Origin of the sequence: Actinomadura sp. WMMA1423 (assembly GCF_006547145.1) — a bacterium.
In the GTDB taxonomy this organism is placed as follows: domain Bacteria; phylum Actinomycetota; class Actinomycetes; order Streptosporangiales; family Streptosporangiaceae; genus Spirillospora.
This window is the reverse complement of sequence record NZ_CP041244.1, coordinates 5,796,053-5,853,154: the sequence shown is the minus strand read 5'-3', so window position 1 is coordinate 5,853,154 and position 57,102 is coordinate 5,796,053. Positions and strand designations below refer to the sequence as shown.

Here is a 57,102-nt window from a genome sequence, read left to right as displayed (position 1 = left end):
TGGTGGTGACCTGGCGCCCGTCGCGGACGACCGTGACCGTGCTCTGGCCGCCGGCCGTCCTGACCGCCGCACTCGGCACGTAGAGGACGTTCTCCGCCCGCGCCACGGTGATCTCCACCGTGGCGGTCTGGCCGAGCCTGACCCCGGCCGGGACGTCCCCGAGCGCGATCACGGCCGGGAACTTCACGACGTTGTCGGTGGTCGCCGGCGCCGCGCCGATCGCGGTGATCCTGCCTGTCGCGGTCGTGCCGGTGAGCGCGTCGAAGGTGACCGCGGCGGTCTGGCCCACTTTCAGCTTGGTGGTGTCGGCCTCGGTGAACTGCCCCTCGACCTGGAGGTGCGCGGTGTCGGCGAGCTCCACGAAGCCCGAGCCGGACGACGAGGTGGTGGTGGAGGAGGAGGGCGAAGAGGCGCCGGTGCCGGATCCCGAGGAACCCGATCCTGAGCCCGAGGAGGATGAGGACGAGCCACTCGAACCGCCGCCCACCGTCCCGTTGACGGCGGTCACCGTCCCGGCGAACGGGGCCTTCAGGACGGTCCCCTGGTACGCGCGCAAAGCGGAGTTGTAGGAGTTCTTCGCCTGGACGTAGCCGGCGTACCCCTTCTCGGACGAAGTGTCCCCGTCGGCGGCGACGGCCAGGTTCGCCTTGGCGGCGTCGATGTTCTCGAGCGCCTCGGTCTGGTTGAGGCGGGCCAGGACGTCGCCCGCCTTCACCTTCTGCCCCGCCCTGACGTAGATCTTGCGGACCGTCCCCGAGGCGCCGAAGGAAAGGGAACGGCTCCGGGCGCTCTCCACCGAGCCGGACGCCGACACCGAGGAGACCACCGTCCCGCGCGCGACGCGCGAGAGGCGGGTGGACGCGGCGGCGCCGTCGCCTCCGTCGCCGAGGGCGAGGTACGCGGTTCCGGCCCCGGCGGCGAGCAGCACGCCCAGCGCGCCGTTGACCAGGAGTGTCCGATTCATGCGGGTGAGGCTCGTGAAGGCTCATGTGGCGTTCGTGAGGCAAGGGTGAGAATCAGATGAAATAGGGCCTGGACCGGCGTGGTTGCCCGGAAATGGGCACATCGCGGAAGACCAGTCTCCGGGTCGAGGAGAGCGGCAAGCGCGTCCGGGCTTACCTCGGCGGCCATCTGGTGGCCGACTCGATACGACCGTCTCTCGTCTGGGAGATCCCCTACTACCCGACCTACTACTTCCCCGAGGTGGACGTGCGGGCCGAGCTCGTCGAGGACGGTCCGGGCAAGCGTTCACCGAGCAGGGGCGACGCGACCGCCTTCACGGTGAAGGTGGACGGCGCGCGGGCTCCGGGCGCCGCGCTCCGCTACAGCGAGCTGCCCGGCTTCGTCCGGCTCGACTGGGATGCGATGGACGCCTGGTTCGAGGAGGACGAGGAGGTCTTCGTCCACCCCCGCGACCCGTACACCCGCGTGGACGTGCTGGCGGCTTCGCGGCACGTCCGGGTCGAGGTGGACGGGGTGACGGTCGCGGAGTCGTCCAGCCCGCGGCTGCTGTTCGAGACGGGCCTGCCGGTGCGCTACTACCTGCCGAAGCCGCATGTCCGGATGGATCTGCTCGAACACACCGACACCGTCACGCACTGCCCGTACAAGGGCACCGCGGAGTACTGGTCGGTGCGGGCGAACGGCACGCGGCACGCGGACCTGGCGTGGTCGTACCGGACGCCACTGGACGAGAGCCGCAAGGTCGCCGGTCTCGTCTGCTTCTACAACGAGAAGGTCGACATCTTCGTGGACGGGGTCTTGCAGGAGCGGCCGAAGACCAAGTTCTGAGGACGGTCCCTCACCGGCCGGGCGCGGCGTACCGTGCCCGGCCGACAATTTTCCCCTCGCCTTTTGTCAGCGGGCATCACATCAGTGAATGGAACATCATTCGATGGTGTGATGCCTGTCGCTTTGGCGGCGAATGCCTTGAATCTTCCCCGGGGCCTACGTGACCGTAGGTTACGCGAGCGTAAGTTAGCGCGCCCCCAGGGAGGAATCTTGACCATCGCACCGCGACGCTCAGGCCGCCCCGGCGCGGGACGGCGGATCGCGGCGGCCGCGCGGCTCCTGACGACGCCGCTCCTGCCGGAGGACTACCTCGGCCTGGTCAACCCGCTGTGGTCGACCGCCGAGCCGCGCGGACGGATCGAGGCCGTCCGGCACGAGGCCCCCGCCACCGCGACCCTGGTGATCAGGCCGGGCCCGGCATGGCCGGCCCACGCGCCTGGCCAGTGGGTCAAGGTCGGCGTGGACGTCGACGGCGTCCGGCACTGGCGGACGTTCTCGCTGTCGTCGCCGCCCCGCCCGGACGGCCGCATCACGATCACCGTCAAGGCCGCCCGCGACGGCCTCGTCTCCGCCCACCTCGTCGACAGGGTCCGGCCCGGGACGATCGTCGGCCTGTCACGGCCCGAGGGCGAGTTCACACTGCCCTCGCCCGTCCCCCGCAAGCTGCTGTTCGTGACGGCCGGCAGCGGGATCACGCCGGTCATGGCGATGCTGCGGCACCTGCGCGGCGCGTCCGACGCCGTGCTCGTCCACTCGGACCGGACCTCCGGGGACGTCATCTTCGGCGCCGAGCTCCGCGGGATGTCCGGAGTGCGGCTGCACGAGCGGCACACGACCCGCGACGGCCGCCTCAAGCCGTCCGACATACCCGACATCTGCCCCGACTGGGCGGAGCGGGAGGCCTGGGCGTGCGGCCCGGGGGACATGCTCGACGACCTCGCCGCGCACTGGCGGGCCGCGGGGCTCGAGGAGAGGCTGCGCGTCGAGCGGTTCCGCGCCGTCCTGGACGGCGGCGGAGGCGAGGGCGGACGGGTCACGTTCACCAGGAGCGGCGTCACGGCCGACGCGGACGGGGGCACGCCCCTCCTGGTCGCCGGGGAGGACGCCGGCGCGCTGCTGCCGAGCGGGTGCCGGATGGGCATCTGCCGGGGCTGTGTCGGGCGGCTGGCGTCCGGCAAGGTCCGCGACCTGCGCACCGGCGAGGTGCACGGCGACGAGGGCGAGATCGTCCAGACCTGCGTCTCGGCGGCGGCCGGGCCCGTGGAGATCGAACTGTGAAGGGAGCAGCATGACCGACCATCTGACGGCCGAGGACCACGACACCATCGCCGCCGAACTGGACGCGCTGCGCGAGGAGATCATGTCCGATCTCGGCGAGCGCGACGCGGACTACATCCGGCGGGTGATCCGCTGGCAGCGCGGCCTGGAGATCGGCGGGCGGGCGCTGCTGCTCGCCTCCTCGCTGCCGCCCGCCTGGATCGCCGGGACCGCGACGCTGGCCGTCGCGAAGATCCTGGAGAACATGGAGATCGGGCACAACGTCATGCACGGCCAGTGGGACTGGATGCGCGACCCGAAGATCCATTCCACGAGCTGGGAGTGGGACAACGTCTCGCCGGCCGAGCAGTGGAAGCACTCGCACAACTTCGTCCACCACACGTTCACGAACATCCTCGGCAAGGACAACGACGTCGGCTACGGCATCCTGCGCGTCGCCCCCGAGCAGCCGTGGTCCCCGGCGCACCTCGCGCAGCCGCTCTACAACCTGCTGCTGGCGATGTTCTTCGAGTACGGGGTGGCACTGCACGACCTGGAGATCGACAAGATCCGGGCCGGGACGGCCGACGAGGCGGTGACCAAGGAGAAGCTGCGCGCCATCGGCCGCAAGATCCGCCGCCAGTGGGGCAAGGACTACCTGGCGTTCCCGCTGCTCAGCGGCCCGCAGTTCGCGTCCACCCTGGCCGCGAACGCCACCGCGAACGTGGTCCGCAACGTCTGGGCCCACATGATCATCTTCTGCGGCCACTTCCCCGGCGACGTGGAGGTGTTCGAGGAGGAGCGCCTGGAGGGCGAGACGAAGGGCGAGTGGTACGTCCGGCAGCTGTGCGGCTCGGCCAACATCACGGGCGGGCGGCTGTTCCACCTGATGACCGGCAACCTCAGCCACCAGATCGAGCACCACCTGTTCCCGGACATGCCGAGCAACCGGTACGCCGAGATCGCCCCGCGCATCCGCGCCCTGTGCGACAAGTACGACATCCCGTACCACACGGGCTCGCTGTCGAAGCAGGTCACGGGCACGTGGAAGAAGATCTTCCGCTACGCGCTGCCCGGGGGGAGCCCGTCCACCGCGAAGGCGGAGGACGTCTGAGGCGACCGAGTCAGCCGAGAGCCTGGGCCACGGGGAGGTGAAGGCGCGCCGGGTCGTTCGCGATCGGCGCGCCGTACTCCATGACCGTGGTGGTGAAAGCGGGGCGCAGGCCGTGCCGGCGCGCCCAGTCGACCAGTTCCGGATGCCGGTGGTCGATGTCCAGGCGGATCGGCCCGGCCGGGACGATCTCCTCGACCAGCGCGATCGCGGTCTCGGCGTCCTGGGCGGTGACGGGGCCGACGACCGCCCGCTCGTCGTTCCACCACACGCCCCCGAAACCCTTGACGCCGGTTCCGTCCCTGACAACGTGGAAGGTCTCGCAGAACGACGGCAGCCCTTCGACGAGCCGTGAGCGGTCGGCCCCGAAGACCTCGGTGTCCAGCGCGTGGACGGCGGGCATGTCCGCCGCCTCCGCCGGCACGGAAACACCCCGCTTGGACGGCCCTGCTCCTGTGCCCGTGTAGGTCGTGCACAGCCCTACGGCGCGGAACCCCAGACGCTCGTACAGCGGGCGCCCGTATTCGGTGGCGGTCAGGCAGAAGCTCTTCGTGTCGGTGTTGTCCATGACGTGCCGCATGATGCGGCCGCCCAGACCCCGCCGTTCGTAACGCTTGGCCACCAGCACCATGCTGATGGCCGCGACGTCCTTGCCGTATGGGGTCGACACCGTCGCCGCGGCGAGTTCGCCGTTCCCGTCGTCGATCCCGTAGACGTCGCCGACCGAGAACAGGAACCGCCACTTGCGGTCCTCGCGGCCCCACTCGCGGTCTTCCGCGAGCCGCTGGCAGGCGGCCAGATCGTCCTGCCCGAGTCGTCGTGCGGGCCTGTCCCAGTCCATGGGGCGGACGCTAGGGCGGCCGCCCCAGGCGGCACAACCGAATTACGCGGCATTACCTCTCGCGTCATCGCCTACACGACCTCTCCGGCGAGATCGTCGAGGTGCTGAGAACAACGACCTGAGGAGAACCATGTCGCACACGGCGACTCCAATGGCGGGACGGCACCCGCGCGAGGCCGCGCCCCCGCCCGCCGCGTCCTTCGGCGCGCTGCTCGTCCTGCTCACCGGCGTTTTCATCACCACCCTCGACTTCTTCATCGTGAACGTGGCGATCCCCGACATCCAGACCGACCTGCGCGCCGGCGCGACCGCGATCCAGTGGGTCGTCGCCGGGTTCGGGCTGGCGCTCGGCAGCGGCCTGATCACCGGCGGCCGCCTCGGCGACCTGGCCGGACGCCGCCGGATGTACGCGCTCGGCCTCGCGGTCTTCACGGCCGCCTCGCTCGCGTGCGGGCTCGCCCCGTCCCCCGGCACGCTGATCGCCGCCAGGGTCGTGCAGGGGGTCGCGGCCGCGCTGCTGATGCCGCAGGTTCTCGGGATCATCAACGGCGTGTTCACCGGGGAGGCGCGGGCCAGGGCGTTCACCGCCTACGGCCTCGCGCTCGGGCTTGGCGGCGTGTTCGGGCAGCTCATCGGCGGTGCGCTGATCCAGGCCGACCTGTTCGGGACCGGATGGCGCAGCATCTTCCTGATCAACGTCCCGGTCGGGCTCGTCACGCTCGCGCTGATCCGCCGGACCGTCCCGTCCCAGCCCCGCACGGCCGGAACCCGCCTGGACGTCACGGGGACCGTCCTGGTCACCCTCGGCCTGATCGCGCTCGTCCTGCCCCTGATCGAGGGACGCCGCCTGGGCTGGCCCGCCTGGACGTGGGCCTCGCTCGCCGCGTCGGCCGTCCTGCTCGCCGCGTTCACCCTGTCCCAGCGCCGTAGCAGCGCACCCCTCGTGGCGCCCGCGCTGTTCCGCGAGCCCGCGTTCCGCGTCGGCAGCGCCTTGGCGCTCGTCTACACCCTGGCGATGGCGTCCTTCTTCCTCTACCTCGCCCTGTACCTCCAGCAGGGACGCGGCCTCAGCGCCCTGGAATCTGGCCTGCTCTTCGTCGCCCTGGGCGCGGGCTACTTCGCCGCCTCCACCCGCGCCACGGCCGTCGCCGCCCGTCTGGGACGCCAGGCCCTCGCGCTGGGCGCCGCAGTGCAGGCAGCCGGCTGCGTGCTCCTGCTCGACGCGATCGGCCACCCCATCGCCTGGCTCATCCCGGGCCTGGCGCTCGTGGGGGCGGGGATGGGCTTCGTCCTGGCCCCGCTGTCGGCGCTCGTCCTGTCCGGTGTGACCGACCGGAACGCCGCCTCGGCCGCCGGCGTCCTGTCGACCGCCCAGCAGGTCGGCAACGCCCTCGGCGTCGCGCTCGTCGGGATCGTCTTCTACGGCGCGCCGGGCGAGGTCGCGGACGCCTTCCGCGCGTCCCTCTTCCCCGTCATGGCCTTCTGCGGCGTCACCGCGGCCCTCGCCCAGCTCCTGCCCAAGCGCTAGTACACGCTGACACCGAAGGCGCTGAGCACCGGTGAGACGGGCTGGAAGTAGGACACTCCGCCGCTGGTGCAGTTCCCCGACCCGCCGATCCCCAGCCCGACCGCCGTGCCGCCCGAGAAGTACGGGGCCCCGGGGCCGTCCCCGGGCTCCGTGCACACGTTCGTCCTCGCCAGCCCGCTGATCGTCCCCTGGGGGAAGCTCACGGTCACGTTGACCGCCGTCACGCTGCCGCAGCGCACACCCGTGGTGGGCCCGCTGCGGCAGACGCGTTGCCCGACCGTCGGCCTCCCCGCCGCCGTGATGTCCTGGGACCCGGGGTAGAGGTACACGCTCCCGGGCCTCTCCACCGAAGGCTCGACGTACCGGACGAGAGCGACGCCGCCGGTCGTGGCCGAGACGACCGTCCCGAGCTGGACGGTCAGCCCAGGATCGGCATAGATCGTCATGCCGACCTGTGCGCAACCGCCCGCGGTGAGGAAGTAGTACGTCCCGCTCTGCCGCACGTTGAACCCGAGGACGCAGCGCACTCCCCCGGCCCCGTAGACCGCCTGGCCGCCCTCCGCGCCCGGGGCCGCGAGGGCCCGGACGCCCGGCGAGGCGGACGCGCCCGGGCAGCCGGCGACCAGGACGGCGGCGATGCCCGCGACCAACGTCGCGATGCGCAGTCTCACGGAGGACCTCCCGCGGGGAAATGGCGCCTTGCCCGGAATGGTGCGCAAACCCGGGCGTCGCGACAAGGGGAGGAAGCTGCCAACGCTGCGCGCGACCGTATATCAACATCACGCCGCACCCCTCCCGAGAGACCGGACGGCCCGGAGGGCGGGCTGGTCGGCCCTGAGTACGACGGGCCGCGCCGTCTAGGTACGGACGCCCATCCGCCGCGACTTCCCTCGGCGCAGGACGAGTCGACCGTTTCGGGATGGAGAGCCCATGAGAATCCGCTTGCCGAAAACCTGTGCCGTCGCCCTGCTCGTTCTGGCCGGTTGCGGATTGCCGGCCGCGGAGTCGGAGCCCCTGAGGCCCAGGGCCGGAGGCGCCCAGTGGCGGACGGAGGTCGAGGACGCCTCCCTCCGGCGCACCCCCACCGGCACCTGGACCCGGAAAAGGATCTGGACGTCCCGCTTCGACGACTTCGAGGCCCGGGCCATCAGCCGCATTCCGGGCAGCAAGCGCATCCTGGTCACCGGCATGAACGACGAGAGGGGCGCCATCCTCTCCACCCCTTGACCCCTCGTCAGGCGGGGTCTTCGGGGGTGGGGTCGTAGTGGGCTTCGTGTTGCTGGCGGGGGGAGCAGACCGAGGCGGAGGGGCAGGAGCAGCGGCGGGAGCCCACCTTCACCGTCACGCGGTCGCCGGGGACGTTGTAGCCGATGACCTGGCCCTCGCCCTCCGGGGTGCTGACGCGCGAGCCCAGGCGCGGCGCCTTCTCCTTGAACTCCATGTAGAGGGGGTGCTCGTACTTGAGGCAGCACATCAGGCGGCCGCAGGCGCCGGCTATGCGGAGGGGGTTGACCGGGAGGTCCTGGTCCTTCGCCATGCGGACGGAGACGGGCTCGAAGTCCTTGAGGAAGGTGGCGCAGCACAGGTCGCGGCCGCAGGGGCCGATACCGCCCTGGAGGCGGGCCTCGTCGCGGGGGCCTACCTGGCGCAGTTCGACGCGCGCCTTGATGCCGCGGGCGAGGTCGCGGACGAGGGCGCGGAAGTCGACGCGGTGCGGGGCGGTGAAGTAGATCTTGAAGACGTTGTCGGTGTCGAGGTAGTCGACGCCGATGACCTTCATGGGGAGCTCGTGCTTGCGGATGAGCCGCTTGGCGATGGAACGGCCCTCGGCGCGGCGGCGGCGGTTGGCCTCGTCGCGGGCCAGGTGCTCGTCGGTGGCGGGTCCGGCGCACTCGGGGAGGCCGTCGATGTCCTCGGAGACCCACTGCGGCGCCCACACGCACTCGGCGACCTCGGGACCCGACTCGGTGGGGACGAGGACCTTGTCGCCGACCCTGGGGCTGTGCGAGCCCGGATCGAGGTAGAACAGCCGGCCGTAACGGGTGAAGCTGACGGCCATCACCATGCCCACGGTTTCGCTCCGTTCGCCCGGTTTTGCGACCTACTCTAGGTCTCACCAGGCGGCGTCGGCGAGATCCTCTCCCGGGACGGTCGGAACGCCCTGCGCGTAGAGGTCGCCTGCGGTCACCATGAGGCCGCGGCCGGTGTGGGCTATGTCGAGGCCGGTGGGCAGCCCCTTCACCTTCTGGGTCCACAGGGTCTTGGTGGGGTTCCCCTGCAGCGTGTAGGTCTGGAGCGTCAGTTCGGAGTTCTTCGCCACGGCCGCGATGAGAGAGTTGCCGTCCCGGCTCAGGACGGCGTTCGAACTGCCCTTGGGCAGGGCCATGGCGGCCTTGCTGGTCTTGAGGTCTCCTGCGGCGCCGCTGGTGTCGAGGGTGCGGACCTGGTGCGCCGCAGAGCCGACCGGACTCCACACGAAGGACAGCGTGGTGCCGGACCAGGAGAGGCTTCCGACACGGGCGCGCAGCTTGGTCGTCCACACCTTGTGGACGCCGGTCTCCGGCGAGAGCACGTCCACGCGGGCGCGTGTGCCCCTGTAGGTGACGTAGGCGATCTGTGCGCCGTCCGGGGTCACGGCGAGGTCCGACCAAGCGGAGAAGCCACCAGGGACGGTGGCCTTGGGGACGGGCTTGAGGTCCTTGGGGCGCCCATCGTCCAGGCGTAGGCGCTGGAAGGTGACGTCACGGTCTCCGGGGGTCGCGACGATGTACGAGCCGTCCTTCAGGGCGGCGACGCGGTGGAAGCGGCGGCCCTGGGGGGCGGCCACGGGGAGCCCCACGTTCGCCCCGGTGCCCACGTCCCGGACGAGGAGCGACGTGCCCTGCTTGCCCACGCCGACGACGACGGTCGGCTCGGTCTTCTCGGCCTTGGCCGCGGGCTTGGCCTCGTGCTCCTTCTCGGCGGCACGCTGGTGGCGGTGCACCGTGTCGACGCCGCCGCCGATGAGCAGCGCGGCGGCCGCGGCCATGCCGAGGGGGACGAGGCCCTTCCAAGAGCCGAGACGTGTACCCGGGTCCTCGCGCCTGCCGTCGTCCATGGGGTTTGCCAACCTGCCCTTCCTGCCGGATCGCCCGTCGTTTCTACCGCATCTGCAACGCGACAAAAACCCATAAAGGCGGAGTTAACCAAGTCGTGAGCCCCGTCAGCCGAGCGAAGCGCGCGCGGCCTCGACCAGAGACGCCCGGTACGACCCGCCGAACAGCGCCACGTGGACGAGCAGCGGGTGCAACTGGTGCAACGGGACGCGGGAGCGCCATCCGTCCGCCAGGGGCGCGGCCTCATCGTAGGCGCCGAGGACGGTATCGAGGTGCGGTGTCCCGAAGAGCGCCATCATCGCGAGGTCGGTCTCGCGGTGCCCGCCGTGCGCGGCCGGGTCGACCAGCAGCGCCCGATCGCCCGTCCACAGGATGTTCCCCGACCACAGGTCGCCGTGGATGCGGGACGGCGGCTCCGGCGGCCCGGCGATCGCGTCGATGCCGGACATGACGCGCTCGACCAGGCGGACGTCCTCGGACGAGAGGTGCCGGGCGCCGAGGCGGAGGAACGGTTCGAGGCGGCGTTCGGCGTACCAGGCGGGCCAGGGGCGGTCGTCAGGGGTGTTGTCCAAGGGGAGGTCGGCGATGAAGCCGTCCCAGGGCGCGCCGTAGACGCCCGGGCGGTTCGCGGTGTGCAGGGCGGCCAGTTCCCGTCCCAGGCGCTCGGCCGCCTCGCGGGACGGCGAGGACGTCGGCAGCCACGGCAGGACGAGCATGCGGTCGTCGGCCGCGACGACCTCGGGGACGGGCGCCCCGGGGCCCGCCTCCCCCAGCCAGCGCAGCCCGGCCGCCTCCGCCGCGAACACGGCCGCCTGGTCGCGGGCCGCCTTCACGAACACGTCGCGGCCGTCGGCCAGGGCGGCCCGGTGCAGCGTCCAGGAATGGCTGGAGCCGAGGTCGTGCACCTTCTCGACCCCGGTTCCGAGCAGCCGCTCCAGCCGCACCGCGGTCAGGCCTCCTTGAGCGCGGCGCGGATCTCCTCCAGCAGCGCGGGCATGGCCGCCTCCACCTGCTCCAGGACGAGGTCGAAGTCGGCGCGGCCGCCGTAGTAGGGGTCGGGGACGTCGAGGTCGCCGTCCGCGTCCGGGTCGAACTCGCGCAGCAGCCTGATCTTGCCGCGCGCCTCCCCGTCCGGCGCCATCGCGCGCAGCGCCCTCAGGTGGCCCTCGTCGAGGGCGAGGATGAGGTCGTACCGGTCGAACCAGTGGTCCTCGAACTGCCGGGCGATGTGCGCCGACCGGTAGCCGGCCCGCGCCAGCGCCGCGACCGTCCGGTCGTCGGCCCCGTCGCCCACGTGCCAGCCGCCGGTGCCCGAGCTGTCCACCTCGACGTCCAGGCCCTCCTCCTCGACGTGGTGGCGCAGGACCCACTCGGCCATCGGGGAGCGGCAGATGTTGCCCGTGCAGACGAACGTGACTCGGTACGGCATCCCTCCATGATGCACGAGGGGCCGGCGGCCGGTGACCCCCGCGAAGGCCGGGCGGCCCGAGAAAGAACGCGACCCCCGGCCGGAGCCGGGGGTCGCGTCCTGGGGTGGTCCAGGCGGGGTCAGCGCGAGACGGCGTGCAGCGCGTCCACGATTCCGTTGCCGAAGAACCCGTTCTGCTGCTTCGAGCCCTCACAGGTCTGGGTCGAAGTGTGCTTCACCCACTGGCCGTTCGACTGGGTGTACCAGACGTACTCGACCGTCCGCGGGCTCGGGCACTCCTTGGGGGTCGCGGTGCCGCGCAGAACCTGCTCCACGAGGCGCGGGTCCATGGTCAGGCCGCCGCCGCGGTCCTTGCGCCCGTACTTGCTGATGATCAGCGCGGCGACGCCGACCGCGTGCGGGGAGGCCATCGAGGTGCCCTGCAGCGACTGGTAGTAGGCGCACTTGTCGCCCTTGCAGCTGCGGATGATGGACGCCAGCTTCGGCGTGCCGTCGTCGTTCAGCTCGCCGCGCTCCTTCGCGAGCCGCTCGGGGTAGGCAGCCCAGATGCCGCCGTTGTTGTCCGGACGCTGGTCGGCGTTGTCGACCTTGTCGCCGCCGGGCGCCGCCACCGCGACGTAGCCGTTGCCGAAGCTGCTGTAGTACGACTTGCGGCCGCTCGGGCCGGTGGCCGAGATCGGGATGACGTTCTCACCCTCGGACGGCATCGACACGCAGCTCGCCGGGACCGTGCGCTCGTGCGGCTCCTCGCCCGGGGTGGACGGGAAGTCGGGGCTGCTGTCGTCGACGTTCGTCTTGGTGTAGTCGACGAGGTCGTTGCCGGCCGCGGAGATCAGGGTGACGCCGCCTCGGTGCGCGAAGTCCAGGGCGCGCTGGGCGGCCTTGATGATCGTCCGCTGCTCCAGCTGGTCCTCGGGGCTGTCGGCGGGGTTGTTGCCGCAGTTCCACAGCCACGGGTCGATGTAGTACGACATGTTGACGACGTCGATGCCGTTCTTGGCCGCGTAGGTCAGGCCGTCGACGGTCGGCTGGAGGAAGAAGTAGCCGGAGTCCTGGCCGACGCGCAGGTTGACGATCGACACGTTCGGCGCGACGCCGGCCATGCCGAGGCCGTTGCGCGGCGAGGCGATCGTGGACGCGACGTGCGTGCCGTGGTCGTTGTCGTCCCAGTCGCTCGGGTCGACGCACGACTTGAACTCGCAGGGCCCGTCGACCTCGTTGCCGTTGGCGTCGGTCGGGATGTCGTGGGTGAAGTTGCGGCTGAGCTTGCGGTTGAAGTTCGGCGCGATGTCCGGGTGGTCGCCGTCCACACCGGTGTCGAGGACGCCGACCAGCACGCGCCGGTCACCGGGCTCCTTCTTGTAGGAGCCGTCCGCCGTGGCGTGGATCTGCTTCATGTCCCACTGGAGGTCCGCCAGGGGGTCGGCGTCCTTGGAGGGCTTGCCCGCGGGAGCGGTCCTGCTCGCGGCGCCGCGGCCGGTGCCGTTGAGCTTCTCGACCTTCTCGGCCTTCTTCTTGGTCTTCGGCGCCTCGCCGATGACCCGGTTGTGGGCCACGCCCTCCAGGGCCCGCTGGTTCATCACGGCGTGGATGAACTCCGGGTTCTGGGACTTGACGGTCGCGACGCCCACGTCGCGGTTCTCGTGCACGACCTTGCCGCCCGCGGCCGTCACGGCCCTCTGGGCCTGGCCGGGGGAGACGCCTTCCTTGTAGAGGACGACGTACTCCGAGACCTCGCCCTTCGCCTGTGCTGGGCCCGGAGCTGCGGATGCTGGGAACGCGAGGGCCGTCACTGTGGTGACGGCGCACGCGGCGGAAATCAAGGCTCGCCGCAAGGCAGACCTCCTGGCTGGTGGGGGTTGACCAACCGGATTTCGGTTGATCGGCCAGCGAACGTTACGTGTGCGCCCGTTGAGAGTCGCGTACGGAAATGTAACGAATGGGGACAAGTTACGTAAGCCCCCGAACACATTCACCCGTTGCGCAACGCCAAGGTCAGCGCCTCGAACGCAAGCTGCGGGTTGACGTTCGCCGCCAACCGCTCCCTGCAGTCCATGATCGCATCGAGGCGGCGGAGGGTCTCCTCCGGACGGCCGTCCCCCGCGGCCGACCGGAGTTCGGGGCCCAGCTCGATGTTGACCAGCTCGCTGCCCGCCCCCAGCTGGAGGGTCAGCACGTCGCGGTAGTAGGACGCGAGGTCGAGCAGGGTCCGGTCGAGGGCGTCGCGCAGGATCCGCGTCGCCCGCGACTTCTGCCGGTCCTCCAGCTCCTTGAGGGCGCCCGCCGTTCCGCGCGGCATCCGGCCCTTCTCGCTCTCGCCGAGCGCCTTGCGCAGGGCGGAGGTCTCCGCGTCGTTCAGCTCGGCCGTCTGGGCGTCCCGCTCCGCCTTCGCCGCGTTCACGAGGGTCTCCGCCGCCGCGACCGCCGCGCTCACGCCGGTCAGCCTGCGCGGGACCGCCACCACCTGATCGCGCACCTGCCGCATCCGCGGATCGGAGGCGAGCCGGCGCGCCCGGCCGATGTGGCCCTGCGCCGCCCGCGCCGCGACCTCGGCGGTCTCGCGCGGGGCGCCGTCGCGCTGGACGAGGAAGTCGGCGATCGCCGCGATCGGCGGGGTCTGCAGGGTCACCAGCCGGCAGCGCGACCTGATCGTGACGAGCAGGTCCTCCGGCGACGGCGTGCACAGCAGCCACACCGTGCGCGGCGGCGGCTCCTCGATCGCCTTCAGCAGCGCGTTCGCTGCGCCCTCGGTGGCCCGGTCGGCGTCCTCGAACAGCACGATCTGGCGGCCGCGGCCGCTCGGCGAGGAGGAGGCCCGCAGCACCAGCGCCCGGGCGTCCCTGATGCCGAACGAGAGCCCCTGCGGGCGGACGACCTCGACGTCCGCGTGCGTCCCCTGGAGCACCTGGTGGCAGGACGCGCAGTGCCCGCACCCGCGCGGCGTCTCCGTGCACTGCAGCGCCGCGGCGAACGCCCGCGCGGCGGTGACGCGCCCGGACCCGGGCGGCCCGGTGAACAGCCACGCGTGCGCCGGCCCCTCCGCCCTTCCGGCGGCCGAGGACAGCTGCGCGATGACGGGCTCCTGCCCCACCAGGTCGTCCCACACGGTCATGGAACAGAGGCTAGCGGGCTCAGAAGTCGGTGATGACCGGGAACGTGCTCGTGGCGTCCTCGGTGCCGAGCGGGACGGGGTCGGGCAGGATCTCGCGGATGCGGTACTGGATCTCCCGGCTCAGCTCGCCCTGCGGCCGGCTCGCGTCCAGGATGAGGTAGCGGTCGGGGTCGGCCTCGGCGAGGGCGTGGAAGCCCTCGCGGACCCGCTCGTGGAACTCCTGCGACTCCGATTCCATGCGGTCGGCGGGCGCCGACAGCCGGCGCAGGCCCGCCTGCGGCGGGATCTCCAGCAGGACGGTCAGGTCGGGGACGAGGCCGCCGGTCGCCCAGGCGTTGACGCGGGCGATGTCCTCCACCGGGAGCCCCCGCCCGAAGCCCTGGTAGGCCAGGGACGAGTCGACATAGCGGTCGCTGACCACGATCACGCCGCGGTCCACCGCCGGCTTGATCACGTTGGCCACGTGGTCGGCGCGGTCGGCGGCGTACAGCAGCGTCTCGGCGCGGTCGGACAGACCGGTGGTGTCGCGGTCCAGCAGCATCGCGCGCAGCCGCATCCCGATCTTGGTGGCGCCGGGCTCGTGCGTGGTGACCACGTCGTAGCCGTGGTCGCGGAGCCAGATCGCGGCGAGCCGCGCCTGCGTCGTCTTGCCCGCGCCCTCGCCGCCCTCGAACGCGATGAACACGCCGCGGTTGCGGTGGACGGGCTGGGGCGCCGCCGCGGCCTGCTCCGGCGGCGTGTAGATCTCGCCGTGCAGGGCGGCGCGCAGGTCGGGGACGAGCGGGATGCCGCGCCGGTCGTCCAGCCGCCGGTAGGCGATCAGCCCGGCCAGCAGCGCGACGACGGCCGCGATCAGCAGCGCGATCCCGGAGCCGTGGGCGTCGTAGACGCCGCCGCCGAGATCGAGGCGGTGCGAACCGACCAGCGCCGCGATGAGCGGGACGGCCGCGAACGTGACGAGCACCGCGACGAGCGCGACCGACCGCAGGAAGGCGGGCGGGCGGGCGTCCTCCGGCGCGTCGGGGTCGCGGGCAGGGTCGGGGCCGTGCAGCGCCGCGGCGGCGGTCGACCAGGCCGCCCCGGCGAACACCCCGAGGAACGCCGTCGTGAAGACCACGACGACGAGGTTCTGGACGAGGGCGAGCACGACCAGCGCGAGCGCGGCGGCGATCACCGCGAGGCCGAGGAGCCGGCGGCGGCTGAACGGGACGAGCACGCGCGGCCCGAGGAACAACCCGAATCCGAGCCCCACCGTGAGCGCGGTCAGGACGGAGCCGTACCCGGCGTCACCGCCCCCGAGCTCGCCCGCGTGGACGCGGGCCACCGCCACGACCGCGCCCGCCGTGACCGAAGCGGCGGCGATCGCGAGGCCGAGGCCGCGCGCGGCGGCCGACCCCGGGCCCTGGAAGATCAGTTTCAGCGGCGAGGGGGCCGCGACCGGCTCGGTCGCGGGGATCTCGCCGGCCGCCGCGGTGACGGCCGCCGAGACGAGGAACAGGCCCGCCGTCACGTAGAGGGCGAGATCGGCGCGGGAGCCGGCGCCGAGCGTCCCGTTCGCGACGAGCGCGAGGAGGGCGAACAGCAGGGCGGCCGCCGGCGCCGGACCGTACAGGACGCGGGCCGCGGCGCGGCGGGCGGCGGGCCGCAGCTCCTCGTCCGGGGCCAGGGCGGGCAGGGACGCGCGCGCCGCCGGGATCCACAGCAGGCTCAGGCACGAGACGAGGAACGCGGCGGCGAACGTCCACGGCAGCGCGTCCACCAGCGGGACCGTCACCACGACCACGAGTCGCAGCACGTCCGCGACGATCAGCATCAGCCGGCGGTCGACGCGGGCGGCGAGCAGCCCGGCGACCGGCGGGAGCACCACCGCGGGCAGCAGCAGCAGCGCCAGCGTGCCACCGATCGCCTGTGCCCGCGCGGCGGGATCGTCGCCGCGGGCCAGCGCCGCCGCCATCGCGGTCAGCGCGGGAACGCCGAGCCACTGGGCGGCGCTGGACAGCGACAGCGCGATCCGGAGCCGGCGGAACGGCCCGATCGACGAAAGCGACGAAACGCCCGGCGGCGGTGGGGCTGCGGGGTGCGGCCGAGGTGCGCCCGTTCTGGTCATGTCGGTCAGGGTATCGGCGTAGATGTCCCTATGAACCGGACTTTGCGGAGGTTCGACGGCGCGTCGTCGTCTTCTTCTTCCCGCCGCCCGCGGCGACCTTCTCACGGCGCTCCGCGAGCAGCTCCGCCGCGCGCTGGATCGTGATCGACTCGACCTCGTCGCCCTTGCGCAGGCTCGCGTTCGTCTCGCCGTCGGTGACGTACGGGCCGAACCTGCCCTCCTTCACCACGACCGGCTCCCCGCTTGCCGGGTCCTTGCCCAGCTCGCGCAGCGGCGCGGCGGCCGCGGCCCGGCGGCCGCGCTGCTTGGGCTGGGCGAGCAGCTCCTTCGCGCGCTCCAGCGTGACCGTGAACAGCTCGTCCTCCGAGCCGAGCGACCGGCTGTCGGAGCCCCGCTTGATGTACGGGCCGAACCGCCCGTTCTGCGCGGTCACCGGCTCGCCGTCGAGCTCGCCCAGCGTGCGCGGCAGCGAGAGCAGCTTCAGCGCGTCGTCGAGCGTGATCGTGTCGAGCGACATCGACTTGAACAGCGACGAGGTGCGCGGCTTGGCGGCGTCGGCCTTCTTCGTCCGCTTCTTGCCGTCGGCGGGCGGGGCCTGCTCGGGCAGGATCTCGGTGACATAGGGCCCGAACCGTCCTGACTTGGCCACGATCGTGTGGCCGGTCTCGGGGTCGGTGCCGAGCTCCCGGTCGCCGGACGGCTGCGCGAACAGCTCCTCGGCCTTCTCGGCGGTCAGCTCGTCGGGCGCGATGTCCTCGGGGATGTTGACGCGCTCGCCGTCGCGGTCGAGGTAGGGCCCGTACCGGCCGACCCGCACCATGATGTCGGTGCCCTTGATCGGGAACGAGCTGATCCCCTTGGCGTCGATGTCGCCGATGTCGCCGACCAGCTCCTTCAGGCCCGGCATTCCACCCCCGTGGCTACGCCCCGCCACCCCCCAGTCGCCGTTGTCGCCGAAGTAGAACCGGGACAGCCAGCGGACGCGCTCGGCCTCGCCGCGGGCGATCTCGTCGAGGCCGTCCTCCATGTGCGCGGTGAAGTCGTAGTCGACCAGGTTGCCGAAGTGGCGCTCCAGCAGGTTGACCACGGCGAACGCCAGGAACGAGGGGACCAGCGCCGTGCCCTTCTTGAACACGTACTCGCGCGCCAGGATCGTCCCGATGATCGAGGCGTAGGTCGACGGCCGCCCGATCTCGCGCTCCTCCAGCTCCTTGACCAGGCTGGCCTCGGTGTAGCGGGCCGGCGGGCGGGTGGAGTGGCCCTCGGCGTCCACCGCGCTCGCGGTGAGCGGGTCGCCCTCGGCCAGGTTCGGAAGGCGCCGCTCCTGGTCGTCCCGGTCGGTGGAGGGGTCGTCGGCGCTCTCCACGTAGGCCTTGAGGAACCCGTGGAACGTGATCGTCTTGCCGGTCGCGCCGAACTCGGCCCGCTCGTCGCTCGTCGAGACCCCGGTGACCCGGATCGACACCGACTGGCCGGCGGCGTCCTTCATCTGGGACGCGATCGTCCGCTTCCAGATCAGCTCGTACAGCCGGAACTGGTCGCCGGACAGGCCCGTCTCCGCGGGCGTCCGGAACGTTTCGCCGGCCGGGCGGATCGCCTCGTGGGCCTCCTGCGCGTTCTTCACCTTGGACGCGTAGACGCGCGGCTTGTCAGGGACGTACTCGGCGCCGAACAGCGAGGCCGCCTGCCGCCGCGCCGCCGTGATCGCCGTCTCCGACAGGGTGATCGAGTCGGTTCGCATGTAGGTGATGAAGCCGTTCTCGTACAGCTTCTGCGCGACCGACATCGTGTACTTGGCGGAGAAGCTCAGCTTGCGGCTGGCCTCCTGCTGGAGGGTCGTCGTGCGGAACGGGGGGTACGGGCGGCGCGTGTAGGGCTTGCGCTCGACCGACTTGACCTCGTACGGGCGGCCGCGGAGCCGCTCGGCGAGGGCCGTCGCGGCGGCCTCGTCCAGGTGCAGGGCGTCCCGCGTCTTCAGGGTGCCGTCGGAGGCGAAGTCGCGGCCCTGCGCCACGCGCCTGCCGTCCACGGAGACGAGCCCGGCCTTGAAGGCCGTGGGCTCCTCGTCCTTGCCGGTGTCGAACTGGGCCGCGATGTCCCAGTAGTGGGCGGGGACGAACGCGATCCGCTCCCGCTCCCGCTCCACGACCAGGCGCGTCGCCACCGACTGCACGCGGCCCGCCGACAGCCTCGGCATGACCTTCTTCCACAGGACGGGGCTGACCTCGTACCCGTAGAGGCGGTCCAGGATGCGGCGCGTCTCCTGCGCGTCCACCAGGCGCATGTTCAGCTGGCGCGGGTTCGCGGCGGCGCGCTGGATCGCGTCCTTGGTGATCTCGTTGAAGACCATCCGGTGCACGGGGACCTTCGGCTTCAGGACGTCCTGGAGGTGCCAGGCGATCGCCTCGCCCTCCCGGTCCTCGTCCGTCGCGAGGTAGAGCTCGTCGGCCTCGGCGAGCAGCTTCTTGAGCTTGCTGACCTGCTGGCGCTTGTCGGAGTTGACCACGTAGAGCGGTTCGAACTGCCGCTCGACGTTCACGCCGAGCTTCGCCCACGGCTCGCCCTTGTACTTGGCCGGCACCTCCGAGGCGCTTCCGGGGAGGTCGCGGATATGGCCGATACTGGACTCCACGATGTAGCCGCGGCCCAGGTAGCCCGCGATCGTCTTCGCCTTCGCGGGCGATTCGACGATCACAAGGCGCGTCCCCGCGCCGTTGCCCCGGCCACTGTTCGCGGTGCCGTTCTTGGCTGGCACAGTCGCTCCAACCTCGCTGTCTCGGTCCTCTGACTCAGGCTCTTCCTACAGGCTTCGTACAACGTCGCATGACGGCGTGTTTGTGCCCGCGCCCTTCCGCCGCCGCTTCGCGATCGGCGTCCCGCCCCCGCCAAGCGGCGGGATTCTCACCGCCGCGCGCCTCCGACAGGATTGCATGCCGCCGGACGGCGCGCGGACCGGGACGCCACGGTACGGTGCCGCACGGCCGGTAGACCAAGTAATAATGGTCGCAATGGCGGAGTACACCTACCTCGTCCTGTCACTGCCGCGCGGCACCACCCGTGACACCGCCCGGCAGATCATGACCGAGCACGCGGAGCACGGCGGCTGGGAACTCGATCGCTTGCGCCTGTACCCGGACGGCCGCCGTCGTATTCAACTGCGCCGCAAGGTCATCCGAGCCGTCCGTACCTTCTGACCGTTCCCAGCGACCTGCCGGGAGCGTAGCACTGCGTACGGATTCCCTGACGTGACGTTACTGTGTCCACAATAGTCGCGCGTCCGCCCTCCCCGCCCACTAGCCCGCCCCTCCGGGAACCCCGCCCTTCCGGGAACGCGGCTTCGCCCGCCCCGGTCCGCGCCTCCGGGACGGGCGAAGGTCTTCCGCTGCCGGCCGTGCGGCCGGCTCACCCGCGTACTGGTGGATCTAGCGGCGGCCCACCCGGATCCGCCGCGCCAGCACCGTCACGCCGGCCGCGGCGGCCAGCAGCCCGGAGACCGCGGCCAGCAGCGTCGCGCCCGACTTCGTCGCCGGAGAGATCGTCTCCGTGGCGGCGACGTGCCTGACCTGGCCGAGCTCGTCCGTGGCCTTGGGGGCCTGCACGGCCTGGGCACCGGCCGGGACGACCGGCTTCACGGGCACCGGGAGCGACACCGGGGTTCCGCCGTCCTGCCGGACGCGCTGGGCTCCGGCCTTGGGCAGCGCGACCGGCGCGCCCGGCTGGGAAGCGGCGTTCAGCACCGGCAGGGCGCGGGTGTCGAGGAGCGACAGGGGCGAGCCGTCGCCGGCGAGGGGAGCGCCCGCGGTGCGCTGGTTCTGGACGGGCAGGCCCGGCGCCCCGAGACCGTCGAGGAGCCCGGACCCGCCGCCGACGGCGGGCGGGGCGATCGGCGCGGCGGGCCGCGGGGCGGTGCCGCTCGTGCGGTAGGACGGCGAGGGCGCCGGCGAGGGCGAGCCGGTGCCGGGGCCGTCGCAGTCGGGGGACGGGGAGGCCAGGCCGATCACGGCGGCGCCGTTGCCGCACACGTCGACGGGGGCCGTGACCGGCACGTCCGCCTGGTTCCCGGAGCCGACGCCCCCGGCGCCCGAGGTGGTCTGCTGCCCCGTCCCGGTGCCGCCGTTCTTCACGGAGGCGCCCCCCGTGCAGGAGCCGGTCGCCTGGCCGATGACCGCGACGGCGTTGCCGCACACGTTGACCGGGATCGAGATCGGGATGTTCGCCTGGTTCCCCGACAGGACCCCGCCCGCACCGGAGGTGGTCTGCTCGCCGCCTCCGGAGCCGCCGACGACCTTCGCGCCGCCCTCGCAGGCCGCGCCCGCCTGCCCGATGACGGCCGCGGCGTTGCCGCACACGTTGACCGGGATGGAGATCGGGATGTTCGCCTGGTTCCCGGACAGCACGCCGCCCGCACCGGAGGTGGTCTGCTGCCCCGTCCCCTGGCCGGCGTTCTTGACGGTCGCGCCGCCGTCGCAGGACGCCACCGCGTTGCCGACCGCGTTGCCGCAGACGTTCACGGGCACGCTGATCGGGACGTCGGCCTGGTTCCCGGACAGGACGCCCCCGGCGCCGGACGTCTGCTGGTTCGCCCCGGTGCCGCTGCCGCCCTTGACCTTGGCGCCGCCCTCGCAGCCCGCGACCGCCTGGCCGATGACCGCGACGCCGTTGCCGCACACGTTGACGGGCACCGAGATCGGCGCCTTCACCTGGTTGCCCGCGAGGACGCCGCCCGACCCGTCGGTGACCTGGCCGCCGTTCCCGTTGCCGTTCGCGGCCTGGCGCCCCGTCCGGCTGACGCTGCCGCCGCCGCCGTTGTCGCCGCCGCCGGGGTTCTTGACCGTGGCGCCGCCGGTGCAGCCGGCCTGCGCGATGCCGAGGACGGCGACCGCGTTGCCGCAGGCGTTCACCGGGATCGAGATCGGGGCGTCGACCTGGTTTCCGGACCCGACGCCGCCCTTGCCGGACGTCTGCTGCCCGCCGTTGCCGTTGCCGTTCTGCTTGACCGTCGCGCCGCCCTTGGACTGCGCCTGGCTGATGCCGAGCACGGAGACCGCGTTGCCGGTCACGTCGATGGGGGCGGAGATCGGCGCGTTCACCTGGTTGCCGGCGAGGACGCCGCCCTCACCGGTGGTGTCGGCGAAGGCGTTGACCGGGATCGCACTGACACCGAGGGCGACGAAGCCCGCGGTGAGCATGGCACGTGATGTGCGTCGCATGATGCTCCTTAGGGGAGTGATTTGGTGGAGAAGAGACACGTGTGCCTCGGGGGAAGGCCGCGCATGAGGGCACGGCGGGAGACCGGATCGGCGCGCCCGAGCCGCACGGGCACGCGTCCGGAGAATGGGATCGGGTACTAGTCGGGCGCGAAGGACGGCTCGTCCGCGGCGGTGCGGACGGCCGGCAGCACCGCGCCGGGGACGCGGCGCAGCGATGCCTGCTGAGGTGCGGGGACCCACGTCCCGGTCGCCGGGAACCCCACGGCGATGCCGGTCGCGATGAAGCCGCCGGTCACCGAATGCGTGCCGGGCCCTTCGGGTGCCGGCATCGGCTCGGGGCGGGGCTGGACGGCGACATGGCGGACCACGTGGCCGACCTTCGGCCGAACCTGGGAGAACGCGCGGGGCGCGGGGAGCCGACGGTGCCTCTCGGGCGCGGCGGCGACCCGGGCCACGTGCGGCCTGGGCTCTGGCTTGACCGCGGGTGCGACCCCCACGTCCTTGCGGGGTGGCGACACGTCCCGCGGGGCCTTCTGCTCACGCGGCGGCTCCTGCGCCACCGCGTCCACTACCTCGACCAGCTCGGTGACGCCGCCGGCCTCCTGGAGCGGTTGGCGCTCGCCGACGGCCTGGACCGCGTCCCCCAGCACAGGCGTGTTCGCGACGACCCCCGTCACGAGCCCGGGCGGCGGTTCGTCGGCGTGCGCGGACTGCGCCGCGCACCCGAGGAGCCAGCCGCCGATCAGCAGCCCGCCGAGGACCAGCAGGCGCCGGACACAGCGCCCGAAGGCGGACTGCCCCAGAACACGGTGCCCGTAGGCGACGCGGCGCAGCAGGACGGAGACCGCCCCTGCCTGCGCCGCGCCACCTGCCACCGGACACCCTCCGTTGCGACTGCTCCGCCCTCAACGAATGGTGACGATAGCACCACGGAAAGCACCCGTGTCGGCAAATTCAAGAGCGATCAAGGAATTTGTCGAGAACCCTGACTCCGAAGCGCAGTCCGTCCACGGGAACGCGCTCGTCGATTCCATGGAACATTCCGGAAAAGTCCAACTCTGGCGGCAATCTGAGCGGCGCGAAACCGAAGCAGCGCATGCCCAGGGTGGAGAACGCCTTGGCGTCCGTCCCGCCGCTCAGGCAGTACGGCACCGGCAGGGCGCCCTCGTCCTCCGAGGTCAGCGCCGCCTCCATCGCCGCGACGAGCGCGCCCTCGTAGTCCGTCTCGACCGCGCGGTCGTGGTGGACGAAATCCCGCTGAACGTCCGGACCGAGAAGTTCGTCCACCGTCGCGAAGAATTCCGATTCATGTCCGGGAAGGAATCGCCCGTCCACCTGAGCCGTGGCGGTCTGCGGAATGACATTCGCCTTATAACCGGCATCAAGCCGCGTCGGATTGAGCGTGTTCCGCAGCGTCGCGCCGATCATTCGCGCGAGCGGCCCGATCTCCTCAAGGCACTTTTCCGGACGTTCCGGATCGAACTCGACGCCGTACGCCATGCACGCCCGCTCCAGGAACGCCCGCACCGACTTGGTCAGCCGCACCGGGAACTCGTGCGCCCCCAGCCGCGCGACCGCCGACGCCAGCGCCGTGACCGCGTTGTCCGGATGCACCATCGAGCCGTGCCCGGCCGTCCCCTTGGCGGTCAGGTTCATCCACGCGATGCCCTTCTCAGCCGTCTCGATGAGGTACATCCGCCGGTCGCCGGGCACGGTCAGGCTGAACCCGCCGACCTCCCCCACGGCCTCGGTGCACCCCTCGAACAGCTCCGGGTGCTCCCGCACCAGCCAGTGGGCGCCCCATTTGCCCCCGGCCTCCTCATCGGCCAGGAACGCGAGCACGACGTCCCGCGGCGGCCTGCGCCCCTCCCGGAGCCGCTGCCGCACCACCGCGAGGATCATCGCGTCCATGTCCTTCATGTCCACGGCCCCGCGCCCCCAGACGCACCCGTCGGCGATCTCCCCGCCGAACGGGTCGCGCGTCCAGTCCTCCTTGCGCGCCGGCACCACGTCGAGATGCCCGTGCAGCAGCAGCGCGTCCCGTCCCGGATCCTCCCCCTCGATCCGCGCGACCAGGCTGGCCCGCCCCGGATGCGACTCGAGGATCCGGGTCTCGAGCCCGACCTCCTCCAGCTTCTCCGCGACGTACTCCGCCGCCGCCCGCTCCCCCGGCCCCGAGTGGTCGCCCGGGTTGCTGGTGTCGATCCGGATCAGCTCCTGGCAGAGCCGGACGACCTCGTCCTCGGCGGTCGGCTGGTCGACCACAATGATCACCTCACGTCCTCGGCTACCGCCCCATGGTGCCCCGCCGATCGACTTCGCCGCGACTCGCCACCTTTGGTATGGTGAATTCGCCGCAGCCCCGCTGCGGCCTGCGACCGGTCCGGGTGGCGGAATAGGCAGACGCGCTAGCTTGAGGTGCTAGTGCCCTTTACGGGGCATGGGGGTTCAAGTCCCCCCTCGGACACATACCGTCAGCACATGTGGAAGCCAGGACCACCCTGGCTTCCACTGGCTTTTCCTGGGGTAGTACGTCATCTTCAGCTCCAGGCGCGTAGAGATCCGCCTTGTCATCGGAGTGGGCGTGGACGACCGCGTGAGCAAGTTCGCCGGAGCGGCCCGGTACCGGTTCAGGCGCTGCTCGCACGTGGCGAAATGCTCGCGCAGCTGGGTCACGGCCGTGTTCTAGCTATCGTCCGGTTACGCGTGGACCATGTGGCCTGGCCGGCGGCCATGGTCTTCCTGGAGAACGGCGGCGGCGAGTCAGTGCCGAACACGACCTCGTCGCTGGAGCCCTCGACCGGTTGGGCCCGCTGGCCGCGGGCCGTCGCGCCCGAACTCTGCTCGCGACGGCCGAGACCGAGCGAATGGCTCGCCCTGATCGATGGAGGACGGGGCGACATGACCATGACCGAGCACCACGCGACCCCGGGACCCTTGTTCGCCGGATGGCCGGGACGGCAAGCTGTGAGCCGAGGAGAGGAGGCTTGCGATGGAGCGGGCCGACGCGTTGGTGCTGTTTGGGATCACCGGGAACCTGGCGTACAAGATGCTGCTGCCGGCGTTGTACCGGCTGACGGCGGACGGGGTGCTGGACCAGCCGGTCGTGGGGGTCGCCAAGACCGACCTCGACCTGGCCGGGCTGCGAAGTCGGGCCCGTGAGGCATGCGAGGCCAAGTACGACAAGGTGAACGACGCGGCGTTCGAGAAGTTCGCAGGGAACCTGCGGCTCGTCGCGGGCGACTACACCGACGGCGCCACCTTCGATGCGATCCGTCGCGAAGTCGGCGACGCGAAATTCCTCACTCACTACCTGGCGGTTCCTCCTTCACTGTTCGCGACGGTCGCGGGGGGTCTAGCCGAAGTCGGCCTGAACAGGAACGCCCGGATGGTCGTCGAAAAGCCGTTCGGCAAGGACCTAGAGTCGGCGCGGGCGTTGAACGCCGAGTTGCTGGAGTTCTTCGACGAGGACCACCTGAGGCGCGTCGACCACTTCCTTGGCAAGGAGCCGATCGAGGACCTGCTGATGTTCCGGTTCGAGAACATGCTCCTGGAGCCGATCTGGAACCGTCACTACGTGGACAACGTGCAGATCACAATGGCCGAGGACTTCGACGTCGCCGACCGCGGCTCGTTCTACGACGCCAACGGCACGATCCGCGATGTCGTTCAGAACCACCTTCTTCAGATCCTGGCGCTCCTGGCCATGGACCCGCCGCCGTCGACCGACGCACGAGCCTTCATCGACGAGAAGTGGCGGGTGCTGCGCGCCGTCGAGACCGTCGCGCCCGGCGATGTCGTCCGCGGCCAGTACGACGGCTACCTCGCCACCGAGGGCGTCCGCGAGGGTTCGACCACCGAGACCTACGCGGCGCTGCGCCTGCGCATCAACAACTGGCGCTGGGCCGACGTCCCGTTCTACATCCGTTCCGGCAAGGCACTGGGCACCACCGACCTGGAAGTGGTCGCCCAACTCCGCACCCCGCCCGCCACCTACTTCGACGGCGCCCCAGAGCCCAATCTGATCCGCTTCCGCATCCAGCCCGACGCGGGGGTCACGTTCGACCTGCTCGCCAAGGTCCCCGGACGCGACAGCACCCGGCAAGTTCCGCTCAGCGTGGACTTCACCAAGGTCCTGGGCCCAATGGAGGCGGCCTACCAACGTATCCTCACCGACGCCGTGACCGGCGACCCCCGCCGCTTCGTCCGCTTCGACCTGGCTGAAGAGTCCTGGCGCATCATCCAGCCCGTCCTCGACCTCCCCACCCAGCCCCTCCCCTACGCCAAAGGCACCTGGGGGCCGGACGAAGCCGCCACCCTCGTTCCCGGCGGCTGGCACGAAATCTCCACCACCTTCGACTGAGGCGCACGGACCTGGATGCGGGTGCTAGCCACCGACCACGATCCTGCATGATTCGCCGATCGCCATGGCGGGGACGTGTGCAAATGGTGCCAGCGCCCCTCGGACACATACCGTTTCGCGACACGGTCCGGGTCGAGGCCGGCCTCGATCCGGATTTCTCGTTTCCACGGGTGGGATGGATGCGTGTACTGACCTGGAACGTGTGGTGGCGCTTCGGGCCCTGGGAGGCTCGTAGGGAGGCGATCGCGACCACTCTGGAGCAGCTCGACTGCGATCTCGTCGGGCTCCAGGAGGTCTGGGACGACGGCCGCGAGAACCTTGCCGGGTGGCTCGCGAACCGTCTCGGCATGTACTGGGCCTGGGCGGCCTCCGACCGTCCTGGACGATGGCACGAGCGGCTCGGTGAGGACGGGATCGACGTCGGCGACGCGGTTCTGGCCCGCTGGCCGATCAGCGACAGCGCCACGCTGCGGCTCCCCACAGCAGACGGTCGTGACGACGGCCACCAGGCCCTTTACGCCCGGGTGGACGCCCCCGACCATCCCATCGCCTTCTTCACCACCCATCTCAACTCCGCGCCCTACGAGTCGGCGGTGCGCTGCGCCCAGGTCACCGCCCTTGCCCATTTCGTCCACGACCACGGGAAGCACACCCCGTTCCCGGTCGTCCTCACCGGCGACTACAACGCGATGGCCGATTCGGACGAGATGCGCCTGCTGGGCGGCTACAAGACCGCTCCCGCCGTTCCCGGTCAGATCCTGCTGGACGCGTGGGAGTACGCCGACCCCTCCGCGCCGGGCGACACCTGGCATCCGGCCAATCCCTACGCCGCCCGAACCCATGAACCGCCGGGCCGCATCGACTACATCCACCTCGGCGCGCCTGGTCCGGGCGGTCTCGGCCGCGTCCTTTCCGTCCGCCGGGTCGGGGACCGTCCTGTCAACGGCGTCTGGCCGTCCGACCATGCGGCGGTCCTCGCCGAGCTGGCCGAACGACACGACCAGACCGGAGCATGAACCCATGCCCCCGCACCCTCCCGCGGGGCGCGTGCCCGACCTCACGGGACGGAACGACTAGCCCAGCGCGGCGTTGGCGTGGCCGGTCCGGTCCTCGTGGAAGGTGAAGGCCGAGCCCGCCCTGTTGCGCGCGATGACCTGGACGGCGAGGAAGACGTCGACGATGGTCGGCAGCGAACGCAGCGAGCCGCCGATCAGCTCCTCGGCTCGGCCGATCCGGTACCGCACCGAGTTGGGGTGGATGTTCAGCACGTTCGCGGTGTCGTTGATGCTGAGGTCGTTCTCCATGTAGACGATCAGCGTCTCGAGGAGGTGCTCGCTGCCCTCTATCTTGGCGAGCAGGTCGTGCGACCGCCGGATCAGCTGGTCCTCGTCGGCGGTGCTGACGGCGATGTCGGCGACGGCGAAGTCCTCGAAACGCTGCACCGCGGGGCCGTCGGCCGTGCGGTGCAGGCTGCGGGTCAGCGCCAGCCGCGCGTCCCGGTAGCTGTTGCCGATCAGGTCGAGCGAGGCCACCCTGCGCCCGATGCCCGCGGACGCCTGGAGCTCGCGGGCCCGCAGCACGCGTACGGACTCGTCGATGAGGCGGCTATCGGAGCACTGCAGGACCACGACCGCGACGCCCTCGTGGGAGCCGACGAGGTGCGGCGAGGAGGAGTTGGAGATCAACCCGCGCAGGATCTGCGTGACGTCCCTCAGCTGCTGCGAGTGCAGGTCCGGGTCGAGCCGCCGCTGGCTCCAGTTCGGCAGGGCGATGGCGGCGACGAAGCACGGTCCGTGCGGCTCGAAACCGAACCGGCGGACGTGGTCCCAGCCGAACTTCTCGTAACCGTTGTTCGAGACCAGTCGCTGGAGGACGTCGGCCCGCTGCAGCGCCTCCTCGTTCGCCGCGGCGCGGCGGCTGAGGGCGATGACGTCGAGCAGCTGCTCGACGGTCGTGATCAGCTGGGACACGATCTCCTGGGAGGTGGGATGGCCGCGCCTCGCCAGCACGATCCAGCGGTGCGCCTCCTCCGGCCCGTTGATCAAAGAGGCGACGACGTGCCACTGCCCGACGGTGAACTGCTGCCGCTCCTGGGAGGACTTGTCGATCCGCTGCCAGATGACGCTCGCCGGGCCGTCCCCCGTGGCCGCGAGGAGCCGCCCGTCCGGGTAGTAGAGGATCACCGTGCTGTTGACCAGGGCGCCGAGGCGGCGCAGCAGCGAGTCCGTCGGATCGGGCGTCGAGACGGCGGCGATGAGGCTGGACTGCAGCGCGAGCAGCTGCTGGTAGAGGACGAGTTCGCTGCGGGCCACACGTTCGTTGACGGCGTCCTTGATGGCGCGCAGGGAGGAGTCGGCCGGAGCCGAGAGCAGCGGCAGGTCCGCGGCTCCGGCGGCCGCCACCATCGCCTCCGGCGGCTGGTCGGCGCCCGCCGCCAGCGTGTGGACGATGCCGACCGCACCCGCGGCCTTCGCGGCCGCGACCAGGGCCTCCGCGCCGCCGGGACCCGCCCCCTCGGGCAGGCCGCTGGTGAGCAGCAGCACCGCTCGGTGCTCGGCCGCGGGGAGCCGTCCCAGTTGCAGCACCTCGGCCCGGGCGATCTCCGCGGTCCTCGCCCGGTTGCCCCCGACGATCAGCTGGAGCCCGAGATCGACGTTGCGTTGCAGGTCTCCGATAGTGAACATCGCACTCGTCCTAAACGACACGTTGACGGGAGCGTTCTCGACACTCTACGGCGTGCGGCGGGTTCGATCCATCCCTGATCTCGCTGGTCAGGAGGCTGAACCCGGGCGGGAACCGGACCGGCCCGGTGGCGTGGCCCGCGGGGTCACGCCACCGCGAACGGCCTCTCGGAGACCGGTCCGGTGCGACCGGGTTATCGGGCTGCGGCCGGCTCCTGGACGAGCGAGGCCCGGGCGCTCGCCGCCGTCCTCTTCACCTCCGCGCCGAGGTCGCTCCCCGGCACCAGCGCGTCGCAGTACGCGTCGATGGCCTGGTCGCCGAGCGTGCCCCACTTGTCGAGCCAGCCTCGGATCAGGTCGCGGTTCGCCCTCCCGTGGTCATCGGATTCCAAGGCGTAGTCCACGAGCGCCCGCGACCACTTCTGGGTCCGATCGCTGTCGACGAGTTGGGCACGGCACAGCAGGGCCAGCAGCGTGTCCCCGTTCTCCTGCGCGACGGCCGCGAGCGCCCGGAGCATGGCCGCGTCGATCGCCGGCCGGGCCACGAGGTTCACCGCGACGAACTGCTCCGCCCAGTCCCACGCGACGAGGGCGCGCTCCATCAGCTCCCGGAAGCCCTGCCACGCCTCGTCGTCCTCCCAGCGGGCGCGTTCCTGCCGGCCGAACCCGACCGAGGGGTGGGCGGTGGCGAGTTCCGCCGTCCGGTAGGCCACGCGCGAGACCCACCGCAGGTGGTCCCCCGACTCGAAGATGAAGCAGTTCTCGATCGTGCTCGACGGTGCGAGGGCCGCGAGGTAGGCGGCCGACATCTGCACCGTGTGCAGCAGGTACCGGCCGGGCGTGTAGAGGCGCGCCAACTGGGCGACCCACTCCTCGGACAGCCCGCTGTCGTGCTCGTTCTTGCTGTGGTCGTCGAGCAGGCCGTCGACATGCGACTCCTGGCCGTCCTGGATCATGTTGTACGTCCGGTAGACGATCTGGTCGGGATCCCGGAAACCGTCCCAGTCGGCATGCCTGAGGGGCGACTCATTGCGGTACTGGACGTACCACTTGCTCAGCGGCACCTCCGGACCCATGGCCCAGGGGGCTTCGTCGTCGGTGCTCCAGAGCAGTTTGGTGGAGACGATCTCGTACTCGGTCGGCCGGCGCCGGTTCTTCGCGAGGTGACTCCACGTCTTCAATGGCCTGGAGACGTCGTTGGCATCGCTCATGGGTTTCTCCTCGGTCCTTTTCCTTGCGGGAGGGTGGGCGTCAGGACTGCTTCATGAAGTACCAGCGCATGTATTCGTCGTGCGTCTCGATCTGGCCGGAGTAGCCGGTCAGGCTGACCTCCAGTTCCTGCATCGAGAACGCGCGGCCGAGCAGCTGCTCCATCGTCCGGCGCCGGATCACCAGACCCCCTTCCGCCTCGACCCGGACGTAGGTCCGGTGGTCGGCGACGTGGATCTCCTTCTCCGGGTTGTCCTGCTCGATCGCCTCGACGGCCACGACGGAGATGTCGCCGCCGCGAAGCAGCGGGCCGGCGAGATTCGACCCGCCGCGCACCGGTGTGGTGGTCATGTTCTTTCCTGTTCTCGCCTCGATGCGGTGATCGGCGGTCACCGTCTCAGGCGTGCGAGTACTTTGGCTTGATTCCCTTGACCGACACGAGGACATCGCCTTCGTGGACCTTGACCGGGTACCGGGTGAGTTCCGCGTCGTCCGGATTCACGCCCCTTCCCGAGCACGCGTCGAATTCCCAGAGATGGGCCGCGCAGGTCAGAGTCGTGCCGTCGAAGTCGCCGTTCTCGAGCGGGTGCTCCTGGTGCGGGCAAATGCTTTGCAGGGCGCGGATGTCACCGTCATCGGTACGCAGCAGGAGCACCTTGACACCGGCGACCGAGCAGGGCCGCATCTCCCCCGCCCACAGGTCGTCCTCCGCGCAGACCGCGTGGAACTCGGCCTCCGGCGCGGAGGCCGTCCGGGCCCCGCCCTCCGTGCGCCGGTCCGCCGACCCGCCCCCCGCGGAAGGGTCGGCGGACCCGGCGCCGTTCACTCCCCCTCCGCCACGAACACGTCGATCTGCTGGAAGTGCCGGAGCCCGGCCTCCTCGACCGTCATCGTCCGCGGGAAGGGCGCCGCGTCGTCGGTGTCGGTGGTCAGCCGCACCAGCAGGGTCGCGCCCGGCTTGGGGTGGCGGGCCTGGTAACCCACCGCGGGGGCCAGGCAGGCCTCCACGACCTGGTCCATCGTGTAGCCGGTCTCGACGTCGATGATCCGGGTGTGGGCGTCGTACTGGAGCCGTCCGATCACGGCAAGGGGCGTCGACATCTGGGTCTCCTCTCGTTCCTGAGCGACGGCCGGGGGCGCGGGCCGCGGCCCGCGCCCCGGGCCGGGCGGGGGGCGGGGGCGTGCCGTCAGGCGTGCGCCCAGGCCAGGTCGTGCGCGTCGGTCCCGCCGGGGCTGATGACGCCGGCGCCCATGTACCTGAGGATGTTCTCCGGCGTGTTGGGGGAGATCTCGCCGTTGTACATCCGGTCGGCGATGGTGTCGAAGGTCTTGTACCGGTCGGGCTCGAGCTCGAAGATCCACTTGCAGACGGTGCTGCAGAAGCTGTACAGCCGGCCTTCGTGGTCCAGTTGGTGCGCGCGGGCCTGCCAGACCGTGCCGCCCTTGTTCGAGATCGGGATCTGGCACATGTTGCAGATGGCCGGCATCCCGATCGCCTCGGACTTCTCCGGGTGCCCCGCGCGGATGTTCTCGATGATCACGTCCCAGTAGCGTCCGAACGTGTCGTTCCAGCCGGGGTACTTGCTCTCCAGCCAGGCCCGCTCGCGGGGGCCGACGTTGCCCGTCGGGTTCCACCACAGCGTGTTGCGCCACGCCCACGTCGCGGCCGCCTGGCAGTGGTGGTGGGTCTCGACGTCCTCGAGGAAGATGTCCCAGTACCACGGACGCTCCAGCCCGAGGTCGAGCAGCTGGCGCTCGAACTGCTCGCCGACGAACTCGGTCATGTACTCCTTGAAGGAGCGGTCGCGCTTGTCGAGCGGGATCCAGTAGTCCATCGGGATGCCGGTGAGGATCGCGAAGAGCCGGTGGATGCGCCAGAAGGCGATGTCGACGGCCTGCTGCGCCTCCGCCTTCCGCCCGTTCCTGATCATGATCTCCAGGACCGGGGTGCCGATCTGCGCGTGCCGCGCCTCGTCGGACTGGATGCTGGTGATCAGGTTGGAGAACGTGTAGTCGCCCATGTTGGCCGCGTCCGCCGACAGGCCGATCATCTGGATGTTCGTCAGGCCGGTCTCGAACGCGAAGTTGAGCATGACCGAGGTCGTCACCGCGTCCCGGGTCATCATCACGTCGTCGAGCGCGTGCCGGCCGGCGATCGCGGCCCAGTTCTTGCTGTGGTGCGCCTGGTGGGCCCAGTCGAACTGGCGGTCGAGGGTCACCAGCTGGTGCGGGAAGTACAGCTGGATCTGTCCGTGCCGCATCTCGTCGAGCATGCCGAAGGTCGCCATGTTCCGCATTCCCGGGGCCTTCGAGAAACGGGTCATCCGGGCGTCGGACTGGCACGCCGCGTACTCCGACAGGGCGATCGCCCCATAGTGCAGCTTGAGCATGCTGAGGTAGGCGGGGTCGGCGTCCTCGTAGTAGCGGGACCGGGCGAGCGCCGCCTTCACCGAGTAGGCGCCCGCGTCCTTCTCGCGCTGCACGCTCACGTACTCGCGGTACGAGACCTTGTAGGGCTCGTCGAACGATTCCCACTCCTCGACCGGAATCCCGTAAGGGTCGCTCTGGTCCGGCGGGAACAGCTCGTCCATCTCGACGTACCGCGGCGTCCAGTTCGTGTCGCGGGCGATGTCGTACCAACTTGATCGTTCCAGCAGCGCCATGGGGAACCGCTCCTCTCGATTTTCCCGCGCGCTCACGCCCGGGAATGGCGACATGATCTATAAGGGGTTTTGCGCCGCTACTCGGCAGGCCAATGCGAGCAGCAGCGCTCGCGCAGGATCGCGCGGTATTTCTCGGTTGTTTCGGCAAGGAGCTCGCCCGAGCCCCAGTCGACGATCACGCCGTACTGCCGGACGAGGTCGTAGGCGGTCAGCTCGCCGTCCCTGTACCGCTGGGCGACGCGCACCGGGTCGGTCTCCAGGAGGTCCACCCGGGTCGCCCGCAGTCTCCGGCGCTCGGCGGCGGTCGCGACCTCGTCCACCCGGTACAGGTCCGGGTCGTCCGCATCGCGCACCACCACCACGCCGTAGTCCTTGCGGGCCCGGTCGATCGAGACATAGCCGTCGATGACGTCCTCGCGGACGGACCGCGGGGCCCGGCGCAGGGGATCGCCGTATCCGCCACCGCCGGCCGACGGCCGCTCCAGCGAGTCACCGGGGACGACCGGGACCCGCGACGCGAGGGCGCCCAAGTACCTCTCGCCGCCGGCACCCGGGTTGACCCACAGGCCGTGGGGGCAACTGGGCGACCCGCCGAGGCTGCCGATGATCACCGATCTGGCGCGGTCGGAGCAGTAGGACATGACCGCTCCCTCGCAGTCGGTGAGGATCACCTCCTTCACCATTCCGAGCCCGCCGCGAAATTCGCCCGGCCCGCCCGAGTCGGTCTTCAGCTCGCAGGTGCGGGTCACGATGGGAGAGGTGAGCTCCTGCATCTCCGTCGACTGCAGGGCGTGGCCGACTCCGAAGATCGACGCCGTGGCGCTGGATCCGTCCCGCCCGTTGCGCCCGCCCCAGCCGCCGGCCATCCAGTCGTAGTACATGAACTGCTCCTGGCCGTGGTGGCGCACGTCCCTTCCGCCGAGGAGCAGGTATTCGAGGTTGAAGGACGTGGCGATCGCGCGCTCCGGCATGATCTGGGACCAGATCCGGAAGATGGCGTTCACGATCTTCTCGTAGGGCCCCGCGTAGAATCCGGTGACCGCGGTGGGCCAGGACGCGTTGACCACCGTCCCGCGCGGGCCGAAGTCCACCGTGACGGCCCGGTAGAAGCCGGAATTGAGCGGCACGTCGGGAAAGAAGGTCTTGGTTCCCGCGATCACGGCGGAGAAGCTGCCCCCGAACGCCGAATTGAGAAAGCTTCCGATGGCGGGATGCGATCCGCCGAGGTCGTAGTGGACGCCGTCCCCGGAGATCCGCATCCGCACCCTGATCGGGACCAGGCCTTCACCCGCGCCCGGGTCGCCGTCGATGTAGTCCTCCGCTTCCCACGACCCGTCGGGCAGCTTCGACAGCCGCCGGCGCACGACGCGTTCGACATAGGCCTGGGACGCCCCGAACGCCGCGATGACCGTCCGCCGGCCGTAGCGCTCGATCAGCCGGTGGACCTCGCGCTCGCAGACCCGGGTCGCCTCGGCCTGTGCGCGCAGATCCCCTTCGGCGTCCTCCGGGGACCGGGTGTTCGACGCGATGAGCCGTCCGACGTCCGCCAGGTAGCGTCCGCGCGACCAGATCCGGACCGGGGTGATCCGGAGCCCCTCCCCGAAGTGCTCCGTCGCGCTGGGGTCGAAGGAGCCGGTCGCGGACCCGCCGACATCGGCCCAGTGGCCGTTGCACTGGGCGACGGCGATCAGCGCGCCCTCGCTGAAGATCGGCCGCAGGACCCTGACGTCGTTGAAGTGCGTGCCACCGCTGTACGGATCGTTGAGGATGAATACGTCGCCCTCATAGATGTCGCCGCGGAATGCCTCGAGCACCGCTTTCGCAGCGAAGTGCAACGTTCCCACCTGCACGGCGACGTCCCGGCTGCCCTGCGCGACGGTGTCGCCCGCGGCATCGCACAGCCCGCCCGAGAAGTCGCGTGCGTGGATCACGAAGGAGTGGCAGGTCCGCAGCAGCTGTTCGGCCATCAGGTCGACGGCCGTCATGAAGGCGTTCCGCAGGACTTCGGCCGTCACGGGGTCGAGGTCGTCCGGCTGCTCGTCCTCTATCATCTGCAGCAGTGCCCGCTGGGTCGCCATGATGCCTACCTGTCCGCGTTCATGGAGATGCGCAGGTTCTCCATCGGGTCGACGAGCGCCGTCCAGTCCGGGGGTATCAGCGTCGTCGCGTCGGGTTGGGCGATGACCGCGGGGCCGGTGACCTCGACGCCGGGGTAGAGGTCGGACCGGTCGTACACCGGTGTCTCCAGCCGGCGTCGCGGCTCGACGAACCTGACCATCCGCCGTCCCACCGGTTCGACCGGCCTCCCGTTTCCGCGGCTCGCCACCCCGAACCGCGGCTTGTCGATGATGCCCAGGGCCGAGACCGACAGCTGGAAGAGATCGACGTCGGAGAGGTCGCGGCTGAATCCGAACTCCCCGCGGTGCTGGACGTGGAACTTCTCGACCAGGCCGTCGATCGCCCGGACCGGCTGGTCCACGGCGATGGGCATCGAGCGCGACTGCCCGCGGTACCGCATCTCGATGAACCGCTGGATGCTGATGCGCTCGGTCTCGACGCCGTCCTCGAGGAGGCTCTTTCGGGCGTGCGACTCCAACCTCAGGAACGTCGATTCGATCTCGTACGGGTCGGCCGCGTGCGCCTCGCGGATGAACATGGCGCTGGAGTCGTGCCTGATGTCGACCAGCAGGCACCCGAACGCCGAGGTCACGCCCGGATGCGGTGGGACCACGACCGCCGGGAGGGAGAGTTCGCGGGCCAGGTGGACCGCGTGCATGGGGCCGGCGCCGCCGAAGGCGACGAGCGCGAAGTCGCGCGGGTCCTGCCCGCGGCGGATCGACACGATCTTCAGGGCGTCGGCCAGGTTCGCCGACGCGACGCGCAGGATGCCGACCGCGGCGTCCTCGAGCGAACCGCCCAGTTCCCTGGCGATCCGGCGCACGGCCCGCTTGGCGAGCTCGACGTCGAGGATCTGCGACCCCGCGGCCAGCGAGGTGTCGATCTGCCCCAGGACGAGCTGGGCATCGGTCGTGGTGGCCGCGGTGCCGCCGAGCCCGTAGCAGGCGGGGCCGGGATCCGCGCCGGCCGACTGCGGGCCGACGCGCAGCGCACCGCCGTCGTCGACCCACGCCATCGAGCCGCCGCCGGCTCCGATGGTCAGCACCTCGAGGTTCGGAAAGCAGATCGGGTGCCCGAAGTCCACCGACCAGTTCCGCGTGATCTTCAATTCTCCACCGGACACCATGGAGATGTCGGCGCTGGTCCCGCCTATGTCGAGGCCGAGTGAGTTCTCATAGCCGCAGGCCAGCGCGATGTGCCTGCTCGCCACCGCGCCTGCGGCAAGCCCGGAGGACGCGAGGCGCGCGGCGTGCCGCTGCGCGGCCTGCGTCGTCATCACGCCTCCGCCGCCGTGCATCAGATGGAGCCTGCCGGTATACCCGGACTCCGCCAGCCTCTGCTCCAGACTGGCCGCGTAGTGGCCGATCAACGGCGACAGCAGGGCGTTGGCGACGGTGGTCGAGAAGCGTTCGTGTTCGAGGATCTCGTCCAGCACGGCGCTGGAGACCGAGACGGCGACGTCGGGCAGCTCCGCGCGCAGGAACTCCCGCATCGCGATCTCATGCACCGGGTTGACGTAGGAGTTGACGAAGCAGACGGCGACCGTCCGCACCTGCCTGCGCCGGAGCGTGTCGACCAGTTCGCGGGCCTCGCGCATGTCCAGCGGCTCGATCACCCGGCCGGACGCGTCGACCCGTTCGGTGACGACCAGCCGGTCGCGGCGCGCGATGTAGGGAGGGGCGACGTCCTTGTAGGCGTCCCACAGGTCCTCCTTCGTCCCTCTCCTGATCTCGATCACGTCGCGGAATCCACGGGTCGTTACAAGAGCGGCACGGGGAAAGGTCCGGTTGAGCAGCGCGTTGGTCGCGACGGTGGTGCCGTGGCTGAAGAACCAGGTGTCGACCAGGTCCGCGCCGGCCTGTGCGATGCCCCGCATCACACCGTCGATCGGAGATCCGGCCGTCGTCGGAACCTTGGCCACGCGGGGTGCTTCCCCGTGCTCGCCCAGGACGCAGACGTCGGTGAAGGTGCCGCCGACGTCCACCGCGACGCGCAATGCCATCCCGCACCTCCCGCACCTCGGTGTCCGGGCCGGGGCCGGCGCCCCGGGAGTGCCCGGTTCAGGCGTAATGCCTGGTCGTTGCCCTAGATACTCACCCGGGCCCCGAGGGCAAGCAATAGTGAAGAGTGAGAGAACGACACGATCGGATTGTTCAGGTCTCCGACGCGTCAGCTGTTGATTCGAGCCCACGCCCAGGGCCGGGAGGGCGCCGAGCGGTCAGGCGGCAGGCGGCTCGGCGGTCCTGAGCGGGACGGCCGCCCACGCGCGAGCCAGCGATGGGACGCACCGGTCGGAGGCCCGCACAATCCGATCACCCCGTTCTCTCACTCTTCACTATTGCCTGCCCCAAAGGCCGGGGTGAGTATCTAGGGCGACGACCAGGGATTACGCCTGGATCGAGCACTTCACATCTGATCGTGAACCCCGTCACCGCGTTCGTTCGATTTCGACCGAACGTCTCTCAACGAACGTCAGCGAAAGGCGTCCCGGCGGCTATCGATGCCGGGGGAACATGTCCAGCCGGCGATCCAAGGAACACATCATGAGCAAATCCAACGCCGCCGCTCGGCCCGCCGGCCGGACGTACACGAGCTGCGTCACCGGGTCGCGGACCAGTCGGCTCGACCTCACGGGGACGGTCCGGCCGGCGGCCGCCGTCCACCGGCACACGCGCGACACCCTGCTCCGCTGGGGCCTGGCCTCCGACCTGATCGACGAGGTCCTGCTCATCGCCTCCGAACTGGTCGCGGGCGCCGTCGGGGACGGGGGCGGCGCGGCCCGGGAGATCCGGCTCACCCTGCGGGACGGCCACGTGAGCATCGCGGTGGACGACACCGGGCCCTTCCAGCGCTCGTTCGCCGGGCGATCGGCCATCAGCGACTGAGGCGACGCGCTTTCCACAGGCGGCGGCCGCGAGGAGTTCCCCGTCCCCGCCGTCCCGACGACCCGCAACCGAGAACCTCCACGAACCGCATTCTCACCGACCCGACGAGATCTCTCCGAGGAGATGGCCATGAGCGAACGCCTGGCACCGGGAAACAGACCGCTCCACATCATCGACCACGACGACCCGGAGGTCGTGCGCGACGCCGCGACCGAGGACTACGCGCTGCACGTCGCCCCCTTCACGTGGCGCTCGGGCCGCGTGTCGCTGCTCATGGCCTGGTACGCCTTCGCGAGCGCGATGTTCTGGCTCATCGTCGGCGCCACCGTCGCCCTCGTCGCGGGCACCGTGGACACCCTGATCGGTCTCGGCCTCTCCGTCATCGCCTACAGCGTGATCGGCGGGCTGATCAGCCGCTACGCGGCACGCACCGGGATCTCGAGCGCGCTGTTCTCGCGCTGCCTCTTCGGCTACCTGGGGTCGGTGGTCGCACCACTGATCATCGGGGCCACCGCGCTCTACTACGGCGTGTTCGAGGGATCCGTCATCGCGGCCGTGCTGCACCAGTACACCGGCTGGGGCTCCATCCAACTGTGGTACTTCGTCGTCGCCGCCTACAGCATCCCCATCGTCATCGGCGGGGTGCGCCAGTGGCTCGACAAGATCAACGGAATCCTCCTGCCCTTCTACTACATCGGGCTCGTCGTGGTCGTGGTCTGGGCCGTGGCCCGCCACGGCTATTCCAACGACTGGCTCACCGCGGGTCCGGTGGCCGACACGAACCTGCACGCACCGGGATGGTTCTTCGCGTTCACGACCTACATGGGCGTCTGGATCATGATCCCCTTCACCTGGGACTACGCCCGCCTGGCCAGGACGAGCGACGCCGCGTACCACCGGCGGCTCACCTTCGGCCCCCTCTTCTACATCCTGACCCTCGTGGTCAACGCGGTCGTCGGCATCTACCTGGCGCACACCCTGGTGGCCAACGCCCCGCTCAGCGAGCTCTCCGCGGTCGAGGGCATCGTGAAACTCGCGGGGATCTTCGGGGTGGCGCTGGTGTGGATCAGCCAGACCAGGATCAACACGGCCAACTACTACCTCGCGAGCATCAACGCCGAGAGCTTCTTCGCGCGAGCGCTCAAGATCCACCTGTCGCGGCGCGTATGGGTCGTCCTGGTCGGCATCGCCGCGTTCGGGCTCATGCTCACCAATCCGATCTCCTACCTTCTCAAGTCACTGCAGTGGCAGGGCGTCTTCGTCGTGGCGTGGGTCGCGATCGCGCTGGTGTACCTGGCGTTCGCCCGGCGCGACCGGCGCCCGGCCGAGGACTTCGAGTTCAGGCCCGGCCGGATCCCCGCCTTCAACGCCGTGGGACTGGTCTCCTGGCTCGCCGCGTCGGCGGCGGGCATCACCCTGGTCCAGGCCGCGGGCTCGTTCGGCGCGACGTGGTCCGCGCCGATCACGTTCGTGCTGGCGGCGGCCATGTACGCGGCCGGCCGCTTCGCCACCGGCGAGCGCCAGGTCGTGCTGCGCCGCCCGTTCGACCCGCGCTCCGAGGTCGAGGACCCCTGGGAGGCCAGGGTCCTGTGCGCCTCGTGCGACCGGCACTACATCGCTCAGGAGATGGACCGCAACCCCGCGACGCCCGACCACGCCCCCATCTGCGCCGAGTGCGGCAGCAACGACATCGCCTACCTGCGCGCCTCCTATGCCGAGGCCCGGTCCGGCGCGGCCGGCCACAGCGACGTGAACCTGGTCGCCTCCGACTGACCGCGCGATCGCGGGCGGGCGGAGCCGCGGCACGACACCACTGGCCGCACCGGCGGTCAGCGGACACCACACAGGGCTACTGAAGGAACGTCCGATGCAGCAAGGAACAGACGCCGCCGGCCAGCGGATCGCCGGGGCGGCGCGCACGCCGACCGGGATGCTCGTCGGCGGGGAGTGGCGGGAGTCCCGCGAGGGTGCGAGGTTCCCCGTCCTCGACCCCGCGACCGGAGAAGTCATCGCGACCGTCGCGGACGCCGGCGTCGAGGACGCGGCGGACGCCATGGACGCGGCGGCGGCGGCGTTCCCGCGGTGGTCGGCGGCATCGCCCCGGCGACGGGCGGCGCTGCTGCACGACGTCTTCACGGCCGTCCACGACCGGGCCGAGGAGTTCGCCGCGCTCGTCACCCTGGAGATGGGCAAGCCGCTGGCGGAGTCGCGCGCCGAGGTCGCCTACGCCGCCGACTTCCTGCGGTGGTACTCGGAGGAGGCCGTCCGCCTCACGGGTACCTTCCGCACGGCGCCGGGCGGCGCGGCCCGCCATCTCACCCTGAACCGGCCGGTGGGGCCGTGCCTGCTGGTGACACCGTGGAACTTCCCCCTCGCGATGATCACTCGGAAGGTCGCGCCGGCGCTCGCGGCGGGCTGCACGGTCGTCCTCAAACCCGCGGAGGAGACGCCGCTGTCCGCTCTGCTCCTCGCCCGCGTGATGGCCGAGGCGGGGCTGCCCGCGGGCGTGGTCAACGTGCTGAGCACGAGCCGGCCCGGCCCGCTCGTCGAGGCGGTTCTGGGCGACCGGCGGATCCGCAAGCTCTCCTTCACCGGTTCCACCGAGGTGGGCCGCAGGCTGCTGGCGCTGGCCGCGCCCGGCGTGCTCCGGACCTCCATGGAACTGGGCGGCAACGCGCCCTTCGTCGTCTTCGACGACGCCGACGTCGACGCCGCCGTCGAGGGCGCGGTCGCGGCGAAGCTCCGCAACGGCGGGCAGTCCTGCGTCGCGGCGAACCGCTTCATCGTCGCCGACTCGGTCGCGCCGCGGTTCGTCGGCGGGCTGGCGGAGCGGCTGCGCGCCCAGGTCGTCGGGCCCGGGGACGACCCGCGATCGACCCTCGGGCCGTTGATCAGCCAAGCGCAGCGGGACCGAGCGGCCGGACTGGTCGACGACGCCGTGGCGCACGGCGCGGAGCCCGTCGTCCACTACGGCGAGGGCGCGGCCGGTCCCGGTGACGCGTTCCTCAGGCCGGTCCTGCTCGACCGGGTCCCGCCCTCCGCCGAGATCGCGCGAAAGGAGATCTTCGGCCCGGCCGCCGCGGTGTACCGGTTCTCGACCGAGGAGGAGGGCCTCGCTCTGGCGAATGACACGCGGTCCGGCCTGGTCGGCTACGTCTACACCCGGGACCTCGACCGCGCCGTCCGGGCGATCGAGGCGCTGGAGTGCGGAATGGTCGGGGTGAACCGGGGACATGTCTCCGACGCCTCGGCGCCGTTCGGCGGTGTGAAGGAGTCCGGTCTGGGCCGCGAGGGCGGCGAGATCGGCGTCCAGGAGTACCTGGAGACCAGGTACGCCTCGATCGCCGCCCCCGCGTGAGCCCGGAGTGAGCATGTCGACCGTCGTCATCGTCGGTGCCTCGGTCGGAGGCGTGCGTACCGCCAGGGCGTTGCGTTCGTCCGGACACGCGGGCGAGATCGTGCTCGTGGGCGCCGAGGACCACCTGCCCTACGACAGGCCGCCGCTGTCCAAGGCCTTCCTCGCCGGAGCGGCGACCCGCCGCGACCTGACGCTGCTGGACGAGGAGGCGGCGGACGAGGCGGGAATACGGCTGGAGCTGGGAACACCCGCGATCGGTGTGGACCTGGCCGGTCGCGCGGTCGAACTGGCCGACGGCCGGCGCCTGGCGTTCGACGAGCTCGTCGTCGCCACCGGCGCCCGGCCGCGTCCCTCGCCGTGGGGCGCCCCGCCCGGCCTGCACGTGCTGCGGACCCTCGACGACGCCGTCGCGCTGCGCGAGGACCTGAGGTACGGCGGGCCGCTGGTCGTCATCGGCGCCGGTTTCGTCGGCACCGAGGTGGCGGCGACCGCCACCTCGGCGGGTCTCGCCGACGTGACGCTCGTCGGCCCGGCGCGCGCACCGCTGGGCCGCGTGCTGAGCCCCGCAGTCGCCCGGCACTTCGCCCGCCTCCACGCCGACCGCGGGGTGAGCACCCGGTTCGGGGCGGCGGTCACGGGTGTCGAGGCCGTCGACGGCGGGCTCGTCGTGGGGCTGGACGACGGGTCCCGTCTTCCCGCGGCCACGGTGGTCGTGGGCATTGGCGCGGTACCGAACGACGAGTGGGTCCGCGGCTCGGGACTGACCATCGCGGACGGCGTCGTGTGCGACCGGTACAGCCGGGCGCGCGGTGCCCCGAACGTCCACGCCGTGGGGGACGTCGCTCGCTGGTTCCATCCACGGCGCAGCCGGCTCGTCCGGGCCGAGCACTGGACCAACGCCATCGAGCAGGCCGATCGCGTCGCCCACAACATCACGCACCCGAACGATCTCCAGGCGTACGACCCCGTCGAGTACGCGTGGACCGACCAGTACGACCGGCGGATCCAACTGGTCGGCCGCACCGGCGGAAGCCTTGACCACGTCACCCTTCAGGGGGTCGGCCCGGACCACGGCTTCGCGGTCCTGTACGCCGACTCCGCCGGGGAGTTCGCCGGCGCGGTCGCCGTCAACTGGCCCCGCGCGGTGATCGCCTGCCGGAGGGCGCTGCGTGACCCGGTGTCCCTCACCACCGTGCGGGAGAGCATCACTGCCGCGACCGAGCGGTCCCGGAGATCCCGCACAGGGACCTGACAGGTCTCCGTCTCATGCCCTGTGCGTCGGCGGCCCCCGGCCGTGCGCGAACCGGCCGGACACGCCCCGCGTGTCCGGCCGGGTCCGGCGTTACTTGCGGTGGGCGATGTCGTAGAGGGCGCAGCCGATCAGTTCGAGGGAGACTTGCAGGCGTTCCGGGCTGACGTTCTGGGCGATGGTGTCCTCGGGGCTGTGGTAGAAGGGCTCCAGCTGGCTGGGAGCCTCGCCGCCGCGCCAGCTGAAGTTGCCGGCCGGGATGCCGCGCTCGTGGAAGGCCTCGTGGTCGCTGGAGCCCCGGGCCGTGGGGCCCTTGGTCTGGTCGGCGTAGCCGAGCCGGTGGGCGGCGGCGTTCACCGCGGCGGTGGTGGTGTTGTCCGCGCCGTCCACCGAGAGCAGCCAGTACGTGCCCGCGGGCGGGTGGCTGGTGGCGACCATGTCGTTCTGGAAGCAGCCGGTGATCTGCTTGGCGCCCGCTTCGTCCAGTTGCTTCACGTAGTGCCGGGCGCCGACCAGGCCGTACTCCTCCGAGCCCCACAGGCAGACGCGGACGGCCTGCCGGGTGGGCAGCCGCCTCAGGACGCGCGCGAGTTCCAGGCACAGGACGGTTCCGCTGCCGTCGTCGTTGGCGCCGGGCGAGCCGGGGACGCTGTCGTAGTGCGCGCTGACGATGACCGCCTTGCCCGCCGGGTCGGGGAACGTCGCCTTCCGCTCGGCCAGGACGTTGTACGAGGTCAGGCCCGAGTAGTGCGTGATCGCGAAGGACAGCCGCCGGGCGCCCGCGCGGACCCGCTCGCCGTGGTACTCGGCCAGGCCCAGCACCGGGATCGCGACCGCCTCCTTCAGCGTCGGGACGAAGGAGCCGGGCTTGCGCTCGGGATAGGTCTCCGAGCGCGCGTTGACGATCAGCGCCGCCTTGGCGCCCGCGTCGGCGGCGGCCTCGGCCTGCTCGGTCTCCATGCCGGGCACGCGGTCGAACAGCACGATCCTGCCGCGCACGTCACCGGTGACCTCGGTGACCCGGCCGGCGTCCACCACCGTGCCGTCCACTGCGGCGACGGCGCCCTGCGGGGATGCGCTGCACTGCCACACCCGCTCGCCGCGGGAGCGGATCTCCGCCAGGTACTTGTCGGCGACCGGGAAGGGCTGGAGTTCGACGGTGTAGCCGAGGTCGCGAAGGCACCCGGCGATGTAGCGGGCGGCGCGGTGCTCGGACGGGGTGCCGGCGACGCGCCAGCCGATCTGGTCGCTGAGCACGCGCAGGTGCCGCAGCGCCCGGCGGGCGTCGACGCGGGCGACCACGGCCCTGTCGCCGGCGGTGAGGGAGGGCGGACGGAGGGCACCGGGGCGCTGCCGGGTCGCGGCGGCGGCGGTGCCGGGGAGCAGGCCGGCGGTCGCGAACCCGGTGAGGGCCGCGGCCCCGGCCAGCAGATCGCGGCGTTTGACCTCGGACATGGCGTCTCCTCAGGGAGATCGTGGCCGCCGCCCGCCGGTCTCGGGTCTCGAGTCGGTGGCGGGTCGGCGGCGAGACAATGGACCATCCCCCGATCAGGGCGAACCTACGAAATCGCCGCGGGATCAACAAGGTCCCCGCAATCCGAGAACCGAATCGTGATCAAGAACGTGCAAGGAACGGGCCAATGGACCGCCGGTTTTCGATGGACCACCCCGTTCAGCGGACGCCAAGGGCGACCGTATTCGTTTTTCCGGTTCCCCTCGCATGCATGGGATACACCTCGGCCATCAGAAATGGCATCGCGGCGCAGGGCAGAGCGCGGGCGAGGCCGTCGCGCGCGCTTCGGCCTCGGACGGGTGTCGGTCCGGCCTCTAGGCTGATGGGCGTGCAGGTTCATCGCGGGCCCGTCCATCCGGGGCTCGAACCGTTCGTCGCCGGCCTCGGCTACTCCGAGTCGCACGGCCCGGCCGTCCGCGAGCGCTCCATCCCGACCGGCTGTGCCCAGCTGTTCGTCAACCTGCACGCCGACGCGTTCGCCGGCGGGGCCGGCGGGGCCGCCTTCCTCGGCGCCGCCTCCCGGCCCTCGGTGATCGACACCGCCGACCAGCGGGCCATCGCGTGGGTGGCGTTCAAGCCCGGCGGCGCGTTCCCCTTCTTCCCGGCCGTGGCCGGGCTGGTCGGCCTGGAGGACCTCTGGGGCCGCGCCGGGCAGGTCGTGCGGGAACGGCTCCTGGAGGCCGGCGGGCCCGCCGGGATCCTGGACGCGCTGGAGTCCGTCCTCGTCGAGGCGGGCGCTCTGGACCGCGACCCCGCCCTGGAGGCCGCGCTCTCGGCTCTCGACCGCGGCGTCCCGGTCGGGGAGGTGACCGACCGGCTCGGTTTCACGCGCAAGCGCCTCATCGGGCTCTTCCACGACCGCGTCGGCCTGACGCCCAAGCGCTTCGCCCGCGTACGGCGGTTCCAGCGCACGCTCCGGAAGATCCCCTATGACCGGCCGGTCGACTGGGCCGAGCTCGCGTTCACCTGCGGGTACGTCGACCAGTCGCACCTGATCCGCGACTTCCACGACTTCGCCGGGCTGCGGCCGACCCAATACCGGCCCCGCTCTCCCGCCCAGCCCAACCACGTGCCGCTCTGAGGGAAATTCGTCCAATACGGTGCTCGCGGGCGCCCCGCACGATGGAGCCATGAACCTCTATCCGAAACTCGTCGTCGACGGCGCGGCCCGCGCCATCGAGTTCTACAAGGCGGCACTCGGCGTCGAGGAGTCCGAGCGCTTCGAGACACCGGACGGGAAGATCGTCAATGTCCGGCTGGCCCTCGGGGACGTGGAGTTCACGCTCAAGGACGAGGACTCCGCCGACTCCGGGCCGACCGCTCTCGGGCTCGACCGCTCGCCCGTGATCATCAACCTCGAGGTGCCCGACCCCGACGCGGTCGGCGCCCGCATGGAGGCGGGCGGGGCCACCGTGGTCTACCCCGTCGAGGACCACCCCTACGGCCGCATGGGCCGCCTGCGCGACCCGTTCGGCCACGTCTGGATCGTCCGCCAGGTCCCCACCGGGTGACCGGCCGCAGGTGAGGACCCCGGTGTCCGCCACGTGTTCATGACGCAATCACGCCACGTCAACCACGGGTGCCGCCCCTCGTTCTAGCGTCGCAGGGGTTGATCAGAATGAACGAGCGGAGGACCGCATGTCCATGCGCCTTGTCCTGACGAGTCTGGCCTTTGCGTCCACGGTCGCCGCGCCGGTGGCGGCCCATGCGGCGACGACCGGGGGCCCGGGTGTGCCGCCGCAGAAGACCCGTTTCGACCTCCAGGCCCACCGCGGCGGCATCGGCATGACGACCGAGGAGTCGCTGGAAGGCTTCGGCAAGGCGATGCGCCTCGGCGTCACCACCCTGGAGCTCGACACGCACGTCACCAAGGACAGGAAGGTCGTCGTCAACCACGACCGGCAGATCAGTGCCCAGAAATGCCGCGACACCGCGCCGGTGACGCCCGGCGACGCGATGTACCCCTACGTCGGCAAGTACATCAAGGACCTGACCCTGGCCCAGATCAAGACCATGGACTGCGGATACCAGCAGCTGCCCGGCTTCCCCGAGCAGGAGGTCGTCCGCGGATTCCGGATGGTCGAGCTCAGGGACGTGCTGGACCTGGTCAAGCGCTACCGCGCCAAGCAGGTCAAGCTCAACATCGAGACCAAGGTCGAGGCGGGCGCGCCCGAGCAGACCGCGCCGCGGGAGCTGTTCGTCCGGCGGGTCTTCGAGGAGATCCGCGCGTCGGGGATCGAACGGCAGGTCACCATCCAGTCCTTCGACTGGGGCGCGCTGAACCTCATGCACCGGTTCGCGCCCAGGTGGCCGCTGGTGGCGCTGACCAACTACGACTTCCTCCAGGTCGGCAAGCCCGGCGCCTCCCCCTGGCTCGGCGGCCTCGACGCCGACGACTACGGAGGCGACTTCGTGAAGGCGGCCTCCGCCATCAAGGGCGTCACGGCCCTGTCGCCCAACTACGGCTTCCCCCAGAACGGCCAGGTCGGCGACCCGGGCTTCCGCTTCTACCCCGACCGGCAGATGGTGGCGGCGGCGCACGCCCGGGGCCTCAAGGTCATCCCCTGGACCTGCGACGATCCCGCCACCGTCGAAGCCCTCATGGACATGGGCGTCGACGGCATCATCACCAACTACCCCGACCGCGTCCGCAAGATCATGGCCGACCGCGGCATGCGGCTGCCCAAGGCCTACCAGCCGCGCTGACCCGCGGGCACGTGGCGAGCGGCCGCCCGGCGCGAACAGGCCGGGCGGCCGTCACGGGCGCGGCCCGCCCTCGCCGCCTCCGCCTCCGCCTCCCGAGCCCACGTCGTGCCAGACCGCCTTGGCGCCGCTGTGCCCGATCCGGGCCACCTGGACGCCCGTGGCGACCGCGGCGCCCACGGTGAGGACCGCTGCCACCAGCGTCACCGCCTTGGTCCAGCGGGGCGGCCGGTCGGTGTTCCGGCGGGCGTAGACGCCCACGGCGACGAGGAGCGCCAGGGCCACCCAGAGCCCGGCGACCAGGGGGAGCAGGGTGTCTCCCAATTCCGCGTGCTCTTCCACCAGGGACGAGCGGGGCACCTGTTCTTCGAGGTGCTCGCCGCTTTCGGTCGCCAGCGGGATCGTTATGACGGCGATCGTGGCCACGCCGAGGATCCAGGGCCCGAGCAGCCGCCGCACCTTGGGCCACAGAGCCGCGAGCAGGGCCGCCAGCACTGTCAGCGGAACCAGAAAGACCACGACATGGACGACGAGCGGATGAGCGGGCAGACCAAAGAGGGTCTCGGGCATGGCCGGCCTTTCGGAAGTCCGTTGATCAGCTCAAGGTAGCGGGAGGTCGAGCACCCCACTACCTTCGATGAGTGTTTCAGAGGGTTTTCATAGGGATCCTTCCTGACGCATCTCACGGCTCGGGTCATCACGAATGCCGGAGCATTTCTTTCCCTTGAAAGAGGAAAGGGAAGGTGTTTCGTCGTAGCCACGGAACGCGAATTCCCTTGACGACCCGGATGAGTGCCCGACGTCCCCTCGGAGTTCCGGTCCGACCGCGTCGACCTGCCATGCCCCTAGTTCAGATGTTCACAACATCCGGATGTTCGCTGTATCTTGACGACGTGGCGAAGAGAGCTCGATGGCCCGGCTGACCCGGGCGCAGCAGCAGGCTCGGACGCGTGCCGCCGTGCTGGCCGCGGCGGTGGAGGAGTTCACCGAGCACGGCTTCGCCGGCGCCAGGGTCGACCGCGTCGCCGACCGCGCCGAGCTGACCCGCGGCGCCGTGTACTCGAACTTCCCGAGCAAGCGGGCGCTGTACCTGGCGGTGCTGCTCGACTCCGTCGAGCGCACGGCCGCGTCCGGAGCACCTGCCGCGGGCACGGCCGGAGACCTCGACCTGGCGGAGGGGGCGGAGGCGTTCGCCCGCGCCTGGCTCGAACGGCTGCCCCTGACCGGCGACACGTCCGACGCCGGGAAGCTGCGGTCCCGGTCGCTGACCGGGGTGTTCGACGATGAGCCGGGCCGCACCGCCATGGCCGGGCTCGCGGGGCTGGACGGTCTGCTGGTGGCGCTCGCCCTGGAATCGTGCCGGGCGCCCGCCGCCTCCCGGCGGGTGCGGCTCGCCGAGGTGATCCTGACCCTGCTGCACGGAGCGGGCCATCTCGCCGAGACGGCGCCCGGCTTCGGGGATCCGTTCGAGGTGGTCCGCGCCTGCCGGCGGCTCGCCGAACTCGACACGGGCGACGCATGGGACCCGCCCCACCTGCCGTACGTCGCCGCGCCCCATTCGTGCCGCGACGCCTGGACGCCGCCCGACGAGGCGACGGACGCCATCACCGGCCGTCCCGTCCGCTTCGACGACGGCGGGGTCATCGTGGTCCTCGGGACGGGTCGCCTCGGTGCCGCCGAGGAGGCGGTCCGCGCCGCCCGTCCGGGAGAGCCCGTCATCGTGGCGCTGGTGACGGACGATCCCGCCGAGATCGGGGCGCTCGTCCGGCTGCGGGTCGCCGACCTCGTCCTGTGCCTGCGACGGGCGTTCGGGACGGCGATCGGTCTGCCGCTGCGTCTCGTTCACGACGACAGAGCCGCCCTTGCCGCCGCAGTCGGCGCCGGTACGTCCGAGAGCACCGAGGCCGCCGTGCGCGTCCGGGGCGGGAGGATCATCGCTCGGGCACTGGGCAGGGGCGCCGCGCACGCCGCCGCGACCGCCCCGACGTCCGTCGAGGGGTCTACCGGAACGGATGAAGCATGACGGGTTCCGATGATTCGACCGTGCTGCACGTCCTGCGCTGCATCGGACATGCCGACCTGCCCCGCGTGGCCGACGCGGCGGGCCTCGCAGAGGCGGACGTCGAGTCCCACCTGATCGATCTCGCCGTGGCCGGCCTGGTGACCCGGACGCCCGGAGAGTTCGGGGGCTGGGGCCTCACCGAGGCGGGCCGCGCCGAGGACGCCCGCCGGACGGCCCGCGAGCTCGACGCCGCCGGTGCCCGGGACGCGGTGGCCTCGGGGTACGAGAGGTTCATGGTGCTGAACCCGGAGCTGCTGGACCTCTGCTCCGCGTGGCAGATGCGTCCCGTGGAGGGCGCGGTGGCGCTGAACGACCACTCGGACCCGGCCTATGACTCCAGGGTCCTGGAGCGGTTCGCCGACCTGGACCGGCGCGCCGAGGTCGTCGGCAGGGACCTGTCCGCGGTGCTCCCCCGGTTCGGGCGGTACCGGGCGCGGCTCACCGCGGCGCTCGACCGGGCCCGGGCCGGCGCGCTGGAGCATCTGGCGGACAGCACCACCTCGTACCACGCGGTGTGGTTCCAGCTCCACGAGGACCTGCTCGCCACCCTCGGCATCCCGCGCCTGTGAGCAGCGCTCCGATGAGCTGGATCCATCCCCTCGCAACCGGGACCGGCCCATCCGCGGACGCCATCGGCGGCAAGGGGCACGGCCTCGTCGTGCTGCGGCGTCTCGGGCTGCCCGTGCCGGCGGGTTTCGCGATCGACACCCGCGCCTGCCGCGCCTTCCTGCGGGACGGCCGCTTTCCGGAGGGCCTCGACGCCGAACTGGCCGCCGCCGTCCGCGGGCTGGAGGCCGAGACCGGACGGCGCTTCGGCGGGGACGAGCGGCCGCTGGCGGTATCGGTCCGGTCCGGCGCCGCCGTGTCGATGCCCGGCATGATGAGCACCGTGCTCAACGTCGGCCTCACCGCCGGCGCGGCCGCCGCGCTGGCCGCCGAGACGGGCGCTCCGGCCTTCGCCGACGAGACGCGCCGGCGGTTCCTCGCAAGCTTCGCGGCCGCCGCCGGGACGGCCGCGCGACCCACCGGCGTGACCGTCCCCGACGACGCGATGGGTCAACTGCGGGCGGCGGTGAGGGCCGTCTTCTCGTCATGGAACAGCCCGCGCGCCGTCACCTACCGCGAAGTGCACGGGCTGCCGCACGAGCCCGGTACGGCCGTGATCGTGCAGGCGATGGTGTTCGGCAACCGCGACGGGCGCAGCGGTACCGGCGTCGCCTTCAGCCGCGACCCGGCGACCGGCGCCGGGACCCCGTTCGGTGACGTCCTGTTCGGCCGGCAGGGCGAGGACGTCGTATCCGGGCACTCCACCCCCGAGCCGCTGTCCGAGCTCGCCGACAGGGAGCCGGTGGTGTGGGAACGCCTGGTGGCGGCCTTGCACCTCATCGAGCGGCACTACCGCGACGCCTGCCATGCCGAGTTCACCTTCGAGACAGGGCACCTGTGGTTCCTGCAGGTGAGGCCCGGCGGCCTCACCGGCCGCGCCGCGGTCCGCGCCGCCGTCGACCTCGTCGACGAGGGGCTCATCGGCCGGCGCACGGCGCTGCGGCGGATCTCACCCCGGCACCTGCGCGACGCCCGCACGCAGCGGCTCCGCGCCGGGGACGGGAGCGACCTGCTCGCCCGCGGCCGGGGCGCGTGTCCGGGCGTCGCGGCCGGCCGCATCGCGGTCACCGCCGACCGGGCCGCGCGCATGGCGGCGGACGGGCCGGTGATCCTCGTGCGTCCCGCCACCTCGCCGCTCGACATGCACGGCCTGGCGGCCGCCGCCGGGGTGGTCACGAGCCGCGGCGGGCCCACCAGCCACGCGGCCGTCGTCGCGCGCGCCATGGGCAGGCCCGCGGTCGTGGGCGCCGGCCTCACCGTCGACGCCGCGGCGGGATGCGTGCGGGCCGGCGACCGTGTCGTCCCCGAGGGGACGCTGATCAGCGTCGACGGCACCGGCGGAGAGGTCGTGATCGGAAACCCGGGCCTCGCCGCCGCCGTGGTCGACGATCGTCTGCACCGTCTCCTCGACTGGGCCGACGAGGTCTCCGGCGACCGATCACCGCGCCCGGACGAGGAACGCCTCGCCGCGGCGCACGCCCGGCTGTGACGCACCGGAAAGCCGCCCTCCGCCGAACGTTCCCGGTCTCGTCCACCCGCTCGCGGCCTGGACGGACGTCGGCGCCCGCGGTCCTCAGATGTCCGCTTCCTCCCTCGCGTCGTAGGCGTCGCGGGCGCGTTCGATGGCGGGCATCTGCTCCGCGGCCCATGCCAGCAGCACGTCCACGGGACGGCGCAGGGTCTTGCCGAGCGGTGTGATCCGGTACCTGATCGCCACGGGGCGCGTGGAGAGGACCTCGCGTTCGATCACGCCGAGCGTCGCCGAGGAGGCCGGACTCCGCCTTCCCATGCCGCCGGCCTCGCTCATCGGCGTCGACCGCCTCTTCGAGGACGACGTGCTCGTCGAGGTCGAGGCCACCGCGATACTCGACTGATCCGCCCGCGGAGGCGCGGCGGGAGCATCCCGCGCCCGGCCGGGCAGAGCCCGCTTCGCCCGGCCGGGACGCCACTTCGTGCACACGCTTGCACCCGGGGGCGGGGGCTGGTCTACTGGCGCTGTCATGGCGACGGCCCACTCAAGTCAGCGTTCGCGCGGCCCGGAGCAGACCCGAAGGGCGATCACCGAGGCCCTCCTCGATCTTTTGCGCGAGGCCGGCCGGGTGCCGACCGCCGCCGACATCGCCACCCGGGCGGGGGTGTCCCGCCGCAGCGTCTTCGTCCACTTCTCCGATCTGGACGAGTTGTACGTGGAGGCCGGGCAGCGCCAGGCCGAACGCCTGCTCGCCACGGTCGAGCCGATCAGCCCCGACCTGCCGCTCCCCGAGCGCATCGACCGGTTCGCCGGCCAGCTCGTGCGGATCTACGAGACCATGACGCCGGTGCGGCGCGTCTCCATCGCGGCCTCCACCTCGGGGGTGGTGGCCGGGCTGATCAACGAGGGCGACGAGTGGATGCGGGGGATGCTCCGCGAGGTCTTCGCGGCGGAGTTCGCCGGACGCGACCCGCTGCTTCCCGACATCGTGGACGCCGCCGTCAGCTGGGGCGCCTGGTACCACCTGCGGCGGCTGAGCGTGGAGGACAGGCGCCGCTGCTTCCACGAACTGCTCACCACGCTGATTCCCGCCTGACCGTCATCATCCGGGCCCCGATGGACCATCGGGGCGTACCGGCACGCCCGCGTGCGCCGAGACTTCTCCCGGCGCGCACTGGCAACTTTGCACTCTGAGTGCAATAGTGTGGTCATGCTGATGCGGTATGCGGAACGGATGTGGCAAGGCGAGGTCGGCATGGAAGGGCTCATCAACGGTGAGGTCCCTTCCGGAGTGGCTTTTGAGATCGCCGATGGCGTCGCCGTGGTGCCCTCTTTCGCGAACGTCACCGTCTTTCGGACGGAGGAGGGCCTGGTGCTCTTCGACACCGGCGCTCCGAACACGGCCAAGAGCAATCACCGGGCCATTCGGGAGTGGTGCCCCGACCCCGTCCGATATGCCGTCTACTCGCACGGGCACATCGACCACGTCTTCGGGGTCGGCCCCTTCGACGAGGAGGCGGACCGCGGCGGTGCGGAGCGGCCGGTCGTCATCGCCCACGAGGCCGTCAAGGCCAGGTTCGAGCGCTACGTCCTGACGAAGGACTACAACCGGACGGTCAACGCGCGGCAGTTCGCGAATCCGAGGTTCCGCTGGCCGGAGAAGTTCCGGTACCCCGAGATCACCTACCGCGACGACCACCGGCTGCGCGTCGGCGAACTCACCTTCGAACTGCGGCACGCGCGCGGAGAGACCGACGACCACACCTGGGCGTACGTCCCGGAACGGGACATCATCCTCGCCGGCGACCTGTTCATCTGGAACTCCCCCAACTGCGGCAACCCCCAGAAGGTCCAGCGGTACCCGGCCGAGTGGGCGGCCGCGCTGCGGGCCATGGCCGAACTGGACGCGTCGCTGCTGATCCCGGGGCACGGCGCCCCCATCGCCGGCCGCGACCGCGTCCGCACGGCGCTGACCGACGTCGCGGAGTACCTGGAGACGCTGGTGTCCCAGACGCTGGCGCTCATGAACGGCGGTGCCCGCCTGGACGAGATCATCCATGCCGTGCACGTGCCGGAGCGGCTGGCCGCCAAGCCCTACCTGCGGGCCGCCTACGACGAGCCCGAGTTCATCGTCCGCAACATCTGGCGCCTCTACGGGGGCTGGTGGGACGGCGACCCGGCCGCGCTCAAGCCGCCGCGGGCGGACCGGCTCGCCACGGTGCTGGCGGAGCTCGCGGGCGGCCCGCACGACCTCGCCGACCGGGCCCGCCGGGCACTGGACGACGACGAACCGCGGGTGGCCGCGCGCCTCATCGAACTGGCGCGCCAGGCCGCGCCGGAGGACGAGGACGTCAGGGACGCCTACCGCCAGATCTTCACCGCGCTCGCCGAGTCGGCCACGTCCCTGATGACGCGCGGCATCTACCTCGCGGCGGCCAAGAGCTGAGCCCCTTGACGGGGAGGAGGCGCCGTCCCAGGCCACGGGGACGGCGCCTCCTCTCTATCGGGCCTACCGGCTCAGCCTCCGAGCCACCGGGTCACCGGATCGCGGGGCCGGACTACGGGATCAGGGCCTCGCTTTACCGGGTCACGGCGTCGGTCACGACCTTTGAGGCCTCGGCCGGGCCGAAGGTCGGCGGCTTGGGCCGCGGTTCGGTCTTGCCGAGGCGGACCACGACGGTCCTGGTCTCCGGGTCGATCTGGATGAGCTGGTTGCCGAGCCCCAGCGCCCAGAACAGCTGGGGCGGAGCACCCGGCACCAGCGGCCCCTTCGAGGCGCCCGGTTCCCGTGCTCCCCCGAGGTCGGTCGCCGCGACCGGGCCCCGGATTGTTCCGGGCCGGTTGAGCCACCAGAGGTATCCGTAGGCCGAGTTCAGCTTCGTCGACGGCCTGCCGGTGGCCGCCTCGACATACTTGGCGGACACGATCTGCCGCCCCTGCCATTTCCCGTTCTCGAGCATCATCTGGCCGAACCGGGCCATGTCCCGGCAGGTGGAGTTGATGCCCATGAAGGTCTGCGCGTTGCCGGCGCGATCGGTGCCCATGGTGGTGCGGCTCATGCCCAGCGGTTTGAAGAGGCGCTCCTCGGCGAAGCGGGAGACGTCCTTTCCGGTGGCCTTCTGCAGCACGCGCTGCAGCGTCTGGATCGCTGAGTTGTTGTACACCCAGACCTTGCCGGGCTCGTGCTGCTGTTTCAGGCCGATGGCGAACTTGGTGCGGTCCGGGGCCTTCAGGAGCCGCCGGTAGTCGGTCCGGAAGCTCCATTCCCGGCCGGAGACGTTGCTGAGGAGGTCGCGGACCGTCACCTCCTCCGCGGGGGTCCCCTTCCATTCGTCGATCCATTTCGACGCCTTGTCGTCCACGCTCAGGGCGCCGTCGTCCTGGGCGATCCCGACGAGGACGCTGGTGAACGACTTCGTGGCGGACCATACCGGCTGGGCCTTCTCCCGCCGCCCCTCGCGGAAGTACCACTCGCCGGCAAGCTTCCCGTCGCGCGCGACGGCGAGGCAGTCCGACTTCCCCTTCTCGGCGACCGCGGCGACGTTCTCCAGCTTCGCCGCGTCCAGGCCCAGGGACGCGGGCGCCGCCGTCTCCCACGGAGACGGCTCGGACCCGCCCGCCGACGGATCGACGGCCGTTCCCGCGTCCCCGCCGCCAAGCCCGGTCGAGCACGCGCCGGTGAGGAGGGCGGCGGTGAGGGCGGCCCCGAGGAGGCGGTTCGGTCGTCCGCCGCGGTCCGGCTTCTCCGGCAACTTGATCACCTCGTGCTCCCGGTGTGCGACGCGGCGCCTCGCGCGTCCAGCAGATCGGCGAGCCCGACCCGTTCCACGGTCGGCATGGCCGGGGCGTCCGCGAGCAGCCAGCGGAACAGGACCCACCCCTCGGAATGCCCGGCCGTGTCCAGCCAGTTCGGCAGGCCGGGGTCGGCCCCGGCCACGACGACGCGGACGCTCCCGTCCGCTCCGGCCGCCGCGGTGCGGGCGTTGAGGCCCGTCCGCCTGGTCCGGTGATCCAGCGACTGTCCCCATCGGTTCGCCAAGTGAACCCCCCAGTAACGGCATTCCGGAGGCCGCACGTCGATGACGAGCGCCTCCCCTTCGTCGAGCGAGTACCAGCAGACCACGTAGTCGTTGTCCGGCGTGCGGTAGGGACCGTGCTCGCCGGTCGCGACGAAGCGGTTCGGCGTCGCGCGCATCCTCTCCACCCGCTGGGCCGCCAGCGACGTCGCCGCCTTGGCGAACATCGCCGCCGTGCGCGCGGTGCGGGCGAAGCCCTGGTCGTCCAGCGGCGGATCGGGGGCCGGCTCGTCCAGCGGCTCGATCCGGTACCGCGCGGGCACCTCCGCCTCGCGGTCCAGGAAGTACTGCCGGGCGATCACGGCTCGCGAGCCGGCGTCGACGCGGAGCCAGTTCCCCGGCACCTCCTCGGGCGACAGGACCACCTCGAAGTCGCCGCCGGGCGAGACGTCGATGTCCCGGTCGGACAGGTTGACCAGGCGGGTCGTCCCGTCCCGGCCCATCGCGGAGTACACGCAGAACGCGAGGTAGGCGGAGGTCCCCCGGTTCCCCCGGATGCGGTAGCGGGGGGCGCCGCCGAGCACCGCGATGTCGTAGTCGGTGTCGGGATTGTCGAAGAAGAACTTCCGCACCGGCGTCACGCCCGGCAGGAACACCGGGTGCCGGGAGCGCCGCAGCGCCGCCCGCTCGAACTGGTCGGTCAGGACGTTGAGGAGGAAGCCGAACCCCTCCGCGACATCGATGGCCGGGGCGCCGTCCGCCTCTGCCGCCACCGTCTCGCCCGCTTCGGCGAGCGTGTCCAGGAGCTCCCGCCAGGCGGCGATGCTCTCGAGGGGACGGGAGCCGTCACTCGTGGGGGGTGGTTCGGTCACTGGTGCGCTCTCTTTCGTGCGGGCACCGATGCGGTGCGCGGCGTCATGCCTGCTTCTCGGATTCGGGTTCGGGGTCGCGCGCGGGCGGAGGGGCGGCGTCCGGGCGGCGGCGCCCGGCACGGGCCGTGAGGTAGACCGCCACCAGGAGCGCCGCGCCCAGACCCGCCGAGGCGAGCGGCAGGACGACCCGGAGCAGCAGGATCGTCCGGGCCGTCTGGCCGGCCCGGAGCGCCCGGTCCCGCCGGTCCGCGTCGGACAGCCTCAGATCGAGGTCGGCGACCACCAGGCGGTCGACCCCGTCCTTGGTGCGGAGCACCGTCCTGCTCTCCTGCCGCTGGTCGACGCGGGTCCCGGTGCGCGGGTCGACCCACGCCGTGACCGTCCCCTCGTAGACCTTGTCGACCTCGACGTCGCCGCGCTCGGCGTCGTAGCCGGGGAATCCTGAGCGGGGCTTGTCCAGGTCCAGCAGCGACAGCGGGACCCGGGTGGGAGAGCCGATCACCGTCGGTTCGGTGCGCTGGACGAACCGGTAGACCTTGAGTCCCTCGACCCGGTCGACGCCGGCGAAGACCATCGGCCGCCGCGAGAGGGTCTTGGTGTCGAAGACGTGGTAGGTCCGCTTCCGCACGCCGATCGGCCAGAAGGGCCCGATCCCCGACTGCCTGACGCGCGTGTCGCCGTTCACCGCGGCGCCGCGCCCGCCGCCCAGCCGCGCCGTCCGGCGGTCGAAGACCACGCGCTGCGACTGGATATCGATCTCGGCGCCGGTGTCGGCGTCCCCGATCCACGTGAAGGAGTCCCAGACGGCGGTCTTGCCGTCGCCCGCGCGGACGTCGCCGCGGATGGTGTTGACGGCCGTGATCCGCGCGCCGCGCCTGACGGTGCGGCTCCTGGCGTCCATGTACGTCGCGTCGGCGGCTTGCAGGGTCGTCGTCTGGTAGAGGTCCGCGGGCGCGACGAGGATCCGCGGCGCCACCTGGAGGCGCACGAGCGGCGCGAGGGTGAGCAGGAACGCGCCGGACGCGACGGCGGCCGGGCCGAGGACACGGGCCGGCCTCATCCCCGCCCCGTTCCCCGGGGCGCGGCCGGGCCCGTGGTCATGAGCTCGCATCTCGACATGGGACCGACTATTGCACTCCCAGTGCAAATACGCCACCATTCATCACGAGGACATCAAACCGAAACAACCACCCAGCCCGGACCGGCCCGACTCGAAGGCGGGGGCGCAGGGTGCCTGATCGCCATGCCCGCGGAGTATGGGAAAGGCAAATGATCAAGGACTACTTCGACATCCGCCGAACGGCGAACCCGGCGCCGAATCGGCGTGCCCCCCAACCGCCCGACAGCCGTGCACCATACGGGTGGAAACCACTGGCGGTCATCGCCACGGCCGGGTTCATCGACCGTTTCGAGCACCAATTGCTCCCGGGCGTGCTGCCTTTCATTCAGGACGAGTGGAACCTCAGCGACACCACGGCCGGACTGTTTCCGCTCGGCGGCGCGCTGGCCGCGGTCACGCTGACTCCGCTGGCGGGGTACCTGACCGACCGGCACCGCCGCACCCGCATCCTCACCGTCATCGTGCTGTGCTGGGCGGTCACCACCCTCGCCTCCAGCCTGGCGACCGGGTTCGGGATGTTCTTTGCGATCCGGTTGCTGCTGGCGAGTTCCGAGGGCTTCTACGGCCCTCTCTCCGGGAGCCTGCTAGCCGATTTCTACCCTCCGCAGAGCCGAGCGAAGGTCTATGGCTGGAGAGGGCTGACGCCCTATCTCGCCGGGATCGGCGTGGTGGTGGGCGGGGTGCTGGCACAACATTTTGGCTGGCGTGCCGCCTTCGTCATCGCCGCCATTC

At 71.4% G+C, this 57,102-nt stretch carries 49 protein-coding genes, 1 tRNA gene and 1 pseudogene (2 of these 51 only partly in view); 23 read left to right on the top strand and 28 right to left on the bottom strand.

Annotation, left to right across the window (positions count from 1 at the left end; translation table 11 throughout):
- Positions 1–964, bottom strand: the 5' portion of a protein-coding gene (locus tag FKD65_RS27130) for an efflux RND transporter periplasmic adaptor subunit (protein WP_141580149.1). It extends 206 nt beyond the left edge of the window; the window shows 964 of its 1,170 coding nt (coding positions 1–964); its start codon is at positions 962–964; its stop codon lies beyond the left edge, outside the window.
- Positions 965–1,056: 92 nt separating this feature from the next.
- On the opposite strand from FKD65_RS27130, the gene FKD65_RS27125 reads away from it, so the two are divergent.
- The 3 genes from FKD65_RS27125 (at position 1,057) to FKD65_RS27115 (ending at position 4,162) form a co-directional block, all read left to right on the top strand.
- The gene (locus tag FKD65_RS27125; protein ID WP_141580148.1) at positions 1,057–1,791 is read left to right on the top strand and encodes a DUF427 domain-containing protein; all 735 of its coding nucleotides are present in this window, start codon (positions 1,057–1,059) and stop codon (positions 1,789–1,791) included.
- 210 nt (positions 1,792–2,001) lie between these two features.
- Positions 2,002–3,069 (top strand): ferredoxin reductase, encoded by a 1,068-nt coding sequence (locus tag FKD65_RS27120; RefSeq protein ID WP_240809625.1) that lies wholly within the window; start codon positions 2,002–2,004, stop codon positions 3,067–3,069.
- A gap of 10 nt (positions 3,070–3,079) precedes the next feature.
- On the top strand, positions 3,080–4,162 hold the full coding sequence (locus FKD65_RS27115; RefSeq protein WP_141580146.1) for an acyl-CoA desaturase: 1,083 nt from the start codon (positions 3,080–3,082) through the stop codon (positions 4,160–4,162).
- A gap of 10 nt (positions 4,163–4,172) precedes the next feature.
- Here FKD65_RS27115 and FKD65_RS27110 read toward each other — a convergent pair whose 3' ends face one another.
- Positions 4,173–5,000: a GNAT family N-acetyltransferase gene (locus tag FKD65_RS27110; RefSeq protein WP_141580145.1), complete on the bottom strand. Its 828-nt coding sequence runs from the start codon at positions 4,998–5,000 to the stop codon at positions 4,173–4,175.
- Positions 5,001–5,130: 130 nt separating this feature from the next.
- Here FKD65_RS27110 and FKD65_RS27105 point away from each other — a divergent pair, with 130 nt between their 5' ends.
- The gene (locus FKD65_RS27105; protein WP_205718268.1) at positions 5,131–6,528 is read left to right on the top strand and encodes an MFS transporter; all 1,398 of its coding nucleotides are present in this window, start codon (positions 5,131–5,133) and stop codon (positions 6,526–6,528) included.
- Here FKD65_RS27105 and FKD65_RS27100 read toward each other — a convergent pair.
- On the bottom strand, positions 6,525–7,199 hold the full coding sequence (locus FKD65_RS27100) for a S1 family peptidase (RefSeq protein WP_141580144.1): 675 nt from the start codon (positions 7,197–7,199) through the stop codon (positions 6,525–6,527). The genes FKD65_RS27105 and FKD65_RS27100 overlap by 4 nt on opposite strands.
- Before the next feature lie 259 nt (positions 7,200–7,458).
- Here FKD65_RS27100 and FKD65_RS27095 point away from each other — a divergent pair, with 259 nt between their 5' ends.
- Complete coding sequence (locus tag FKD65_RS27095; RefSeq protein WP_141580143.1) at positions 7,459–7,755, top strand: hypothetical protein; 297 nt, start codon at positions 7,459–7,461, stop codon at positions 7,753–7,755.
- Positions 7,756–7,762: 7 nt separating this feature from the next.
- On the opposite strand, the gene FKD65_RS27090 is transcribed toward FKD65_RS27095, so the two are convergent.
- The 8 genes from FKD65_RS27090 to topA form a co-directional block, all read right to left on the bottom strand.
- The gene (locus FKD65_RS27090) at positions 7,763–8,593 is read right to left on the bottom strand and encodes a regulatory iron-sulfur-containing complex subunit RicT (RefSeq protein ID WP_141587105.1); all 831 of its coding nucleotides are present in this window, start codon (positions 8,591–8,593) and stop codon (positions 7,763–7,765) included.
- Between the two features lie 48 nt (positions 8,594–8,641).
- Complete coding sequence (locus FKD65_RS27085) at positions 8,642–9,625, bottom strand: hypothetical protein (RefSeq protein ID WP_141580142.1); 984 nt, start codon at positions 9,623–9,625, stop codon at positions 8,642–8,644.
- Positions 9,626–9,730: 105 nt separating this feature from the next.
- Positions 9,731–10,567 (bottom strand): fructosamine kinase family protein, encoded by an 837-nt coding sequence (locus FKD65_RS27080; RefSeq protein WP_368367133.1) that lies wholly within the window; start codon positions 10,565–10,567, stop codon positions 9,731–9,733.
- 5 nt (positions 10,568–10,572) lie between these two features.
- On the bottom strand, positions 10,573–11,052 hold the full coding sequence (locus FKD65_RS27075) for a low molecular weight protein-tyrosine-phosphatase (protein ID WP_141580141.1): 480 nt from the start codon (positions 11,050–11,052) through the stop codon (positions 10,573–10,575).
- Between the two features lie 119 nt (positions 11,053–11,171).
- Positions 11,172–12,887, bottom strand: coding sequence for a S8 family serine peptidase (locus FKD65_RS27070; RefSeq protein ID WP_141580140.1), 1,716 nt, complete (start codon positions 12,885–12,887; stop codon positions 11,172–11,174).
- A 137-nt stretch (positions 12,888–13,024) separates the two neighbouring features.
- Complete coding sequence (locus FKD65_RS27065; RefSeq protein ID WP_141580139.1) at positions 13,025–14,164, bottom strand: DNA polymerase III subunit delta'; 1,140 nt, start codon at positions 14,162–14,164, stop codon at positions 13,025–13,027.
- Between the two features lie 19 nt (positions 14,165–14,183).
- A complete protein-coding gene (gene tmk / locus FKD65_RS27060) occupies positions 14,184–16,271 on the bottom strand; it encodes a dTMP kinase (protein ID WP_141580138.1) in 2,088 nt (695 codons plus the stop codon).
- Between the two features lie 28 nt (positions 16,272–16,299).
- Positions 16,300–19,026, bottom strand: coding sequence for a type I DNA topoisomerase (topA, locus tag FKD65_RS27055; protein WP_168221207.1), 2,727 nt, complete (start codon positions 19,024–19,026; stop codon positions 16,300–16,302).
- Positions 19,027–19,279: 253 nt separating this feature from the next.
- Between topA and FKD65_RS27050 the strand changes: the two genes are divergently transcribed.
- A complete protein-coding gene (locus FKD65_RS27050; RefSeq protein ID WP_141580137.1) occupies positions 19,280–19,465 on the top strand; it encodes a DUF5703 family protein in 186 nt (61 codons plus the stop codon).
- A gap of 228 nt (positions 19,466–19,693) precedes the next feature.
- On the opposite strand, the gene FKD65_RS27045 is transcribed toward FKD65_RS27050, so the two are convergent.
- The 3 genes from FKD65_RS27045 to FKD65_RS27035 form a co-directional block, all read right to left on the bottom strand.
- Positions 19,694–21,481 carry a chaplin family protein gene (locus FKD65_RS27045; RefSeq protein ID WP_141580136.1) on the bottom strand — a complete coding sequence of 596 codons (1,788 nt, stop codon included), beginning with the start codon at positions 21,479–21,481 and terminating at the stop codon, positions 19,694–19,696.
- A gap of 137 nt (positions 21,482–21,618) precedes the next feature.
- Positions 21,619–22,356: a hypothetical protein gene (locus FKD65_RS27040; protein WP_141580135.1), complete on the bottom strand. Its 738-nt coding sequence runs from the start codon at positions 22,354–22,356 to the stop codon at positions 21,619–21,621.
- Positions 22,357–22,435: 79 nt separating this feature from the next.
- Entirely contained in the window at positions 22,436–23,755 is a 1,320-nt protein-coding gene (locus FKD65_RS27035) for a M20/M25/M40 family metallo-hydrolase (RefSeq protein ID WP_141580134.1), read from the bottom strand.
- A gap of 107 nt (positions 23,756–23,862) precedes the next feature.
- Here FKD65_RS27035 and FKD65_RS27030 point away from each other — a divergent pair.
- The 3 genes from FKD65_RS27030 (at position 23,863) to FKD65_RS27020 (ending at position 26,860) form a co-directional block, all read left to right on the top strand.
- A tRNA-Leu gene (locus FKD65_RS27030) sits at positions 23,863–23,948 on the top strand.
- A gap of 525 nt (positions 23,949–24,473) precedes the next feature.
- Complete coding sequence (gene zwf / locus FKD65_RS27025; protein WP_141580133.1) at positions 24,474–25,844, top strand: glucose-6-phosphate dehydrogenase; 1,371 nt, start codon at positions 24,474–24,476, stop codon at positions 25,842–25,844.
- A gap of 179 nt (positions 25,845–26,023) precedes the next feature.
- Positions 26,024–26,860 carry an endonuclease/exonuclease/phosphatase family protein gene (locus tag FKD65_RS27020; RefSeq protein ID WP_141580132.1) on the top strand — a complete coding sequence of 279 codons (837 nt, stop codon included), beginning with the start codon at positions 26,024–26,026 and terminating at the stop codon, positions 26,858–26,860.
- A gap of 57 nt (positions 26,861–26,917) precedes the next feature.
- Here FKD65_RS27020 and FKD65_RS27015 read toward each other — a convergent pair whose 3' ends face one another.
- The 8 genes from FKD65_RS27015 to FKD65_RS26980 form a co-directional block, all read right to left on the bottom strand.
- Positions 26,918–28,528, bottom strand: coding sequence for a CdaR family transcriptional regulator (locus FKD65_RS27015; protein WP_141580131.1), 1,611 nt, complete (start codon positions 28,526–28,528; stop codon positions 26,918–26,920).
- Between the two features lie 191 nt (positions 28,529–28,719).
- Complete coding sequence (locus FKD65_RS27010) at positions 28,720–29,736, bottom strand: toluene monooxygenase (protein WP_141580130.1); 1,017 nt, start codon at positions 29,734–29,736, stop codon at positions 28,720–28,722.
- Between the two features lie 40 nt (positions 29,737–29,776).
- Positions 29,777–30,085 carry an MmoB/DmpM family protein gene (locus FKD65_RS27005; RefSeq protein ID WP_141580129.1) on the bottom strand — a complete coding sequence of 103 codons (309 nt, stop codon included), beginning with the start codon at positions 30,083–30,085 and terminating at the stop codon, positions 29,777–29,779.
- Positions 30,086–30,131: 46 nt separating this feature from the next.
- Positions 30,132–30,560 (bottom strand): Rieske 2Fe-2S domain-containing protein, encoded by a 429-nt coding sequence (locus FKD65_RS27000; RefSeq protein WP_205718267.1) that lies wholly within the window; start codon positions 30,558–30,560, stop codon positions 30,132–30,134.
- The gene (locus FKD65_RS26995) at positions 30,557–30,835 is read right to left on the bottom strand and encodes a toluene-4-monooxygenase system B family protein (protein ID WP_141580128.1); all 279 of its coding nucleotides are present in this window, start codon (positions 30,833–30,835) and stop codon (positions 30,557–30,559) included. The genes FKD65_RS27000 and FKD65_RS26995 overlap by 4 nt, the downstream gene beginning before the upstream one ends.
- A gap of 86 nt (positions 30,836–30,921) precedes the next feature.
- Positions 30,922–32,397: a YHS domain-containing protein gene (locus tag FKD65_RS26990; protein WP_141580127.1), complete on the bottom strand. Its 1,476-nt coding sequence runs from the start codon at positions 32,395–32,397 to the stop codon at positions 30,922–30,924.
- Positions 32,398–32,474: 77 nt separating this feature from the next.
- Positions 32,475–34,475 (bottom strand): hydantoinase B/oxoprolinase family protein, encoded by a 2,001-nt coding sequence (locus FKD65_RS26985; protein ID WP_205718266.1) that lies wholly within the window; start codon positions 34,473–34,475, stop codon positions 32,475–32,477.
- A 5-nt stretch (positions 34,476–34,480) separates the two neighbouring features.
- Positions 34,481–36,517, bottom strand: a complete 2,037-nt coding sequence (locus tag FKD65_RS26980) for a hydantoinase/oxoprolinase family protein (protein ID WP_141580126.1) — start codon at positions 36,515–36,517, stop codon at positions 34,481–34,483.
- 541 nt (positions 36,518–37,058) lie between these two features.
- Between FKD65_RS26980 and FKD65_RS26975 the strand changes: the two genes are divergently transcribed.
- The 4 genes from FKD65_RS26975 (at position 37,059) to FKD65_RS26960 (ending at position 42,010) form a co-directional block, all read left to right on the top strand.
- Positions 37,059–37,400 (top strand): hypothetical protein, encoded by a 342-nt coding sequence (locus FKD65_RS26975; protein WP_141580125.1) that lies wholly within the window; start codon positions 37,059–37,061, stop codon positions 37,398–37,400.
- A gap of 129 nt (positions 37,401–37,529) precedes the next feature.
- Positions 37,530–39,173: a cytosine permease gene (locus FKD65_RS26970; protein WP_141580124.1), complete on the top strand. Its 1,644-nt coding sequence runs from the start codon at positions 37,530–37,532 to the stop codon at positions 39,171–39,173.
- Positions 39,174–39,330: 157 nt separating this feature from the next.
- Positions 39,331–40,758 carry an NAD-dependent succinate-semialdehyde dehydrogenase gene (locus tag FKD65_RS26965; protein ID WP_205718909.1) on the top strand — a complete coding sequence of 476 codons (1,428 nt, stop codon included), beginning with the start codon at positions 39,331–39,333 and terminating at the stop codon, positions 40,756–40,758.
- Positions 40,759–40,771: 13 nt separating this feature from the next.
- The gene (locus FKD65_RS26960; protein ID WP_141580122.1) at positions 40,772–42,010 is read left to right on the top strand and encodes an NAD(P)/FAD-dependent oxidoreductase; all 1,239 of its coding nucleotides are present in this window, start codon (positions 40,772–40,774) and stop codon (positions 42,008–42,010) included.
- A gap of 90 nt (positions 42,011–42,100) precedes the next feature.
- On the opposite strand, the gene FKD65_RS26955 is transcribed toward FKD65_RS26960, so the two are convergent.
- Complete coding sequence (locus FKD65_RS26955) at positions 42,101–43,462, bottom strand: M20/M25/M40 family metallo-hydrolase (protein ID WP_141580121.1); 1,362 nt, start codon at positions 43,460–43,462, stop codon at positions 42,101–42,103.
- 386 nt (positions 43,463–43,848) lie between these two features.
- Here FKD65_RS26955 and FKD65_RS26950 point away from each other — a divergent pair, with 386 nt between their 5' ends.
- From FKD65_RS26950 to FKD65_RS26940, 3 genes are all read left to right on the top strand, one after another.
- Positions 43,849–44,601: an AraC family transcriptional regulator gene (locus FKD65_RS26950; RefSeq protein WP_141580120.1), complete on the top strand. Its 753-nt coding sequence runs from the start codon at positions 43,849–43,851 to the stop codon at positions 44,599–44,601.
- Positions 44,602–44,650: 49 nt separating this feature from the next.
- A complete protein-coding gene (locus tag FKD65_RS26945) occupies positions 44,651–45,031 on the top strand; it encodes a VOC family protein (protein WP_141580119.1) in 381 nt (126 codons plus the stop codon).
- A 127-nt stretch (positions 45,032–45,158) separates the two neighbouring features.
- Positions 45,159–46,226 carry a glycerophosphodiester phosphodiesterase family protein gene (locus FKD65_RS26940; RefSeq protein ID WP_141580118.1) on the top strand — a complete coding sequence of 356 codons (1,068 nt, stop codon included), beginning with the start codon at positions 45,159–45,161 and terminating at the stop codon, positions 46,224–46,226.
- A gap of 51 nt (positions 46,227–46,277) precedes the next feature.
- Here the strand turns inward: FKD65_RS26940 and FKD65_RS26935 are convergent, their stop codons facing one another.
- On the bottom strand, positions 46,278–46,793 hold the full coding sequence (locus FKD65_RS26935; RefSeq protein WP_141580117.1) for a DUF2231 domain-containing protein: 516 nt from the start codon (positions 46,791–46,793) through the stop codon (positions 46,278–46,280).
- A 340-nt stretch (positions 46,794–47,133) separates the two neighbouring features.
- Here FKD65_RS26935 and FKD65_RS26930 point away from each other — a divergent pair, with 340 nt between their 5' ends.
- From FKD65_RS26930 to FKD65_RS26920, 3 genes are read left to right on the top strand one after another with little or no spacing between them, the layout of a single operon-like run.
- A complete protein-coding gene (locus tag FKD65_RS26930) occupies positions 47,134–48,246 on the top strand; it encodes a TetR/AcrR family transcriptional regulator (protein ID WP_141580116.1) in 1,113 nt (370 codons plus the stop codon).
- Positions 48,243–48,854, top strand: a complete 612-nt coding sequence (locus tag FKD65_RS26925) for a transcriptional regulator (RefSeq protein ID WP_141580115.1) — start codon at positions 48,243–48,245, stop codon at positions 48,852–48,854. The genes FKD65_RS26930 and FKD65_RS26925 overlap by 4 nt, the downstream gene beginning before the upstream one ends.
- 11 nt (positions 48,855–48,865) lie before the next feature.
- Complete coding sequence (locus tag FKD65_RS26920) at positions 48,866–50,380, top strand: pyruvate, phosphate dikinase (RefSeq protein ID WP_141580114.1); 1,515 nt, start codon at positions 48,866–48,868, stop codon at positions 50,378–50,380.
- Positions 50,381–50,464: 84 nt separating this feature from the next.
- Here the strand turns inward: FKD65_RS26920 and FKD65_RS26915 are convergent, their stop codons facing one another.
- On the bottom strand, positions 50,465–50,608 hold the full coding sequence (locus FKD65_RS26915; protein ID WP_240809624.1) for a hypothetical protein: 144 nt from the start codon (positions 50,606–50,608) through the stop codon (positions 50,465–50,467).
- A gap of 37 nt (positions 50,609–50,645) precedes the next feature.
- On the opposite strand from FKD65_RS26915, the pseudogene FKD65_RS26910 reads away from it, so the two are divergent.
- The 3 genes and pseudogenes from FKD65_RS26910 to FKD65_RS26900 all read left to right on the top strand — a co-directional run.
- Positions 50,646–50,765 (top strand): annotated as a pseudogene (locus tag FKD65_RS26910) (RidA family protein); the annotation flags it as partial.
- 126 nt (positions 50,766–50,891) lie between these two features.
- A complete protein-coding gene (locus FKD65_RS26905; RefSeq protein ID WP_141580113.1) occupies positions 50,892–51,458 on the top strand; it encodes a TetR/AcrR family transcriptional regulator in 567 nt (188 codons plus the stop codon).
- Positions 51,459–51,572: 114 nt separating this feature from the next.
- Complete coding sequence (locus FKD65_RS26900) at positions 51,573–52,808, top strand: alkyl sulfatase dimerization domain-containing protein (protein WP_141580112.1); 1,236 nt, start codon at positions 51,573–51,575, stop codon at positions 52,806–52,808.
- A gap of 133 nt (positions 52,809–52,941) precedes the next feature.
- Here the strand turns inward: FKD65_RS26900 and FKD65_RS26895 are convergent, their stop codons facing one another.
- The 3 genes from FKD65_RS26895 to FKD65_RS26885 are packed head-to-tail and all read right to left on the bottom strand — an operon-like array spanning position 52,942 to position 56,310.
- Positions 52,942–54,123, bottom strand: a complete 1,182-nt coding sequence (locus FKD65_RS26895) for a serine hydrolase (RefSeq protein ID WP_205718264.1) — start codon at positions 54,121–54,123, stop codon at positions 52,942–52,944.
- Complete coding sequence (locus FKD65_RS26890) at positions 54,120–55,250, bottom strand: DUF1254 domain-containing protein (RefSeq protein ID WP_168221206.1); 1,131 nt, start codon at positions 55,248–55,250, stop codon at positions 54,120–54,122. Before FKD65_RS26890 ends, FKD65_RS26895 begins: the two co-directional genes overlap by 4 nt.
- A 43-nt stretch (positions 55,251–55,293) precedes the next feature.
- Positions 55,294–56,310: a DUF3068 domain-containing protein gene (locus tag FKD65_RS26885; RefSeq protein ID WP_168221205.1), complete on the bottom strand. Its 1,017-nt coding sequence runs from the start codon at positions 56,308–56,310 to the stop codon at positions 55,294–55,296.
- A gap of 209 nt (positions 56,311–56,519) precedes the next feature.
- Between FKD65_RS26885 and FKD65_RS26880 the strand changes: the two genes are divergently transcribed.
- Positions 56,520–57,102 carry the 5' end (the start) of an MFS transporter gene (locus tag FKD65_RS26880; RefSeq protein WP_141580109.1) on the top strand. 815 nt of this gene lie beyond the right edge of the window, so only the first 583 of its 1,398 coding nucleotides appear in the window; the start codon lies at positions 56,520–56,522; its stop codon lies off the right edge, out of view.

Coding starts and splice junctions, on each gene's coding strand:
- FKD65_RS27125 (WP_141580148.1), top strand. CDS start 1,057: ATGGGCACATCGCGGAAGACCAGTCTCCGGGTCGAGGAGAGCGGCAAG.
- FKD65_RS27115 (WP_141580146.1), top strand. CDS start 3,080: ATGACCGACCATCTGACGGCCGAGGACCACGACACCATCGCCGCCGAA.
- FKD65_RS27110 (WP_141580145.1), bottom strand. CDS start 5,000: ATGGACTGGGACAGGCCCGCACGACGACTCGGGCAGGACGATCTGGCC.
- FKD65_RS27105 (WP_205718268.1), top strand. CDS start 5,131: ATGTCGCACACGGCGACTCCAATGGCGGGACGGCACCCGCGCGAGGCC.
- FKD65_RS27095 (WP_141580143.1), top strand. CDS start 7,459: ATGAGAATCCGCTTGCCGAAAACCTGTGCCGTCGCCCTGCTCGTTCTG.
- FKD65_RS27090 (WP_141587105.1), bottom strand. CDS start 8,593: ATGGTGATGGCCGTCAGCTTCACCCGTTACGGCCGGCTGTTCTACCTC.
- FKD65_RS27085 (WP_141580142.1), bottom strand. CDS start 9,625: ATGGACGACGGCAGGCGCGAGGACCCGGGTACACGTCTCGGCTCTTGG.
- FKD65_RS27075 (WP_141580141.1), bottom strand. CDS start 11,052: ATGCCGTACCGAGTCACGTTCGTCTGCACGGGCAACATCTGCCGCTCC.
- FKD65_RS27065 (WP_141580139.1), bottom strand. CDS start 14,164: ATGACCGTGTGGGACGACCTGGTGGGGCAGGAGCCCGTCATCGCGCAG.
- tmk (WP_141580138.1), bottom strand. CDS start 16,271: ATGACCAGAACGGGCGCACCTCGGCCGCACCCCGCAGCCCCACCGCCG.
- FKD65_RS27050 (WP_141580137.1), top strand. CDS start 19,280: ATGGCGGAGTACACCTACCTCGTCCTGTCACTGCCGCGCGGCACCACC.
- FKD65_RS27045 (WP_141580136.1), bottom strand. CDS start 21,481: ATGCGACGCACATCACGTGCCATGCTCACCGCGGGCTTCGTCGCCCTC.
- zwf (WP_141580133.1), top strand. CDS start 24,474: ATGGAGCGGGCCGACGCGTTGGTGCTGTTTGGGATCACCGGGAACCTG.
- FKD65_RS27020 (WP_141580132.1), top strand. CDS start 26,024: ATGCGTGTACTGACCTGGAACGTGTGGTGGCGCTTCGGGCCCTGGGAG.
- FKD65_RS27015 (WP_141580131.1), bottom strand. CDS start 28,528: ATGTTCACTATCGGAGACCTGCAACGCAACGTCGATCTCGGGCTCCAG.
- FKD65_RS27010 (WP_141580130.1), bottom strand. CDS start 29,736: ATGAGCGATGCCAACGACGTCTCCAGGCCATTGAAGACGTGGAGTCAC.
- FKD65_RS27005 (WP_141580129.1), bottom strand. CDS start 30,085: ATGACCACCACACCGGTGCGCGGCGGGTCGAATCTCGCCGGCCCGCTG.
- FKD65_RS26995 (WP_141580128.1), bottom strand. CDS start 30,835: ATGTCGACGCCCCTTGCCGTGATCGGACGGCTCCAGTACGACGCCCAC.
- FKD65_RS26990 (WP_141580127.1), bottom strand. CDS start 32,397: ATGGCGCTGCTGGAACGATCAAGTTGGTACGACATCGCCCGCGACACG.
- FKD65_RS26985 (WP_205718266.1), bottom strand. CDS start 34,475: ATGGCGACCCAGCGGGCACTGCTGCAGATGATAGAGGACGAGCAGCCG.
- FKD65_RS26980 (WP_141580126.1), bottom strand. CDS start 36,517: ATGGCATTGCGCGTCGCGGTGGACGTCGGCGGCACCTTCACCGACGTC.
- FKD65_RS26975 (WP_141580125.1), top strand. CDS start 37,059: ATGAGCAAATCCAACGCCGCCGCTCGGCCCGCCGGCCGGACGTACACG.
- FKD65_RS26970 (WP_141580124.1), top strand. CDS start 37,530: ATGAGCGAACGCCTGGCACCGGGAAACAGACCGCTCCACATCATCGAC.
- FKD65_RS26965 (WP_205718909.1), top strand. CDS start 39,331: ATGCTCGTCGGCGGGGAGTGGCGGGAGTCCCGCGAGGGTGCGAGGTTC.
- FKD65_RS26960 (WP_141580122.1), top strand. CDS start 40,772: ATGTCGACCGTCGTCATCGTCGGTGCCTCGGTCGGAGGCGTGCGTACC.
- FKD65_RS26955 (WP_141580121.1), bottom strand. CDS start 43,462: ATGTCCGAGGTCAAACGCCGCGATCTGCTGGCCGGGGCCGCGGCCCTC.
- FKD65_RS26945 (WP_141580119.1), top strand. CDS start 44,651: ATGAACCTCTATCCGAAACTCGTCGTCGACGGCGCGGCCCGCGCCATC.
- FKD65_RS26940 (WP_141580118.1), top strand. CDS start 45,159: ATGTCCATGCGCCTTGTCCTGACGAGTCTGGCCTTTGCGTCCACGGTC.
- FKD65_RS26935 (WP_141580117.1), bottom strand. CDS start 46,793: ATGCCCGAGACCCTCTTTGGTCTGCCCGCTCATCCGCTCGTCGTCCAT.
- FKD65_RS26930 (WP_141580116.1), top strand. CDS start 47,134: ATGGCCCGGCTGACCCGGGCGCAGCAGCAGGCTCGGACGCGTGCCGCC.
- FKD65_RS26925 (WP_141580115.1), top strand. CDS start 48,243: ATGACGGGTTCCGATGATTCGACCGTGCTGCACGTCCTGCGCTGCATC.
- FKD65_RS26920 (WP_141580114.1), top strand. CDS start 48,866: ATGAGCTGGATCCATCCCCTCGCAACCGGGACCGGCCCATCCGCGGAC.
- FKD65_RS26905 (WP_141580113.1), top strand. CDS start 50,892: ATGGCGACGGCCCACTCAAGTCAGCGTTCGCGCGGCCCGGAGCAGACC.
- FKD65_RS26900 (WP_141580112.1), top strand. CDS start 51,573: ATGCTGATGCGGTATGCGGAACGGATGTGGCAAGGCGAGGTCGGCATG.
- FKD65_RS26885 (WP_168221205.1), bottom strand. CDS start 56,310: ATGAGGCCGGCCCGTGTCCTCGGCCCGGCCGCCGTCGCGTCCGGCGCG.